The sequence below is a fragment of the Streptomyces sp. NBC_01012 genome, assembly GCF_045162755.1.
GTDB lineage: Bacteria > Actinomycetota > Actinomycetes > Streptomycetales > Streptomycetaceae > Streptomyces.
Genome location: NZ_CP108688.1, coordinates 2575518 through 2633188 on the forward strand (window position 1 = coordinate 2575518; position 57671 = coordinate 2633188).

48 protein-coding genes and 1 pseudogene are annotated in these 57671 nt (G+C 70.2%); 15 read left to right on the top strand and 34 right to left on the bottom strand.

Annotated features, from left to right (window positions below):
* The first annotated feature begins 166 nt into the window (after positions 1–166).
* The gene (locus OG623_RS11235; RefSeq protein WP_406146111.1) at positions 167–832 is read left to right on the top strand and encodes an O-methyltransferase; all 666 of its coding nucleotides are present in this window, start codon (positions 167–169) and stop codon (positions 830–832) included.
* Between the two features lie 124 nt (positions 833–956).
* On the opposite strand, the gene OG623_RS11240 is transcribed toward OG623_RS11235, so the two are convergent.
* Positions 957–1124 (bottom strand): DUF3117 domain-containing protein, encoded by a 168-nt coding sequence (locus tag OG623_RS11240; RefSeq protein WP_003966491.1) that lies wholly within the window; start codon positions 1122–1124, stop codon positions 957–959.
* Positions 1125–1452: 328 nt separating this feature from the next.
* On the opposite strand from OG623_RS11240, the gene OG623_RS11245 reads away from it, so the two are divergent.
* A complete protein-coding gene (locus tag OG623_RS11245) occupies positions 1453–2262 on the top strand; it encodes an enoyl-CoA hydratase/isomerase family protein (protein ID WP_406146112.1) in 810 nt (269 codons plus the stop codon).
* Positions 2263–2304: 42 nt separating this feature from the next.
* Here the strand turns inward: OG623_RS11245 and OG623_RS11250 are convergent, their stop codons facing one another.
* Complete coding sequence (locus tag OG623_RS11250) at positions 2305–2889, bottom strand: DNA-3-methyladenine glycosylase I (RefSeq protein ID WP_406146113.1); 585 nt, start codon at positions 2887–2889, stop codon at positions 2305–2307.
* Complete coding sequence (locus OG623_RS11255) at positions 2886–3275, bottom strand: cell division protein DivIVA (RefSeq protein ID WP_406146114.1); 390 nt, start codon at positions 3273–3275, stop codon at positions 2886–2888. The genes OG623_RS11250 and OG623_RS11255 overlap by 4 nt, the downstream gene beginning before the upstream one ends.
* 265 nt (positions 3276–3540) lie before the next feature.
* Here OG623_RS11255 and folP point away from each other — a divergent pair, with 265 nt between their 5' ends.
* Entirely contained in the window at positions 3541–4413 is an 873-nt protein-coding gene (gene folP / locus OG623_RS11260) for a dihydropteroate synthase (protein WP_406146115.1), read from the top strand.
* Positions 4414–4470: 57 nt separating this feature from the next.
* Here the strand turns inward: folP and OG623_RS11265 are convergent, their stop codons facing one another.
* Together OG623_RS11265 and dapE are read right to left on the bottom strand one after the other, a co-directional pair.
* The gene (locus OG623_RS11265; RefSeq protein WP_406146116.1) at positions 4471–5256 is read right to left on the bottom strand and encodes a TIGR00730 family Rossman fold protein; all 786 of its coding nucleotides are present in this window, start codon (positions 5254–5256) and stop codon (positions 4471–4473) included.
* 85 nt (positions 5257–5341) lie between these two features.
* Positions 5342–6421: a succinyl-diaminopimelate desuccinylase gene (gene dapE, locus OG623_RS11270; RefSeq protein WP_406146117.1), complete on the bottom strand. Its 1080-nt coding sequence runs from the start codon at positions 6419–6421 to the stop codon at positions 5342–5344.
* Positions 6422–6836: 415 nt separating this feature from the next.
* On the opposite strand from dapE, the pseudogene OG623_RS11275 reads away from it, so the two are divergent.
* A pseudogene (locus OG623_RS11275) lies at positions 6837–7112 on the top strand (ATP-binding protein); the annotation flags it as partial.
* Positions 7113–7287: 175 nt separating this feature from the next.
* Here OG623_RS11275 and dapC read toward each other — a convergent pair.
* On the bottom strand, positions 7288–8391 hold the full coding sequence (dapC, locus tag OG623_RS11280; RefSeq protein ID WP_406146118.1) for a succinyldiaminopimelate transaminase: 1104 nt from the start codon (positions 8389–8391) through the stop codon (positions 7288–7290).
* A 94-nt stretch (positions 8392–8485) separates the two neighbouring features.
* On the bottom strand, positions 8486–8806 hold the full coding sequence (gene fdxA / locus OG623_RS11285) for a ferredoxin (RefSeq protein WP_014154250.1): 321 nt from the start codon (positions 8804–8806) through the stop codon (positions 8486–8488).
* 117 nt (positions 8807–8923) lie between these two features.
* Between fdxA and OG623_RS11290 the strand changes: the two genes are divergently transcribed.
* From OG623_RS11290 to OG623_RS11300, 3 genes are all read left to right on the top strand, one after another.
* Positions 8924–9928: a GNAT family N-acetyltransferase gene (locus OG623_RS11290; RefSeq protein ID WP_406146119.1), complete on the top strand. Its 1005-nt coding sequence runs from the start codon at positions 8924–8926 to the stop codon at positions 9926–9928.
* 26 nt (positions 9929–9954) lie between these two features.
* Positions 9955–10800 carry a transglutaminase-like domain-containing protein gene (locus tag OG623_RS11295; protein ID WP_406146120.1) on the top strand — a complete coding sequence of 282 codons (846 nt, stop codon included), beginning with the start codon at positions 9955–9957 and terminating at the stop codon, positions 10798–10800.
* A gap of 268 nt (positions 10801–11068) precedes the next feature.
* Positions 11069–12862 carry a coagulation factor 5/8 type domain-containing protein gene (locus OG623_RS11300; protein ID WP_406146121.1) on the top strand — a complete coding sequence of 598 codons (1794 nt, stop codon included), beginning with the start codon at positions 11069–11071 and terminating at the stop codon, positions 12860–12862.
* 75 nt (positions 12863–12937) lie between these two features.
* Here OG623_RS11300 and OG623_RS11305 read toward each other — a convergent pair whose 3' ends face one another.
* The 9 genes from OG623_RS11305 to OG623_RS11345 form a co-directional block, all read right to left on the bottom strand.
* Complete coding sequence (locus tag OG623_RS11305; protein ID WP_406146122.1) at positions 12938–13549, bottom strand: response regulator transcription factor; 612 nt, start codon at positions 13547–13549, stop codon at positions 12938–12940.
* Positions 13550–13559: 10 nt separating this feature from the next.
* Entirely contained in the window at positions 13560–14516 is a 957-nt protein-coding gene (locus OG623_RS11310) for an IS481 family transposase (RefSeq protein ID WP_406146123.1), read from the bottom strand.
* Between the two features lie 23 nt (positions 14517–14539).
* Positions 14540–15796: a sensor histidine kinase gene (locus OG623_RS11315; RefSeq protein ID WP_406146124.1), complete on the bottom strand. Its 1257-nt coding sequence runs from the start codon at positions 15794–15796 to the stop codon at positions 14540–14542.
* Positions 15793–16548, bottom strand: a complete 756-nt coding sequence (locus OG623_RS11320; protein WP_406146125.1) for an ABC transporter permease — start codon at positions 16546–16548, stop codon at positions 15793–15795. Before OG623_RS11320 ends, OG623_RS11315 begins: the two co-directional genes overlap by 4 nt.
* Entirely contained in the window at positions 16545–17480 is a 936-nt protein-coding gene (locus OG623_RS11325) for an ABC transporter ATP-binding protein (protein WP_406146126.1), read from the bottom strand. The genes OG623_RS11320 and OG623_RS11325 overlap by 4 nt, the downstream gene beginning before the upstream one ends.
* A 143-nt stretch (positions 17481–17623) precedes the next feature.
* On the bottom strand, positions 17624–19468 hold the full coding sequence (locus OG623_RS11330) for a hypothetical protein (RefSeq protein ID WP_406146127.1): 1845 nt from the start codon (positions 19466–19468) through the stop codon (positions 17624–17626).
* Positions 19469–19898: 430 nt separating this feature from the next.
* The gene (locus OG623_RS11335) at positions 19899–20360 is read right to left on the bottom strand and encodes a DUF6113 family protein (protein WP_406146128.1); all 462 of its coding nucleotides are present in this window, start codon (positions 20358–20360) and stop codon (positions 19899–19901) included.
* Positions 20357–21274, bottom strand: coding sequence for an N-acetyl-1-D-myo-inositol-2-amino-2-deoxy-alpha-D-glucopyranoside deacetylase (gene mshB, locus OG623_RS11340; protein WP_406146129.1), 918 nt, complete (start codon positions 21272–21274; stop codon positions 20357–20359). Before mshB ends, OG623_RS11335 begins: the two co-directional genes overlap by 4 nt.
* A gap of 72 nt (positions 21275–21346) precedes the next feature.
* On the bottom strand, positions 21347–21541 hold the full coding sequence (locus OG623_RS11345) for a hypothetical protein (protein ID WP_014154257.1): 195 nt from the start codon (positions 21539–21541) through the stop codon (positions 21347–21349).
* A gap of 166 nt (positions 21542–21707) precedes the next feature.
* Between OG623_RS11345 and OG623_RS11350 the strand changes: the two genes are divergently transcribed.
* Positions 21708–23834, top strand: a complete 2127-nt coding sequence (locus OG623_RS11350; protein WP_406146130.1) for an alpha/beta fold hydrolase — start codon at positions 21708–21710, stop codon at positions 23832–23834.
* A gap of 9 nt (positions 23835–23843) precedes the next feature.
* Here OG623_RS11350 and OG623_RS11355 read toward each other — a convergent pair whose 3' ends face one another.
* The 16 genes from OG623_RS11355 to OG623_RS11430 all read right to left on the bottom strand — a co-directional run bounded on the left by OG623_RS11355 (position 23844) and on the right by OG623_RS11430 (position 44654).
* The gene (locus tag OG623_RS11355; RefSeq protein WP_406146131.1) at positions 23844–24947 is read right to left on the bottom strand and encodes a hypothetical protein; all 1104 of its coding nucleotides are present in this window, start codon (positions 24945–24947) and stop codon (positions 23844–23846) included.
* 206 nt (positions 24948–25153) lie between these two features.
* Positions 25154–26302: an ABC transporter ATP-binding protein gene (locus tag OG623_RS11360; RefSeq protein WP_406146132.1), complete on the bottom strand. Its 1149-nt coding sequence runs from the start codon at positions 26300–26302 to the stop codon at positions 25154–25156.
* Positions 26292–27269 (bottom strand): ABC transporter ATP-binding protein, encoded by a 978-nt coding sequence (locus tag OG623_RS11365; RefSeq protein WP_406146133.1) that lies wholly within the window; start codon positions 27267–27269, stop codon positions 26292–26294. Before OG623_RS11365 ends, OG623_RS11360 begins: the two co-directional genes overlap by 11 nt.
* Positions 27270–27282: 13 nt before the next feature.
* Positions 27283–28275 carry an ABC transporter permease gene (locus OG623_RS11370; protein ID WP_406146134.1) on the bottom strand — a complete coding sequence of 331 codons (993 nt, stop codon included), beginning with the start codon at positions 28273–28275 and terminating at the stop codon, positions 27283–27285.
* The gene (locus OG623_RS11375) at positions 28268–29191 is read right to left on the bottom strand and encodes an ABC transporter permease (RefSeq protein WP_406146135.1); all 924 of its coding nucleotides are present in this window, start codon (positions 29189–29191) and stop codon (positions 28268–28270) included. The genes OG623_RS11370 and OG623_RS11375 overlap by 8 nt, the downstream gene beginning before the upstream one ends.
* 92 nt (positions 29192–29283) lie before the next feature.
* Complete coding sequence (locus tag OG623_RS11380) at positions 29284–30912, bottom strand: ABC transporter substrate-binding protein (protein ID WP_406146136.1); 1629 nt, start codon at positions 30910–30912, stop codon at positions 29284–29286.
* 153 nt (positions 30913–31065) lie between these two features.
* The gene (locus OG623_RS11385; protein ID WP_406146137.1) at positions 31066–32208 is read right to left on the bottom strand and encodes an ABC transporter ATP-binding protein; all 1143 of its coding nucleotides are present in this window, start codon (positions 32206–32208) and stop codon (positions 31066–31068) included.
* Positions 32201–33259, bottom strand: coding sequence for an ABC transporter ATP-binding protein (locus OG623_RS11390; RefSeq protein ID WP_406146138.1), 1059 nt, complete (start codon positions 33257–33259; stop codon positions 32201–32203). Before OG623_RS11390 ends, OG623_RS11385 begins: the two co-directional genes overlap by 8 nt.
* A gap of 11 nt (positions 33260–33270) precedes the next feature.
* Positions 33271–34215: an ABC transporter permease gene (locus tag OG623_RS11395; RefSeq protein WP_406146139.1), complete on the bottom strand. Its 945-nt coding sequence runs from the start codon at positions 34213–34215 to the stop codon at positions 33271–33273.
* Positions 34208–35137 carry an ABC transporter permease gene (locus tag OG623_RS11400; protein ID WP_406146140.1) on the bottom strand — a complete coding sequence of 310 codons (930 nt, stop codon included), beginning with the start codon at positions 35135–35137 and terminating at the stop codon, positions 34208–34210. Before OG623_RS11400 ends, OG623_RS11395 begins: the two co-directional genes overlap by 8 nt.
* A 121-nt stretch (positions 35138–35258) precedes the next feature.
* Positions 35259–36881: an ABC transporter substrate-binding protein gene (locus OG623_RS11405; protein ID WP_406146141.1), complete on the bottom strand. Its 1623-nt coding sequence runs from the start codon at positions 36879–36881 to the stop codon at positions 35259–35261.
* A gap of 442 nt (positions 36882–37323) precedes the next feature.
* Complete coding sequence (gene typA, locus OG623_RS11410) at positions 37324–39198, bottom strand: translational GTPase TypA (protein WP_406146142.1); 1875 nt, start codon at positions 39196–39198, stop codon at positions 37324–37326.
* A gap of 335 nt (positions 39199–39533) precedes the next feature.
* Positions 39534–41819 (bottom strand): ABC transporter family substrate-binding protein, encoded by a 2286-nt coding sequence (locus OG623_RS11415; protein ID WP_406146143.1) that lies wholly within the window; start codon positions 41817–41819, stop codon positions 39534–39536.
* Positions 41820–42019: 200 nt separating this feature from the next.
* On the bottom strand, positions 42020–42571 hold the full coding sequence (locus tag OG623_RS11420; protein ID WP_406146144.1) for an isochorismatase family protein: 552 nt from the start codon (positions 42569–42571) through the stop codon (positions 42020–42022).
* 68 nt (positions 42572–42639) lie between these two features.
* Entirely contained in the window at positions 42640–44118 is a 1479-nt protein-coding gene (locus OG623_RS11425) for an MFS transporter (RefSeq protein ID WP_406151782.1), read from the bottom strand.
* Between the two features lie 59 nt (positions 44119–44177).
* Positions 44178–44654 carry a MarR family winged helix-turn-helix transcriptional regulator gene (locus OG623_RS11430; RefSeq protein ID WP_406146145.1) on the bottom strand — a complete coding sequence of 159 codons (477 nt, stop codon included), beginning with the start codon at positions 44652–44654 and terminating at the stop codon, positions 44178–44180.
* A gap of 246 nt (positions 44655–44900) precedes the next feature.
* On the opposite strand from OG623_RS11430, the gene OG623_RS11435 reads away from it, so the two are divergent.
* The gene (locus tag OG623_RS11435; RefSeq protein ID WP_406146146.1) at positions 44901–45968 is read left to right on the top strand and encodes a LacI family DNA-binding transcriptional regulator; all 1068 of its coding nucleotides are present in this window, start codon (positions 44901–44903) and stop codon (positions 45966–45968) included.
* A 20-nt stretch (positions 45969–45988) separates the two neighbouring features.
* Here OG623_RS11435 and OG623_RS11440 read toward each other — a convergent pair whose 3' ends face one another.
* Positions 45989–46972 (bottom strand): acetylxylan esterase, encoded by a 984-nt coding sequence (locus OG623_RS11440; protein WP_406146147.1) that lies wholly within the window; start codon positions 46970–46972, stop codon positions 45989–45991.
* Between the two features lie 284 nt (positions 46973–47256).
* Between OG623_RS11440 and OG623_RS11445 the strand changes: the two genes are divergently transcribed.
* The 6 genes from OG623_RS11445 (at position 47257) to OG623_RS11470 (ending at position 54918) form a co-directional block, all read left to right on the top strand.
* Positions 47257–48504 carry a sugar ABC transporter substrate-binding protein gene (locus OG623_RS11445; protein ID WP_406146148.1) on the top strand — a complete coding sequence of 416 codons (1248 nt, stop codon included), beginning with the start codon at positions 47257–47259 and terminating at the stop codon, positions 48502–48504.
* 2 nt (positions 48505–48506) lie between these two features.
* Positions 48507–49496 (top strand): carbohydrate ABC transporter permease, encoded by a 990-nt coding sequence (locus OG623_RS11450; RefSeq protein WP_406146149.1) that lies wholly within the window; start codon positions 48507–48509, stop codon positions 49494–49496.
* Complete coding sequence (locus OG623_RS11455) at positions 49493–50368, top strand: carbohydrate ABC transporter permease (protein ID WP_406146150.1); 876 nt, start codon at positions 49493–49495, stop codon at positions 50366–50368. Before OG623_RS11450 ends, OG623_RS11455 begins: the two co-directional genes overlap by 4 nt.
* Before the next feature lie 85 nt (positions 50369–50453).
* Positions 50454–51665, top strand: coding sequence for a glycoside hydrolase family 1 protein (locus OG623_RS11460; protein ID WP_406146151.1), 1212 nt, complete (start codon positions 50454–50456; stop codon positions 51663–51665).
* 256 nt (positions 51666–51921) lie between these two features.
* The gene (locus OG623_RS11465) at positions 51922–54048 is read left to right on the top strand and encodes a TPM domain-containing protein (protein WP_406151784.1); all 2127 of its coding nucleotides are present in this window, start codon (positions 51922–51924) and stop codon (positions 54046–54048) included.
* A 156-nt stretch (positions 54049–54204) separates the two neighbouring features.
* Positions 54205–54918, top strand: a complete 714-nt coding sequence (locus OG623_RS11470) for a PspA/IM30 family protein (RefSeq protein WP_406146152.1) — start codon at positions 54205–54207, stop codon at positions 54916–54918.
* A 37-nt stretch (positions 54919–54955) separates the two neighbouring features.
* On the opposite strand, the gene OG623_RS11475 is transcribed toward OG623_RS11470, so the two are convergent.
* A complete protein-coding gene (locus OG623_RS11475) occupies positions 54956–57535 on the bottom strand; it encodes a SpoIIE family protein phosphatase (protein ID WP_406151785.1) in 2580 nt (859 codons plus the stop codon).
* Between the last annotated feature and the right edge of the window lie 136 nt (positions 57536–57671).

Consider the following 57671-nt stretch of genomic DNA (forward strand, 5'->3'; position numbering starts at 1 on the left):
CGTTAGCTCCGGATAAGCCTTTTTACCTGCTGGTGTCCCGGTGTCCCCGGGAGCAAGAGGCACATTCCGGGCCCGGCCGCAGGGTCCGGTCCATGTGTTCTCCTCCGCCCCTTCATAACGCCCGGTCCCATCTGCGGGTTCCCGGGTCCAGCGGATACAGTCACCGTTGCGCCAACTACGGGGACAGGAGAGGGTCATTACCGCCAACCGGCAGACGAGCTGGGCATTCGCCGACGCCTTTGTCGCCGAGGAAGAAGCTCTGCTCTGGGCCCGGGACCGGGCCCAGGACTCAGGGCTGCGCCCGGTGTCGTCGGGCACCGGTGCGGCACTGCGCCTGCTCGCCGCCACCGCGGACGCCAAGGCGGTGGCCGAGATCGGCACCGGGACGGGCGTGTCCGGAATCTATCTGTTGCAGGGCATGCGCCCTGACGGCGTCCTGACCACCGTCGACCCGGAACCCGAGCGCCAGCAGTTCGCCCGTGAGGCCTTCCGCGCGGCCGGCTTCGCCACGAACCGGGCCCGTTTCATCCCGGGGCGCGCCCTCGACGTCCTGCCGCGGCTCGCGGACGGCGGATACGACCTCGTCTTCTGCGACGGCGACCGGCTGGAGAGCCTCGACTGCCTCGCCGAATCGTTGCGCCTGCTGCGGCCCGGCGGCCTGGTCTGCTTCGAGGGCGTCTTCGCCGACGGCCGCACGATCGACTCGGCGGCGCAGCCGGCCGAGGTGCTGCGCCTGCGTGAACTGCTGCGGGCCGTGCGCGAGAGCCAGGAGCTCATGGCGACGCTGCTGCCGGTGGGCGACGGCCTGCTGTGCGCCGTACGGCGCGGCTGACCCCCCGTCCATCGGCCCTCTCGGCCCTCTCGGCCCGAGCCTCACCCTCACCCGGATCCCGACACGACTCTGCCCCGGCACGGGGTCCGTGCCGGGGCAGCAGTGAAGTGTGGGCGCCTCCGCCTCAGCCGACGACCTTCTTGAGAGCGTCACCGAGTGCATCGGCCTCGTCCGGAGTCAGCTCGACGACAAGCCGACCGCCGCCTTCGAGCGGAACGCGCATGACGATGCCCCGCCCCTCCTTTGTCACCTCGAGCGGGCCGTCGCCCGTCCGCGGCTTCATGGCCGCCATGCTCGTTCCCCTTCCTGAAACCAGCTCATCGCAGCCGGCGGCCCCATGACAGGCGCTGCCTCACCGGCGTCGAACACAATGCTTCCTCCGCATTATCCCGCATCAGAGACCCCGATGACCAACATCGGTCGGCATCGCTTGCACAACGCGCTCTCTCAAAACCACCTAATTCGGCGATCCGGCTGCGATACTGCGCCACCGTCGGCCCTCAGCCGAGGTCCAATCGTTAGACGCAGGTCACATGACCCGGCACATGTCCGGGGCACCTGGAGTCCGCCATGCTTGCCTGGACAGGACAGGCTGCCGGACCCCAGAAGGAGACCCCGCAATGGCCGACACGGCTGACACGGTGCTCACGGACGTGAGCGACGGGCTCGCGACGATCACGATCAATCGTCCCGACGCGATGAACGCCATGAACACCGCCGCCAAGGCCGCACTCCGCGACTCCCTCCGGGCGGTCGCTGACGACCCGGCGGTGCGGGCGGTTCTGCTCACCGCCACCGGGCGCGCCTTCTGTGTCGGCCAGGACCTCAAGGAGCACGTCGCGAAGCTCGCCGAGGCGCGCGAGCCGGAGGGCGGCAACGCCCTGAGCACGGTGCGGGAGCACTACAACCCGATCGTCCGCGCCCTCACCGAGATGGAGAAGCCCGTGGTCGCGGGGGTCAACGGGGTCGCCGCAGGAGCCGGTTTCGGATTCGCGCTCGCCGCCGACTACCGCGTGGTCGCCGACACCGCCTCCTTCAACACCTCGTTCGCCGGGGTCGCGCTGTCGGCGGACTCGGGCGTCTCCTGGACCCTGCCCCGGCTGATCGGCGGGAGCCGCGCCGCAGACCTGCTGTTCTTCCCGCGCTCCCTCTCCGCCCAGGAGGCGTACGAGCTGGGCATCGCGAACAAGGTGGTGCCCGCGGCCGACCTGGCGAAGGAGGCGCACACGGTCGCCCGCGCCCTGGCCGACGGGCCGACGGTGGCGTACGCGGCCCTGAAGGCGTCCCTGGCGTACGGCGCCGGGCACTCGCTCGCCGAGACCCTGGAGAAGGAGGACGAACTCCAGACGAGGGCGGGCGCGTCGCAGGACCACACGATCGCGGTCGAGGCATTCCTCGCCAAGCAGCGGCCGAAGTATCTCGGCAGGTAGGGCGCTGCGGCCGGCGGGCTCCCGGCAGCCGGGCCTGCGGGCCTACGCGCCTTCGCGCCGGGCCACGCAGTCGGCCAGGTGGTCGTCGACGAGGCCGCATGCCTGCATCAGCGCGTACGCGGTCGTGGGGCCGACGAAGCGGATCGAGCGCTTCTTCAGATCCTTGGCCAGCGCGGCCGACTCGGGGGTGATCGCCGGTACGTCGGCGAGGGTCCTCGGGGCCGGCCGCGTGGCCGGGTCGGGTGTGTGGGACCAGATGAGCGCGTCCAGCTCGCCCTCGCCCCAGCCCGCCAGCACCTTGGCGTTGGCGAGGGTGGCGTCGATCTTCGCGCGGTTGCGGATGATCCCGGCGTCGGCGAGGAGGCGTTGCTTGTCGGCGTCGGTGAACTCCGCGACGGCGGAGATCTTGAATCCGGCGAACGCGCTGCGGAAGCCCTCGCGGCGGCGCAGGATCGTCAGCCAGGACAGGCCCGACTGGAACGCCTCCAGGCAGAGCCGCTCGAAGAGCGCGTCGTCACCGTGTACGGGGCGGCCCCACTCGGTGTCGTGGTAGGCGAGGTAGTCCTCCGTGGACAGGCCCCAGGGGCAGCGCAGCCGCCCGTCCGCCGCGGGCTCGGCGCCGCTCAACGCCCGCCCTCCTCGTCCTGCGGACCGTCCGCTGCGGCCGGTCCTTCGGGCCGCTTGAGCAGGTCGGGGCCGTTCACCGCGGTGGCCTGGGCCCCGGCGAGCGCCGATTCCAGCTCGGCGATGTGGGCGTCACGCTCGGCGAGCTCCGCCCCGAGTCTGCCGAGCGCCTCGTCCACGTCCGTCATGCGGTAGCCGCGCACGGCAAGGGGCAGCCGCATGGCCTCGACATCGGCGCGGCCGACGGGGCGCTCGAGGGGCAGCGGGTCGGTGAGCCGCTCGGGCTCGACGTCCTGCAGCACCGCGCTTTTGCCTCCACCGACCACCGCGAGCGTGACCGCGGCCACGACCACGACCATCGTGAGCAGCAAGAACCAGAACACGCGCATCTCCTGGGGAACGGAATACCTGTCCGGGTCAGATCGTGCCATGCGGGACCGACAGTTAGGGTCTTTCGTCTGGATCAGGCCGGATCAGGGAGCGGGGTCCGGTGCGTGCAGCTGCAAGGCGGAGGATTGAGGCAACGCGGAGCGTTGTTGATTGACGACAACGCCGCAGATGTGCGTGCCGGACCCCGCGAGCCCGGCCTGATCCAGACGAAAGACCCCAAGGGTCGCAGGCGGGCCAAAGGGCTACCAGGGAGGAAATGCAGGGATGCGAAGCGATGCGCTCAGGCTGGGGCGGCGGGAGTTCGGGCCGCGCGAGCCGGTGATCATGGCGATCGTGAACCGGACCCCCGATTCCTTCTACGACCAGGGGGCGACGTTCCGCGACGAGCCCGCGCTCTCCCGGGTCGAGCAGGCCGTGGCGGAGGGCGCCGCGATCATCGACATCGGCGGGGTGAAGGCCGGCCCCGGCGAGGAGGTGACGGCGCGGGAGGAGGCACGCCGCACGGTCGGTTTCGTCGCCGAGGTGCGCCGGCGCCACCCGGACGTCGTGATCAGCGTGGACACCTGGCGGCACGACGTGGGTGAGGCGGTCTGCGAGGCCGGGGCCGACCTGCTGAACGACGCCTGGGGCGGCGTCGACCCGAAGCTGGCGGAGGTGGCCGCGCGGTACGGAGCGGGGCTCGTGTGCACGCACGCGGGCGGCGCGGAGCCCCGTACCCGGCCGCACCGGGTCGCCTACGACGATGTGATGGCGGACATCCTGCGGGTGACCCTGGGTCTCGCGGAGCGGGCCGTGGAGCTCGGGGTCAGGCCGGACGGGATCATGATCGACCCGGGGCACGACTTCGGGAAGAACACCCGGCACTCGCTGGAGGCCACGCGTCGGCTGGAGGAGATGACGGCCACGGGCTGGCCCGTACTGGTCTCGCTCTCCAACAAGGACTTCGTCGGCGAGACGCTCGACAAGCCGGTCAAGGAACGCGTGATCGGGACGCTCGCGACGACGGCCGTGTCGGCTTGGCTGGGCGCGCAGGTGTACCGGGTGCACGAGGTGGCCGAGACCCGGCAGGTCCTGGACATGGTGGCGTCCATCGCGGGCCACCGGCCGCCCTCGGTCGCGCGACGGGGCCTGGCGTAGGGCCCTTCGCCGATCCGGGCGAAAGACCCTGGGCCGCACCGCCGCGCACCGCCCCGGCTACCGGCCGACTTCCTTGGTGACCAGCCGGACCGCCTCGTCCACGTCGTCCGTGACGTGGAACAGCATCAGGTCACGCTCGGACGCCTTGCCCCCCGCGACCACCGTGTCCCGCAGCCAGTCCACGAGACCGCCCCAGTACGCCGTGCCGAACAGGACGATCGGGAAGCGCGTCACCTTGCCCGTCTGCACCAGGGTCAGCGCCTCGAAAAGCTCGTCGAGGGTGCCGAGGCCACCGGGCAGCACGACGAAGCCCTGGGCGTACTTCACGAACATCGTCTTGCGGACGAAGAAGTACCGGAAGTTGACGCCGATGTCGACATGTGGATTCAGCCCCGACTCGAAGGGCAGCTCGATGCCGAGTCCGACGGAGACGCCCTTGGCGTCCCTGGCACCCTTGTTCGCGGCCTCCATGGCCCCGGGCCCGCCACCCGTGATGACGGCGAACCCCGCCTCGACGAGCGCCTTGCCGATCTGTACGCCTGCCTCGTAGTCCGGTCCGTCCGCCGGCGTGCGGGCCGAGCCGAAGACGCTGATGGCGCTCGGCAGCTCCGCCAGCGCGCCGAATCCCTCCACGAACTCGGACTGGATCCGCATGACCCGCCAGGGGTCGGTGTGGACCCACTCCGAGTCGCCCTCCGAATCCAGCAGCCGCTGATCGGTCGTGCCCGGCTGGACCTGGTCCCTGCGGCGCAGAACCGGCCCCAGTCGCTGCTCCTCGGGCTTCACCGCACCCTCGGGAATCTGCGCGCCCTCGGGGATCCGTGCGTCCTCCGGGTTGCCCATGACCTGCTCCCTCCGCCGACCTGCGATGTGCGTGTATCGCCCAAGCCTAGATCGGCGGAGGTTACACGCAGGGGAATGCCGTGGGTCAGCTGGTGAGCCAGGAGCGGAGGCGCTCCTCGCAGTGCGTGATCCTTTCGACCCGCACATGCTCGTCGCGCTTGTGTGCGAACAGCGGGTCGCCCGGTCCGTAGTTCACCGCCGGGATGCCCAGGGAGCCGAAACGGGACACGTCGGTCCAGCCGAACTTGGGCCGCGCGACGCCGCCGACCGCGTCCATGAACGCCTTGGCGGCAGGGTGCGAGAGGCCGGGCATCGCGGCGCCCGTGTGGTCGTCCACGACGAACTCGGCCACACCGCAGTCGGCGAAGACCTCCTGGACGTGCGCCTCCGCCTGCTCGGCCGTGATGTCCGGGGCGTAGCGGTAGTTGACGACCACGGTGCAGGCGTCCGGGATGACGTTGGTGGCGACGCCGCCCTCGATGCCCACGGCGTTGAGGCCTTCGCGGTACTCAAGACCGTCGATGACCGGGCGGCGCGGCTCGTACGCGGCCAGCTTGGCCAGCGCGGGAGCGGCGGCGTGGACCGCGTTGGACCCCATCCAGCCGCGTGCGGAGTGCGAGCGCTCGCCCTCGAAGCGCAGATGGACCCGGAGCGTGCCCTGGCAGCCGCCCTCCACCTCGCCGTTGGAGCCCTCCAGGAGTACGGCGAAGTCCGCGTCGAGCCACTCGGGGTGCGCCTCGGCCACGTGTCCGAGGCCGTTGAGGTGGGCGGCGACCTCTTCGTTGTCGTAGAAGATGAACGTGAGGTCGCGGTTGGGGTCGGGCACCGTCGCCGCGATGCGCAGCTGGACGGCGACGCCCGACTTCATGTCGGAGGTGCCGCAGCCCCACAGCACCCCGTCGTCGTCGAGCCTGGACGGCACGTTGTCCGCGATCGGGACGGTGTCGATGTGCCCCGCCAGCACGACACGCTCGGCACGGCCCAGCTGCGTCCTGGCCACGATGTTGTTGCCGTGGCGGTCGACGGTCAGGTGCGGCAGCGGGCGCAGGGCCGCCTCGATGGCGTCGGCGAGGTCCTTCTCCTGCCCGCTGACCGACGGGAAGTCGACCAGCCGGGCGGTGAGCTCCGGGCCGTCCAGGGCGAGGTCAAGCGTGTGTCCATCCATGGCCACGAGCCTAAGCGACCCGCGTCCCGGTCCCGGTGCTGCCCTCCCGTCCACCGCCGGCGCCGCGCGGGGTGCCGGCCTGGGCCGAATGCGGTTCGCTCAGCAGTGCGCCCCGTCATCCGTACGGGCCGTTCGGGGTCCGCCGGGCGCCCCCTTCCACAACCGCTCGACCGACCTCGCGGCGCGGAGGGATTCCCTTGCGTACGGCCGGAAGTGACGGTTCATCAGGTGGCCGTCGAATGCACTGTTCGCCCGGGTTCCTCCGTTGCGGATTATCCGACGCATTACTCAGTCTTTGCCTTGATGCCCCGCAACCTTCCCCGCCCCCTGACCGGTTGTTCAGTGCGTCCGATTCACCGGACAGGCGGATTCCACATCCGCCGAGAACCCGTTGACGTCCCGCCGAAGGAGCATCATGTCCCTCCCCCTGACCCGCCGGATCGCCCGTGCCGCGCTGCTGATCGCCGCTGCGGCCCCCGTGGTCGGCGCGGCCGGCGCCGCCGGTGCCGCGGGACTCCCGCAGACCCCCGCGCTCGGCGGCCTCACCCAGCTCGACGGTGCCGGACTCAGCAGCACGCTGGACTCCACGTCGAAGCAGGGCTCCCAGGTGGCGAACGAGACCGGCGGCAAGGTGGTCGGCACGGCCCTTCCCGCCGCCGGCCAGACCCTGGAGAAGGCCGGCACCCTGGCCGACGGCGAGCTGACCGACGACACCCTCCCCACCAAGGGCCTGCCCCTCGGCTGATCCACGCCGGAACACGCACCACGTGTGCGCGAAGGGGGCCTCGGGAGTGCGCACTCCCGGGGCCCCCTTCGCGCAACCTCGCGCAGCCTTCGCGAGGCAGACGGGAATGGTCGGACAGGCCCTAGGCCAGCCGCTTGACCGCCGCGTCCACCCGCTCGTCCGTGGCTGTCAGGGCCACCCGTACGAAGTGGTCACCGGCGGGACCGTAGAAGTCGCCCGGGGCGACCAGGATGCCGAGCTCCGCCAGATGCGCCACGGTCTGCCAGCAGGGCTCGTCGCGCGTGGCCCAGAGGTAGAGGCTCGCCTCGCTGTGCTCGATCCGGAAGCCATGGGCCTCGAGCGCCGCCCGCAGCACCGTGCGCCGGCGCGCGTAACGCGCCCGCTGCTGCTCCACGTGCGCGTCGTCGCCCAGCGCCGCGACCGTCGCCGCCTGGACCGGGGCCGGTGTCATCATCCCGCCGTGCTTACGGATCTGGAGCAGCTCGCCGAGTACGGACGCGTCCCCCGCGATGAAGGCCGCGCGGTAGCCGGCGAGGTTGGAGCGCTTGGAGAGCGAGTGGACGGCGACGATCCCCTCGTACGTACCACCGCAGACGTCCTCGTGGAGCACGGAGACGGGCTCGGCCTCCCAGCCCAGCTCCAGGTAGCACTCGTCGCTGAAGACCAGCACCCCGTGCTCGCGCGCCCAGGCCACGATCCGGGTCAGCTCGTCCTTCGGCAGGACCCGGCCCGTCGGGTTGGACGGGGAGTTGAGCCAGAGGAGCTTCAGGCCCGCGGGGTCCAGCTCCGTCGGGTCGTCGTAGGCCACGGGCTCCGCGCCGCAGAGCCGCGCCCCGACCTCGTACGTCGGGTAGGCGAGCCGGGGATGGGCGACCTTGTCGCCCGCGCCGAGACCCAGCTGGGTCGGCAGCCAGGCCACCAGCTCCTTGGAGCCGACGACCGGCAGCACGTTCTCATGGGCCACGGCCCTGGCGCCGAGCCTGCGCTCCACCCAGCCCGCCAGCGCGTCACGCAGCTCCTCGGTGCCCCACACCGTCGGGTAGCCGGGGCTGTCCGACGCGTCCGTCAGCGCCTGCTGGATCAGCTCGGGCACCGCGTCGACGGGCGTACCGACCGACAGGTCCACGAGGCCGTCCGGATGGGCCACGGCCGTCGCCTTGTAGGGCGCCAGCTTGTCCCAGGGGAAGACCGGGAGACGGGAGGAGACGGGAACTGCTGCGGACACGGAACTCTGCTTTCTCATACGGGGCGTGGCAGCCGGAAAACACCTCGGTCCCGCACGGTCACAAGCCGTACGGGACCACGCGGCGCTCGTGCGCTTACTGGTTCTGCGGCGGCAGCGCGGCGATGAACGCGTGGTCGCGCTCGATGAGGCCCAGCTTGGAGGCGCCGCCCGGTGAGCCGAGGTCGTCGAAGAACTCGACGTTCGCCTTGTAGTAGTCCTTCCACTCCTCCGGGGTGTCGTCCTCGTAGAAGATGGCCTCGACCGGGCACACCGGTTCACAGGCTCCACAGTCGACGCATTCGTCCGGATGGATGTACAAGGACCTGGAGCCCTCGTAGATGCAGTCGACGGGGCACTCTTCGATGCAGGCCTTGTCCTTTACGTCGACACAAGGCTGCGCGATGACGTAGGTCACGCTGTCGTTCCTCCTCGGTAGGGCGTTGGCTCTCGCGCGGGAGCGCGGCGTCGTCGATGCCCGCCCCTAGTATCTCCGTTCCGGGGCACGATCCGAACAGGAGGGGCGGACAGAGCTGTGGAATTCACCATCGGCGGACGGCTAGAGGTTCGCATGACACCTGCTGACGTGGGGAAACGCGTATCCGTGCGGCGAGTCGCCGACGTGCCGGGCGAGGGCGCGAAGTTCACCGACACGGTCGGGGTTCTCACATCGTGGGACGATGAAGTGCTCTCCGTCACAACGAAGAGCGGCCAGAGCGTCCGTATCCCGGAATCGGCACTGGTGGCGGGCAAGGTCGTGCCCCCGGCCCCCGCACGCCGCCGCGGTCCCGCCGCCTCCTTCGGTGAACTCACGCGGACGGCCGCGCGCGCCTGGCAGCCCGTGGAGAGCGAACTCCTCGGCGACTGGCGGCTGCGCGCGGCCGGCGGATTCACCCGCCGCGCCAACTCCGTGCTGCCGCTCGGCGATCCGGGCCTCCCGCTCGGCGATGCGCTCGCGCGGGTGCGCCGCTGGTACGGAGAGCGGGATCTGCCCCCGTACATCCAGACCGGCACCGGCGCCGAGGACGCCCAGGAGGCGCTCTGCGCGGATCTCGAGGAGCACGGGTGGCGGCGCGAGGTGACGGCCGAGGTGCGGATCGCGGCCCTGGCACCGGTCGGTGACCGTGACGTGGACATCTCCGCCGTACGGCTGACCCGGGAGCCGGACGACGCCTGGCTCTCCCGGTACCAGCGCTTCGAGACCCCGGGGCCCCATGTGCTGGAGGTGCTGGGCAGCGGCCCTTCGGTGTGGTTCGCCACCGTGCCGGGCGACGGCCCGGCGGGGGCACCGCCCGCCGCGATCGGCCGCTGTGTGGTGGACGGGCGCTGGGCGGGGTTCATGGCCGTCGAGGTGGGCCCCGAGTACCGGCGCCGGGGTCTCGCCACGGCGGTGATGACCGCGCTGGCCCGCACGGCGCTGGACGAGGGCGCGTCGGCCGCATGGCTCCAGGTGGAGACGGACAACGAGGGGGCACGCGCGCTGTACGACGGCATGGGCTTCGCCCTCCACCACAGCTACCACCACTTCCGGCCCGCGTAGCGCGGGCAGCAGGGGATGAGTCACCCATGAGCGACGAGGATCCCGGCACGGCCGGGCGACGGCGGCTGTTCGCCGACGAGGCGCGCGCCGAGCGGCCCGACCTCGCGCTGCTCTGTCTGCTGCTGGGCGCCGAGACCGGCCCCGTCCCGCCCGGGGACGCCGATCCGTACGGCATCGACGCGGCGCAGATCGAGCTGGACCGGCTGGCCGGCCTCCTCCCCTACGGAGCCAGGGGACCCCGCGTATGGGCGTCGGCGCTCGCCGAACTGCTGGGCGAGCGCTGCGGTTTCGCGGGCTCCTCGGCGGACTACCAGCGGCTGGAGTCATCCGTGCTCCAGCAGGTCCTGCGCCGCCGCAGGGGCCTGCCCATCCTGCTGTCGGTGGTCTGGATCGAGGTGGCGCGCAGAGCGGGAGCGCCCGTGTACGGACTGGCGCTCCCGGGGCATTACGTGGTCGGCTTCGGCGACCCGGCCGAGCGGGTGCTGGCGGACCCCTTCGCGGGCGGCGCGCCGCTCAGCGGCGAGGACGCGGAGCTGATGGTCACGGGGACGACCGGAGCGCCGGCGCCCCCACCCGTGCCCGCGCGGCCGCTGGAGACGATGCTGCGGATCCTGAACAACGTCCGGGCATGGGCGGCGGCCCGTCCGGAGCGTACGGACGTGGCGCTGTGGGCGCTCGACCTCTCCCTGCTGCTGCCCTCGCACCCGGCCAGGCTCCGCTACGAGCGGGCTCAGCTCCTCGTGCAGCGCGGGGAGTTCCTGCGCGGGGCGGCGGAGATGGACGCGTACGCGGAGATCGTCGACCGGGTCGAGCCGACGGCTGCCGAGGCCATCCGCCACCGCGCCCGGGCGGCGAGGGCACTGCTGAACTAGCCTCCTGCCACGGCACCAGCGCCCGCGCCCCCACCCCCGTGGTCATCCTCTGAACTCACCCGGTCCCCCTGTCTGTACGCAAAGCATCCCAATTGCCTTACCGTCGACGCCATTTGTTGCCGTTACGGGAATCAACCGCGGCTCCCGACGTCACACCTCTTGACGTGTCCAGGGCGACGCCTGTTACATCAGCGAGACTAGAGAGCGCTCTCCGGCCTCTCGTGAAATTCAGTCGTGCACCCGACCCACGACCCAGGAGACGTCATCCATGCAAGCTCCCCCCACCAGTTCCGCGCCCCCCATAGCTCCCCGCAGGCACCGCCGCTCCAAGGTGGTCGGTCTCGCCGCGCTCGCCGTATCGATGCTGATGGCCTTCCCCACCGCCCAGGCGGCGTTCGGCGACGAGGCCGCTGAGCTGCCCGGCGGAGGTGACCTCGGCCCCAACGTGATGGTCTTCGACCCCTCGACCCCCGACATCCAGGGCAAGGTCGACGAGGTCTTCAAGAAGCAGGAATCGAACCAGTTCGGCGAAGACCGCTATGCGCTGATGTTCAAGCCGGGCACGTACGACAACATCAACGCCCAGATCGGCTTCTACACCTCCATCGCCGGCCTCGGTCTGAACCCCGACGACACCACCTTCAACGGCGATGTCACGGTCGACGCGGGCTGGTTCGACGGCAACGCCACGCAGAACTTCTGGCGTTCGGCCGAGAACCTGGCGCTCAACCCGGTCAGCGGCACCGACCGCTGGGCCGTCTCCCAGGCCGCCCCCTTCCGCCGTATGCACGTCAAGGGTGGCCTCAACCTGGCACCCGACGGCTACGGCTGGGCCAGTGGCGGCTACATCGCCGACAGCAAGATCGACGGCGAGGTGGGTCCGTACTCGCAGCAGCAGTGGTACACCCGTGACAGCTCCGTCGGCGGCTGGGGCAACGGCGTCTGGAACATGACGTTCTCCGGCGTCGAGGGCGCACCCGCGCAGAGCTTCCCCGAGCCTCCGTACACCACGCTGGACAACACCCCGGTCTCGCGCGAGAAGCCGTTCCTGTACCTGGACGGCGACGACTACAAGGTGTTCGTCCCCGCCAAGCGCACCAACGCGCGGGGCACTTCATGGGGCAACGGCACGCCGGAGGGCGAGTCGATCTCGCTGGACCAGTTCTATGTGGTGAAGCCGGGCGCGACCGCCGAGACCATCAACGCGGCCGTGGACCAGGGCCTGCACCTGCTGTTCACCCCGGGTGTCTACCACGTCGACGAGACGATCAACATCGACCGCGCCGACACCGTGGCGCTCGGTCTGGGTCTGGCCACGATCATCCCGGACAACGGGGTCACCGCGCTCAAGGTCGGTGACGTGGACGGCGTGAAGGTCGCCGGCCTGCTCATCGATGCCGGGACGACCAACTCCGACACGCTGGTCGAGGTCGGCCCCGAGGGCGCGTCCGCGAGCCACTCGGACAACCCGACGTCACTCCAGGACGTGTTCGTCCGGGTCGGCGGGGCAGGGGCCGGCAAGGCCACCACCGGCATGGTGGTCAACAGCAACGACACGATCATCGACCACACCTGGCTGTGGCGCGCCGACCACGGCGACGGGGTCGGCTGGGAGACCAACCGGTCCGACTACGGCCTCCAGGTCAACGGTGACAACGTCCTGGCGACCGGCCTGTTCGTCGAGCACTTCAACAAGTACGACGTGCGCTGGTCCGGCGAGAACGGCAAGACGATCTTCTTCCAGAACGAGAAGGCGTACGACGCCCCGAACCAGGACGCCATCCAGAACGGCGACATCAAGGGCTACGCCGCCTACAAGGTCGACGACTCCGTCACCACCCACGAGGGCTGGGGCATGGGCAGCTACTGCTTCTTCAACGTCGACCCCAGCATCCGCCAGCAGCACGGGTTCCAGGCTCCGGTGAATTCCGGAGTGAAGTTCCACGACCTGCTCGTGGTGTCCCTGGGCGGCAAGGGGCAGTACGAGCACGTCATCAACGACATCGGATCCCCCACGTCCGGTGAGGACACCATCCCCTCACAGGTGGTGTCCTTCCCCTAGGGCATCTGCCCGGGGATCACGAAGGAGGAGGACCCGGCCGCTGCTGCGGCCGGGTCCTCCGTGTGTCGGGAGCCGTCAGAGCCAGCCCTTGTCGCCGGCGGTTCTGACGGCCTCCGCGCGGTTGCGCGCGGCCATCTTCTGGATCGCCGTGGACAGGTAGTTGCGCACCGTCCCGTGGGAGAGCATCAGCTCGGCGGCGATCTCCGCGTTCGTCGCTCCGCCCGCCGCCGCACGCAGGACATCGCGCTCACGGCCGGTCAGCGGGTTCGTCCCTTCCGCGAGGGCGGCAGCGGCCAGCGCGGGGTCGATGACCCGTTCGCCCCCGAGCACCTTGCGTACGGCGTCGGCGAGTTGGGCGGACGGTGCGTCCTTGACCAGGAAGGCGTCCGCGCCCGACTCCATGGCGCGGCGCAGATAGCCGGGGCGGCCGAAGGTGGTGACCACGACGATCTTGATGTCGGGGAGCTCCCGGCGCAGTTCCGCCGCGGCCTCGATCCCGTTCATGCCCGGCATCTCGATGTCGAGGAGCGCGACGTCGACGGCGTGCTCGCGCGCCGCGGCGACCACCTCGTCACCGCGGGCGGCCTGGGCCACCACCTCGATGTCGGGTTCGAGGCCGAGCAGCGCCGCCAGCGCCTCGCGCACCATGGACTGGTCCTCGGCCAGGAGAAGTCTGATCATGCTCATTCTCCGGATCCTAGGTGTATTGACCCGCAGCGTTGTTCACTCGGCTGATCGGGGGTTGGCCTCCGAGTGCGGTGTGGCAGCGGTGGTGGTTGTAGGTGTGGAGGAAGTCTGCCAGGGCTGTGGTCCGTTCGTCATTTGACGTGTAGGGCCGTTGGTAGGCCCATTCGTCGGCGAGGGTGCGGTTGAAGCGTTCGACTTTGCCGTTGGTCTGGGGCCGGTAGGGGCGGGTGAGTTTGCTGGTCGCGCCGAGTTCGGCCAGGGCGGCCTTCCAGGCCAGGCCCTTGCGGTAGGCCCAGGCGTTGTCCGTGAGGACTCGTTCGATGCGGGTGATGCCCTGACTGTGGAAGAAGGCGGCCGCGCGGGTGAGGAAGCCCGCGCAGGTCGCGACTTTCTCGTCCGGGTGGATCTCGCTGTAGGCCAGGCGGGAGTGGTCGTCCACGGCGGAGTGGACGTAGTCGAAGCCCATCTGGCTGCGGGTGGCCCGGCCGGCCTGGCGGCCCAGGACCTTGTGGCCGCCGCCGTCGGGGATCCGGCCGAGCTTTTTGACGTCGACGTGGATGAGTTCGCCGGGCCGTTCACGTTCGTAGCGGCGGATCACCGTGCCGGTCGGCCGGTCGAGCCAGGCCAGCCGATGGAGTCCCTGGCGGGTCAGGATCCGGTGGACCGTCGAGGCCGGGAGGCCCAGGATCGGGCCGATCCTGGCCGGTCCCAGTTTGCGGGACCGCCGCAGGTCGCAGACCTGCGCCTCGATGGCGGCCGGAGTCCGGTGCGGTGTCGTGAGTGGGCTGCTGGAGCGGTCGTGCAGGCCAACCTCGCCTTCGGCCCGCCACCGCCGCATCCATTTGTGGGCCGTGGCCCGCGATATGCCCATCTCGGCTGCGACATGGGCGACCGGGCGGCCCGAGCAGACCCGCTCGACCAGCAGGCGCCTACCGAAAACGGTCAGCCGGGCATTACGGTGGGACACGAAGACCTCCGTGCGGTGAGTTCCTAGACAGCTCCCACCACACTGGAGGTCTTCGTCATGTTCAAGACCCACTGAGTGTCAACAACGCTCGTGATCAATACACCTAGGGCGGAACCGGCCGGGACACGGAGAGTGAGGGCGAAGCCCTTGCCGGGGCCGCCGCCCGCAGGTCCGGTGGCCAGGGTGCCGTCGACCGTGGCGAGGCGCTCGGCGATGCCGGTGAGCCCGTTGCCCGGCTGGGTGCCCGCCGCGCCCCGGCCGTCGTCGGTGACGGCGAGCTCCAGGACCGGGCCTCCGAGGGTCTGGTGCGAGGTGAGGGCGACCGTGCAGCGATGGGCGCCGCTGTGGCGTACGACGTTGGTGACGGCTTCCCGCAGCCCCCAGGCGAGCACCTCCTCCTGCTTCTCGGGGATGCCGTCCGTGATGTCCTCGGGGACCTCGGCCGGGACATCGGCGGTGATACCGGCGGCGGCGAGTGCCGTACGGGCCCCCGCCAGCTCGCCGGGGAGGGTCGGCCTGCGGTAGCCGCTGACCGCGCCGCGTACGTCGGTCAGGGCCTGGCGGCTCACCCGCTCGATGTCCGCCACCTGCTCCGCGGCCCGTTCGGGCTGCCCCGGGAGCATCCGGCCCGCCAGTTCGCTCTTGAGCGTGATCAGCGAGAGCGAGTGCCCCAGCAGGTCGTGCAGATCGCGGGCCAGCCGCAGCCGCTCCTCGTTGGCGGCGAGCTGGGCGACGGTCGCGCGGGCCTCGCGCAGCTGGATCGTCGTACGGATCATCTGCCGCACCCCGGACATCGCGAACCCGCCGAGCAGCGCCGGGAAGGCCAGCGCCGTGATGATCTCGCGGGCGTGGCCGGCGATCAGGCCGGTCACCACCATCACCGCGGTGGCCGCCGGGATCAGCCAGGCGGCGATCCGCAGCGGCAGGGTCGCCCCCACCGACACCGAGACGTAGACGAACAGCACCAGCCAGGGTGTGCCGAGCATCACGACGAGGGCGAGGGCGAGAGCCGCGAGGAAGGTGATCGTCCAGAGCACGCGCGGGCGGGCCAGGGCCTTCGACGTGTGCCGGAAGACGAGGACCAGGTACACCGCGACGAACACCAGCAGGCCGGTCCCGCCGAGCACCCGGGTCGTGACGGTGTGGTCCCCGCTGACCACGTCCGTGACGGGGGCGCTCATGAACGCCAGCCAGATGCCGATCCACAGCAGCTTCATGGTGAACTGGCGGCGGCCCTGCGGCGGGCGCCCGATGCCCAGCGGCGTCTCGTCGTCGCTCACGCCTTCAAGGTGTCCTTCCGATAGAGCCAGGCCGCGCCGCCCGCGAAGAGCACGAAGTAGGCGCAGAGGACCGCGACGTCCTTGGCGTGCGGCGAGCCGCCCATCTCCACGGACTGGCCGAGAGCAGCGTACGCGTGGGTCGGCAGCCACTCGGAGATCTTCTGGAGCCAGTCGGGGAACGTCGCGGTGGGCATCCACAGCCCTCCGAGGATGGAGAGGCCGAAGTAGATGATCATGGTGATCGGGCGGACCGCGTCACCGCTGGCGACGTATCCGATGGCGACCCCGAGTGCGGCGAAGACCAGGGAACCGGCCCAGATGAGACCGGTCAGCGCCAGCCACTGCCAGGCGTCGAGCCGTACGCCCTTGACGCCGGCGGCGACGAGGAACACGACCACGATGCAGGGCAGCGTGACGATGCCGGCGCCCGCGATCTTCGACAGGACGTAGCCGCGGCCCGGCAGGGCGGTGAGGCGGAGCTGACGGACCCAGCCCTTCTCCCGCTCCTTGGCGATGCGTTCGCTGTTGCCCATGAGGACGGCGGTCAGGGCGCCGAAGGAGGCCATCGAGACCATGAAGAAGGCCTGGAGGGTCAGCTCGGAGCCCGGGACCGTGTCGGTGGTGTTCTGGGTTCCGGAGATCAGCAGATAGATCGCCGACGGGTAGATGACCGAGAAGAACATGAACTTCTTGTTCCGCAGGGTCCTGAGCACTTCGAGCCTGGTGAGGCTCCAGGAGAAGTAGTTCCTCATGCGGTCCTGGCCTCCTCGGCCTCGGTGATGGCGACGAAGGCCTGTTCCAGGCCGAGTCCGGCGACCTCGATCTCGCGCGGGTAGAGGCCGAGGCCGTAGAGCGCGTGGACGGTCGCGTCCGCGTCGTAGGACTGGATACGGACCCGGCGGCCGCTGACGTCGAGGGTGGACAGGGACGGCAGGGCGCGCAGCGCGACCTCGTCGACCGGTCCGTCCAGCTCGAAGGAGATCCGGCGGGCTCCCGCCTTCGCCTTGATCTCGGCGGCGGTGCCGTCGGCGAGTACACGGCCCTTGTGGAGGACCAGGACACGGTCCGCGATGGCGTCGGCCTCCTCGAGGTAGTGGGTGGCGAACAGGACCGTACGGCCCGCGTCGGCCTGTTCGCGCATGGTGGCCCAGAAGGCCTTCCGCGCGGTGACGTCCATGCCGGTGGTCGGCTCGTCCAGCACGATCAGGTCGTTGGCCCCGGCGGTGGCGAGCGCGAAGCGCACGCGCTGTTCCTGGCCGCCGGAGAGCTTGTTGACCAGGCGGTCGGCGATCTGGGTCAGCCCCGCGCGCTCCACCACCTGGTCGACCGGGTAGGCCCTCGGGTGCAGGTCGCAGGCGAGCCTGACGAGTTCCTTGACGGTGACGTCCTCCATCAGGCCGCCGGACTGCAGCATGGCCCCGACGTGGCCCTCCGCGATGGCCTCCTGCGGCGACATGCCGAAGAGCCGGACCTCACCGGAGTCGGCGGTGCGCAGCCCCAGGAGCAGGTCCAGGGTGGAGGACTTCCCGGCACCGTTGGGGCCGAGCAGCGCCACCGTCTCGCCGGGGTGCAGGTCGAGGGTCAGTCCGTCGACGGCGCGTACGGCTCCGTACGCCTTGCTGACATGGTCGAAGCTCACCACGGCGGTTTTCGCCGTGGTGGGTGCGGCGGCTGTTGTTGGCATACGTCCAGCCTGCCGGAGCGGGGTGCCCGGTCGGCAGGGGCGCGGATCACCCGTCCGGGATGACAGATGTCATGCCCCGGATGCGGCGTCGCCCCTGCCCGGAACTCCGGACAGGGGCGGCGGCACGGCTGTGTCGCGGCCGGTCAGCCCTCGCCGCCGAGGTCGATCGCGACGGTGCGCTCCGCCGGCGTCTTGCCGAGCAGGGCGCCCTGCATGGCCTGCGCCACATCGGTGGCGCTGACCTCGTGCTGCTTCCCGTCGCCCTTGGTGATCATGATGCCGTCGAAGACACCGTCCAGCAGGGTGTCGATGGCTTCCCTGTCGTAGACGGGGACCAGCTTGCCGTCGACCGGCTTCATGGACAGGATCTGCGGCAGGGACTTCGCGGGTCCGAAGTCGATCTGCTTGGGCCCGGCCTTGATGGTGACCAGGCCGGACATCGCGGGCTCGGCGAACTCCTTCATCGCCCGGTCGAGTTCGGCCTGGGTGATGGTGGGTTCGGTCTCGGCCACCGGCAGTTCGACGACGGACACCTTGTCGGTCTGCACCTGCGCGCGGTAGGCGTCGCGGACGGAGATCATCGACTTGTTGACGTCGATCGACTTCCCCGCCTTCCCGGGGACGGGCACGGCCTTGTTCGGCTCGAACTTGATCGTGCCGTCGTTGGACGAGCCCTCGACGCCCGCGAGGTCGGTCAGCGCGACTCCGAGCTTCTCCTCGTCGACCGGGATCACCGGGTCGGCGGGGCGCGCCCCGCCGAACAGGGAGCCGATCACCGAGACCGGGTTGTAGTCGCTGCCCGCGGCGCCACGGACGGTCTCCTGGCTGTCCAGGGTGAGGCCGGCCTTCTCGGGGGCGAGCTTCTCCTCCTTGCCGTCCACGGACAGCCGCAGCGGCGTGCGGGCGCGCTTGCCGAGGGTGGCGTCGAGCTTGGTCACCGCCTCCTCCTTCGTGCCGCCGCCGATGTCGACGCCGAGCACGGTGGTGCCCTTGGGCACCTCGGAGTGGTTCATCAGCAGGCCCGCGCCGTAGGCGACACCGAGGAGCACCACGACGGCCACGCCCAGCAGGACCGGCTTGGAGCGGCCCTTCTTCGCCGGCGGTGCCGGCTTCGGAGCGGGGGCGGGCGCCGGGGCGTCCGAGTCCGCCGGTCCGCCGCCCTTGGGACCCATGGGCCCCTCGGGCGGGCGGGTCGTGCCGGGCCCGCCGGGGAACGGCGCGCGGGGCTCGCCCGGGATGACGGGGATACCGCTGGTGAGCGTGTCACCCGAGACATGGCCGCCCGGCCCAGGGGCCGGGGCGGGAGCCTGCGGCGTCAGGATCGCGGTGTCGTCCGACATCCTCGGGGGTACGCCGCCGGGGCCGCCAGGGCCCCCAGGTCCGCCGGGACGAGGCCCCGACGGGCCGCCGGGAGCAGCCTGACCGGCCCCGCCCGTCCGGCCGGTGAGCCGGTCGAGGTCCGGCGTCAGGGACGAACTTCCGGTGGCGGGGCCCGTGGTGGGTCCGGAGGGCCCCGGGCCGCCGGGCGGTCGCAGGGCCGGGTCGGGCCCGGACGGCGGACCTGCGTCGAGGTCGTCGAGGGCGCTGCGCCGGGGCGCACCGCCGCCGGGCGGCTTCGGGCCCTCCGAGAAGTACGGCGAATCCGTGCGGGGCTGTGCAGGACCGGCAGGACCGCCGCCGGGGCGCGGGCCGGGACCCTGACCGGGCCTGGGGCCCTGTCCCGGCGCACCGGGGCCCGGGGCCGACGGGGCGGCGCCCGCACCGGGTGCGGGGGGCGGGGTCGGGGCCTTGCGCGGGGCGAACCAGTCGCTGCCGCTCTTCTCCCTGGCCGGCTTCTCGGCCGGCGCCTCGGCCGCCGGGGCACTGTCACGCGTGTCCTGGCCCGCGGCGGATGCCCCGCCGGCCGACGGCGCGGGTGCGCCGGGCCTGGGGGTGCTGCCGGTGCGCTCGGCGTCCTGGCGGTCGCCTGACGGGTCGGTGTCGCTCATCGGCGTACGCATCACGACAGGCGGGATCGGACGCGAGCCCGGGATGTTGATCCGGATACGCGTCGTCAGCGTCGTCTCGGTTCTGGGTTCCTCGGGCTGAGGCGGATCCGCAGGCTCCGGAGTGTCCTCCGGCCCGTCCTGGGACGGGTGCAGCGACGGATACTGGCGTGATCCGTACGGCGGCGTACCCGACGGGTACGCGGCACCTCCGCGCCCCTGGGGCCCGGAGGACGAACTGTCAGTTTCACGACTCAAAGCAGGTTCTCCCGATTGGCTCCGCCGCCCGTACTTCCCCCGTGCCGCAGGCCAGGGGACGGCTCGGCGCGCGCACCACCATACTGGCCGCCACCGTAAGACTCTCCGCGCCCTGGGGGAACAAGGATGCACCTACCCGTGCGCGGAGGAGCAATCCGGGAGCGGATACAGCACATCACGAGCCGGGCCCGTCGGTGCTGTTGGCCGGATCCGGCAGCCGCGACATCGTGGCACAGATCACAGCGACGGCCATCCCTCCGAGCATGAAGAGCGCCAGGCCGATCTCCTGTCCGAAGACGTAGTCGCCCTCGGGTCGCCCGCCGAGCAGCACGACCACGGCGATGAACCAGCCCACCGCCGGTGCCAGCGCGCCGAGCTGTGTCCGGGTCAGCACCCGGCCGCCGTAGAAGAGACCGGCCGACGCGGCGAGCGCGAGCAGCAGCCCTCCGGGGAACAGCGCCGCCTGGACGAGGGTGCCCGCAAGACCGACGAACGCGCCCAGCACCGCGAGGCCCAGGTACAGCGGGATCCGTGCGGGGTTCGGGGGCGCGGCGAGACCCATGGGCGCGGGGCTTCTGGGCGGGGCGTTGGTGCGCGGGGCCTCGGACGCGGCGCGCTGCCGCTTGCTGCCGCTCATGCCTGCGCTCCCGGTGCGAGGGGTGCGTCCGCCACGCCGTCGAAGAGGTCGCGCTCACGGAACGCGCCGCCCCCGCCCGGGGCGCCCCGTACCAACTCGTAGTACTCGGTGGTGAAGACCGGCTGACCCAGGTCGTTCGAAAGAGCGAAGAAGGGGCCGTCCACGGCGATCTGGGTGGCGTGCGCCCGCATCGCGGCTGTCTTCGCCGCGGCGTACGCCGAACCGTCGATCTCCGTCGTGATCTCCGCGTCGTCCACGACACCGGGTACGTCGTCGGTCGACGCGATGCCGGGGAAGGCGTCGGGGGCGGTCTCCCGCAGCCGCGCGAAGGCCGCGTCGGCCACGGAGCGTGGCACCCGGTTCCAGTAGATCTTGGCGACGGTGTGCGGGGCTCCGGCCGCCGGGTCGTACGCGGGATCCGCGGCCAGGTCCGCCGCGCGCATCGCGACGCGGTGCGCCTGGATGTGGTCGGGGTGGCCGTAGCCGCCGTCGGGGTCGTAGGTGATCAGGACCTGGGGGCGCAGGGAGCGGATCACCCCGACCAGATGGCCGGCCGCCTCGTCCAGGTCGGCGGCCCAGAAGGCTCCGGGGCGGTGATTCTGCTCGGTGCCCATCATCCCGGAGTCACGGAACCGGCCGGGGCCACCCAGGAACCGGTGGTCGGTGACCCCCAGCTCCCGCATCGCGGCGGTGAGTTCACCGACGCGGTGGTCACCGAGCCCGCCGTCCCGGTCCGCGGCGAGATGCGCGAGGGCGGGCGGAATGACCTCGCCCTCCTCGCCGAGGGTGCAGGTCACCAGGGCGACGTGCGCGCCCTGGGCCGCGTACCTGGCCATGGTGGCGCCGTTGTTGATCGACTCGTCGTCGGGGTGCGCGTGCACCAGGAGCAGACGGCGGGCGGGGAGGTCCTTCATGGGGACCACCCTACGAGCAGGGCGCCCCGCGGGCCGAACGCCCCACGGGGCCGGGGCACCCGGCGCGCGCCGTCAGAACTTGATTCCCCCGATCATGCCTGCCACGTTCGACGTCACCTCCGAGATGGTCGGGGCGATCGACGAGCTCGCGAGGTAGAACCCGAGCAACATGCAGACCACCGCGTGTCCGCCCTTCAGTCCGGATTTCCGGATCAGCAGGAAGACGACGATCGCCAGCAGCACCACCGCCGAAATCGAGAGTGCCACGGCGGTTCACCTCCATCAGTACGGTCGGGACAGGCAGCACACATGGAGCCAGCAGGTTCTTACCCACCGAGCGCTACGGATCATAACTATCCGTGCCGACGCATTGATCGGGGCACAGCAGCACGAGGGGCGCACGGAGGGGCCGTCGCCAACTAGATTCGGTGCCATGACCTCGCAGAAGCTGTCCTTTCCTCGCCAGCACGCCCGGACCCAGCGGTTCACTCTCGGCGCACCCCGGGCCTTCACCGTCTCACCGGATGGAACGCGGGTGCTCTTCCTGCGTTCCGCATCGGGCACCGACCGGACGAACCGGCTCCTGGTGCTGGACACATCGACGGGCGAGGAGCGGATCGCGGCCGACCCCGACGCGCTGCTGGGCGGTTCGACGGAGAAGCTGTCACCGCAGGAGCGGGCCAGGCGCGAGCGGACCAGGGAGGGTTCGGCGGGCATCGTGGGCTACGCGGTGGACGACGCGGCCGAGTTGGCGGCCTTCGCGCTCTCCGGCAAGGCGTACGTCGCCGAGTTGAGGGCGGGCACGGCACGGGCCCTGCCGGTACCGGGCCCGGTGATCGATCCCCGCCCCTCCCCCGACGGCCGGCTCGTCGCCTACGCCGCCCGGGGCTCGCTGCGCGTCGTGGGGGCGGACGGCGACGGGGACCGGCCGGTCGCCGAGCCGGAGGACGCGAACGTCTCGTACGGCCTCGCGGAGTTCGTCGCGGCCGAGGAGATGGGCCGCTACCGCGGTTTCTGGTGGTCGCCGGACTCCCGGAGCCTGTTGGTCGCGCGGGTCGACGACAGCGCCGTACAGCGGTGGTGGATCGCCGATCCCGCGCACCCCGGGAGCAAGCCGGCCGAGGTCGGCTATCCGGCGGCGGGTACGGCCAACGCCGAGGTGGGGCTCTTCGTGATGGGCCTGGACGGCTCCCGCACCGAGGTGGTCTGGGACCGGGCCCGTTTCCCCTATCTGGCGCGGGTGCACTGGTCGTCGCACGGTGCGCCGCTGCTTCTGGTGCAGGCCCGTGACCAGCGCAGCCAGCTGTATCTGACGGTGGACACGGAGACCGGCGCGACCCGCACGGTGCATGTCGACGAGGACGGGGTCTGGCTCGACCTCTTCGCCGGGGTGCCCGCCTGGGCGCCCGACGGGCGGCTCGTCCGGATCGCCGACGAGGGGGGCGCGCGGGTGCTCTCGGTCGGTGACCGGCCGCTGACCGGTGACCGGCTGCACCTCCAGGCGGTGCTGGACATCGGGGATTCGGACATCCTGGTGCAGGCCACCGCGGGCGAAGGCGCGGCGGATCCGGAGACGGGGCAGAGCCATGTCTACCGCGTCAACGAGCTGGGCGTGGAGCGCGTCAGCGAGGACCCGGGGGTCCACTCGGCGGTGCGCGCGGGCGGTGTGACGGTCCTGGTCTCGGCGTCCCTCGAGCACCCCGGGACGGCCGTACGCGTGCTGCGCGACGGCAAGCGGATCGCCACCGTGGCGAATCTCGCCCAGGAGCCGGTCCTGACCGCGAAGGTTCACCTGACGGAGGGGGGCGCACGGCGGATCCCGTGCGCCGTTCTGCTCCCCACCGGATATTCGGAATCAGATGGTCCGCTTCCGGTCCTGATGGATCCCTACGGCGGTCCGCACGGCCGCCGGGTGGTCGCCGCCCACAATCCGCACCTCACGTCCCAGTGGTTCGCCGACCACGGTTTCGCCGTGGTCGTCGCGGACGGCCGGGGCGCCCCCGGCCGTTCGCCCGGCTGGGAGAAGGCGGTGCGGGACGATCTCACCCTCACCCTCGACGATCAGGTCGAGGCTCTGCACGCCCTGGCGGGACGCTTCCCGCTCGATCTGTCCAAGGTGGCCATGCGCGGCTGGTCGTACGGCGGTTACCTCTCGGCGCTCGCGGTGCTGCGGCGCCCCGACGTCTTCCACGCGGCCGTGGTCGGCGCCCCTGTGACGGACTGGCGGCTGTACGACACCCACTACACCGAGCGCTATCTCGGCGACCCCACCCGGCAGCCCGAGGTGTACGCCCGCAACTCGCTGGTGACCGACGAGGGGCTCTCCGAGCCGGCCGACGAGGTCCGGCCGATGATGCTCGTCCATGGTCTGGCCGACGACAACGTGGTGGTCGCCCACGCGCTGCGGCTCTCCTCCGCGCTGCTGTCCGCCGGACGCCCGCACGAGGTGCTGCCGCTGAGCGGGGTGACACACATGACCCCGCAGGAACAGGTGGCCGAGAATCTGCTGCTGCTCCAGGTGGACTTCCTCAAGCGGTCCCTGGGGCTGCCCAGGGCCTGACAGCGGCCGTCACCAGCCGGGCGGCGGGGAGGCAGGGGGCGGCGGGGAGGAGCCCGGCCCGCCGCCGCTCTGCGGATAACCGTAGCCGGGGCCGCCGCTCCCCGGGGGCCCGAAGCCGGGGGCGGCTCCGGGCCGCGGATAGCCGTAGCCCCGGGTGTCGGCCTGTGGGTAGCCGTAGCCGCCGTACCCCTGCCCGCCCTGCCCTTCGACCCGCTCGAAGCCTCTGCGCGCCAGGACGGGGAGGGTCACGGCCCCCGCGAGGGCGAAGAGGAACGAGGTGAGCATGATGAGCTGCTGCTCGAACGGCGCGTCACCGAAGTGTTCCAGCGATGTGTCGTGGACCATCCGGGCGATACCGCAGCCGCCGGAGACCAGCAGGAGTCCTGCGACGATCATGCCGAGCGGCCTGGCGTGGACGGCACGGAAGAGCGCGGTCCAGGCCACCACCAGGCAGGTCACCCCGATGGCCACGCCGCTCCAGCCCGGCGGGGTGGCGGTCAGTCCGATCGTGAGGACCTTCCCGCCGATGAACCAGGCGGGATAGAGCTGGTCCGGCAGTGTGAAGAGCTGACGGATCTCCCAGGCGATCATGACGGCGCCCGAAGCGCCGAGCAGCAGGAAGGCCGTGACGCCCGCGCCCTGGCCCGGTCTGGTGGGCCGCGGCTCGTAGGAGTCCTCGGGCTGTCGGCGGCCCACGGCCCCGATGACGACGAGCGCGAGTCCGGCGGCCAGGGCGACGAAGGTGCCGACGAGTGCGCGGGTGCGCAGTTCCTCGCCGTACCGCTCACCCATCCACGACGAGCCGATGGTCCACACCCCGGGCAGCCGCAGGGCCAGCGTGACCAGTCCGGTGACGACCAGCGTGGACGCGGCGACCGAGGAGCGCAGGGCCGCGATCAGGGCGGCGACGAGGACGACGAACAGCACCGGATCGGCTAGCAGCGTGGCGGGCAGCGTCTTCGGCCATCCGCGCGTGTAGCCGGCCCAGTAGCGCAGCAGGTCCGTCGGATCGCCGAGTGCTCTGACGTCCCGTACGATCCAGGCCGCGACCAGGGCCGCGAGCACGGCGCACAGCACCGCTCCGGTGATTCTGGCTCCCCGTGTGAGTATCACCTCAGGGATACTCCCTCGCGGCCCGCCGATGGACAAGAGGACCTGGGAAACGGGGGGGGAACGGGTAACCGGCCGGGGCGACGTGATGAACGCCCCGGCCGGTTCACGGCACCCGCACGGCCGTACGCTGACCATGGTGCGACGTTCGTATATCGGTGTGGAGACGGCCGAGTTGCCTCTGTGTTAACGGATCTGAGGCCCGCTCATCACTCCTCGCCCCCCTCTTCGCCGCCCCCGCCGCGCTGGTCCTCCGGTGGCACCACCTGCTTCTCCTCGGCGAAGTGGCACGCCGAGTCGTGCCGGGCCGGGGTCTCCGAGTCCCGGAAGACCGCGGGTACCGCCAGCAGCGGCACCTCCAGCTCGCACCGCTCCTGCGCCTTCCAGCACCGGGTACGGAAGCGGCAGCCGGACGGGATGTTCGCGGGGGAGGGCACGTCACCGTGCAGGATGATCCGCTCACGGTGCTCACGTGCGGTCGGGTCGGGCACCGGTACGGCTGAGAGCAGCGCCTGGGTGTACGGATGCGTCGGGTGGTCGTAGATCTCCTCGTCCGTGCCGATCTCGACGATCCGGCCCAGATACATGACCCCGACCCGGTCGGAGATGTGCCGGACGATCGACAGGTCGTGCGCGATGAACAGGAAGCTGAGGTCGAATTCGGCCTGGAGCCTGTCCAGCAGGTTGACGACCTGGGCCTGCACCGACACGTCGAGCGCGGAGACCGGTTCGTCGGCGACGATGATCTCCGGGTTGAGCGCGAGACCGCGGGCGATCCCGATGCGCTGGCGCTGGCCGCCGGAGAACTGGTGCGGATAGCGGTTGATGTACTCCGGGTTCAGGCCGACGACGTCCAGCAGGTCCTGGACCCGCTGCCTGCGGCTCCCCTTGGGCGCGACCTCCGGATGAATCTCGTACGGCTCCCCGATGATGTCGCCGACCGTCATCCGCGGGTTCAGCGAGGTGTACGGGTCCTGGAACACCATCTGGATGTTGCGGCGCACGGCCTTCAGCGCACGCCCGGACAGCTTGGTGACGTCCTCGCCCTTGTAGCGGATCTCGCCCCCGGTCGGCGGCTCCAGGTGCACCAGCATCTTGGCGACGGTCGACTTCCCGCAGCCCGACTCCCCCACGATGCCGAGCGTCTCGCCGGCGGCCAGGTCGAAGTCCACGCCGTCGACGGCCTTGACCGCGCCTACCTGCTTCTTGAAGAGGATGCCCTGGGTCAGCGGGTAGTGCTTGACCAGCCCGCGCACCTCCAGGATCGGGTCGCCCCCGGCGTACGGGCGTACGGGCGCCACGGCCTGGAGCGTGGAGCCCCCGCCCCCTCCCCCGTGGCCCGTCTCGTCAGCGTGCATCGAGCGTCTCCTTCCAGAAGTGGCAGGCGCTCCGGCGCTCCTCGTTCACGGTGTAGAGCGGCGGCACGTCGGTGCGGCACACGTCCTGGGCCAGCGGGCAGCGCGGGTGGAAGGCGCAGCCGGACGGAATGTGCAGCAGGTTGGGCGGCAGGCCCTTGATCGCGTACAGCTCCTGGCCCTTCTGGTCCAGGCGCGGGATCGACCTCAGCAGGCCCTTGGTGTACGGGTGGGCGGGCGCCTGGTAGATCGGGTGGACGGGTGAGGTCTCGACGATCCGGCCCGCGTACATCACGGCGATCTTGTCTGCGACGTCCGCGACCACGCCGAGGTCGTGCGTGATCAGGATCAGCCCCATGTTGAGCTCGCGCTGCAACTCGGCGAGCAGGTCCATCACCTGGGCCTGGACGGTCACGTCGAGCGCGGTGGTCGGTTCGTCGGCGATGATCAGGGAGGGTTCCAGCGCCAGCGCCATGGCGATCATGATGCGCTGGCGCATACCGCCGGAGAACTGGTGCGGGTAGTCGCCGACCCGCTGCCTGGCGGCCGGGATGCGCACCCGGTCCATCAGCTCGACGGCCTTGGCCCTGGCGTCGCCCCGTGACATCCCGCGGTGCACGACGAACATCTCGCCGAGCTGGGCTCCGACGCTCAGCACGGGGTTCAGCGAGGACAGCGCGTCCTGGAAGATCATGGCCATCTCCTGGCCCCGGATCCTGCGGCGCTCCTCGGCCCTGAGCTTCAGCAGATCGCGGTCCTTGAAGAGGATCTCGCCCCCGCTGATCCTCCCGGGCGGCATGTCCAGGATGCCCATGATCGCCTGGGCGGTCACCGACTTCCCCGAGCCCGACTCACCGAGTACGGCGAGCGTCTCCCCTTCGGCGACGGAGTAGTTGACCCCGTTGACGGCCTTGGCCACGCCCTCCCGGGTGTGGAACTCCACATGCAGATCGCGCACTTCGAGCAACATGGTGGCGGACTCCTCAGCGCAGCTTGGGGTCGAGGGCGTCGCGCACCGCGTCGCCGAGCATGATGAAGGCGAGCACGGTGATGGCCAGCGCCCCTGCGGGCCACAGCAGCATGTGCGGCGCGTTGCGGACGTACTGGGAGGCGGCGGAGATGTCGATGCCCCAGGAGACGGCCGGCGGTTTCAGGCCGACGCCGAGATACGAGAGGGTCGCCTCCAGCGAGATGTACGTCCCCAGGGCGATGGTCGCCACGACGATCACCGGGGCGATGGCGTTGGGCATGATGTGCCGGAGCATCATCCGCGAGTTCGACGCGCCCAGTGCGCGGGCCGCCTGGACGTAGTCGTTCTGTTTGGCGGTGATGACGGAGCCGCGGGCGATGCGCGCGATCTGCGGCCAGCCCAGCAGCACGATGAAGCCGATCACCGGCCAGACGGTGGAGCTGGTGACGACCGACAGGAAGACCAGTCCGCCGAGCACCACCGGGATGCCGAAGAAGACGTCCGTGATGCGGGAGAGCACCGCGTCCCACGCCCCGCCGAAGAAGCCCGCGAGGCCGCCCAGCACACCGCCGAGCAGCGAGACGCCCAGGGTGGACAGGACACCGACGGCCACGGAGGTACGCGCGCCGTAGACGGTGCGGGTGTAGACGTCGCAGCCCTGTCCGTCGAAGCCGAAGGGGTGACCTGGCTGGGAGCCCTCCTGGGCCTTGGCCAGGTCGCAGTTGAGGGGGTCCTGGTCGGCGATCAGCGACGGCCAGATCGAGATGATCACCAGGAAGAGGATGACGAGCCCGGAGATGATGAAGACCGGGTTGCGGCGCAGGTCGCGCCAGGCGTCGGACCAGAGGCTGCGCGGCTTGCCGGTGGGCCCGGCGCCGTCGGGGCCGCCCGGTGCCTTCTCCAGGGTGGTGCCCTCGTCCACCGCGAGGTCCATCGGCCCGCCGGTACCGGCGCCCGAGATCGCTCCGCTGCCCGTCGTCCCGTCCCACGGCTTCGGCTCAGGCATAGCGGATCCTCGGGTCGAGTACGGCGTACAGGAGGTCGACGATCAGGTTGGCGGCCAGGAAGACGAGGACAAGGACGGTGACGAAGCCGACGACGGTCTGGGAGTTCTGCCGCAGGATGCCCTGGTAGAGCTGGTAGCCGACGCCGTGGATGTTGAAGATGCGCTCGGTGACGATCGCCCCGCCCATCAGGGCGCCCACGTCCGTACCGATGAAGGTGACGACGGGGATGAGGGAGTTGCGCAGCAGGTGCCGTACGACGACCCGGCGTCTGGGGAGGCCCTTGGCCGTGGCGGTACGGACGTAGTCGGCGCGGGCGTTCTCGGCGATCGACGTCCGGGTGAGCCGGGTGACGTAGGCCAGCGAGACGGAGGCCAGGACGAGCCCGGGCAGGATCAGTTCGTCCACCGGTGCCTCCGAGGAGACGGACGGCTTGATGACGCCCCACTCCACACCGAGCAGCAGCTGGAGGAGCAGGCCGGTGACGAAGGTCGGCACGGAGATGACGACCAGGGTCAGGATGAGCACCGTGGTGTCGACGGGCCGGCCGCGGCGCAGACCGGTGACGACGCCGAGGCTGATGCCGATGACGATCTCGAACACGATGGCGATGATGGTGAGCCGGATGGTGATCGGGAAGGCGGTGCCCATCAGCTCCGTGACCTTCTGACCGTTGAACGCGGTGCCGAAGTCGCCGGTGAACACATTGCCCATGTAGTGCAGGTATTGCTGCCAGACCGGCTTGTCGAGGCCGAATTCGGTGCGCAGCTGGGCGGCGGTCGAGGGGTCGCACTGGCGGTCACCGCAGAGGCCCGCGATGGGGTCGCCCATCACGTTCACCATGAGGAAGATCAGCAGCGTGGTGCCGAAGAAGACCGGGATCATCTGCAGCAGCCGCCGGATCACATAACGTCCCATGAGGGCTCCCGGGGTCGGGGCGGAAGGACCGAAGGACCGGAAAGCCGGGTCGCCGGTGCGGGGCGCCGCACCGGCCACCCGGCTTCAGCGGGTCACTTGACCTTGATCTGGTCGTACACCGGGACGCTGAAGGGGTTCAGCGAGACGTTCTCGACCCTGTCGGAGTAGCCGGCGCTGCCGTTCTGGTACCAGAGCGGGATGGCGGGCATCTCCTCGGCCATGACCTTCTCCGCGTCCTGGAAGGTGCTGACGGCCTTGGCCTTGTCCGTCTCCGCGTTGGCCTTGTCGACCAGGTCGTCGAACTTCTTGTTGCTCCACTTGCCGTCGTTGGACGAGGCGTTCGTGTAGTACTGCGGCTGGAGGAAGTTCTGGATCAGCGGGTAGTCCATCTGCCAGCCCGCGCGCCAGGAGCTGGTCAGCTTCTGGGTGGAGACCTGGCTGCGGAAGTCGGCGAAGGTGCCGATGGGCCCGCCGACACACGCCTTGTTGTTCCCCATGACGTTGTTGATGCTGTTGCAGACCGCGTCGACCCACTCCTTGTGGGAGCCGGTGTCGGCGTTGTACGAGATCTTGAGCTGGCCGCCGGGGATGCCGCCGCCCTCGTCGATCAGCTTCTTGGCCTCCGCCTTGTCGTAATCGCAGGCGGAGCCGCAGAGCCCCTTCTTGAACCCGCCGTCCGCGCCGAGTACCGGCGAGGTCCAGTCGCTGGCGGGGGTGCGCGTCTTCTGGAAGATCTGGTTGGTGATCTGGTCACGGTTGATCGCCATGGACAGGCCACGGCGGACCTTGGCCGCGTCGGGGGTGTCCCAGGCCTTCTCGTAGAACGGGAAGGCGATCGTCTGGTTGATGCCTGCGGGGGTGTTGATGTAGCGGTCGCCCAGGTCCGCCTTGACGTTCTTGAGCTGCGACGCGGGCACGTCGTCGACCAGGTCGAGGTTGCCCGCGGTCAGGTCGGTGTAGGCGGTGTTGTTGTCGGTGTAGACCTTGAGGTCGATGCCGCCGTTCTGCGCCTTGTCCGCGCCGGGGTAGTCGTCCCAGCGGCGCAGGTTCATCGACGAGCCCTTGGCGTACGAGTCGATGGTGTAGGGACCGTTGCCGACGGGCTTGGAGAGCCACGCGTCGTGGTCGCTGTAGAAGGTCTTGGGCAGCGGCACGAAAGCGGCGTAGCCGAGGGTGTCGGGCCAGAGCGAGAACTTCTGCGACAGCTTGGCCGTGAAGGTCGTGTCGTTGACCACCTTCAGGCCGGAGAGGCTGGCGGCGGACGCACTGCCCGACTCGGGGTGGACCTTGTCATATCCGTCGATGTACTGGAAGAAGTAGGCGTTCTTCTGGTTGTTCTTCAGTGCGGCGCCGTAGTTCCAGGCGTCCACGAAGGACTTCGCGGTGACCTTCTCACCGTTGCTGAAGGTCCAGTTGTCCTTGATCGTGATGGTGAAGTTCTCCGAGTCCTTGGACTCGATCTTCTGGGCGATCTCGTTCTTGGCCTCGCCGGTCTTCGGGTCGTACCGCACGAGTCCGCGGAAGACCATGTCGAGGACCTTGCCGCCCTGCACCTCGTTGGTGTTCGCCGGCTCCAGCGGGTTCTGCGGGTCCCCCCAGGACGAGCTCACGATCCCGTCGGATCCACCGCCGCCACCGCTGTCCCCGCCGCCGCAGGCCGTGGCCGCCAGGGTGACGGCGACGGCGCATGCGGCCCACCTGGCCTGTGTGGCTCCACGCATGGAGTGCCTCCTAGGGTTCCCGTGAGTGGCTCAATGCCTCATATCACCCCATATGACACTCCGTCGCATGTCGGCCTACGCCGTACGCGGCCCAGGAACGCCAGGACGCCCGGCCCCTCTCGGGGCCGGGCGTCCTGGTTCGGGCTGTACGCGCTACGCCGCGTGCACCACGTCGCGCTCCTCGGCGAAGTGGCACGCCGACTCGTGCGCGGCCGGCGTGTCCGAGGTCTTGAAGCGCTCGGGGATCGCCAGCAGTGGCATCTCCGTGGCGCACTTGTCCTCGGCCTTCCAGCACCGGGTACGGAAGCGGCAGCCCGACGGCGGGTTCGCCGGCGAGGGGACGTCACCCGAGAGGATGATCCTCTCGCGTCCGTCACGGGCGTCCGGGTCGGGGACGGGGACCGCCGAGAGCAGCGCCTGGGTGTAGGGGTGCGTCGGGTGGTCGTAGATCTGCGTGTCGGAACCGATCTCGGCCATCTTGCCCAGGTACATCACACCGACCCGGTCCGAGATGTGCCGGACGATCGACAGGTCGTGCGCGATGAAGAGGTAGGAGAGGTTGAACTCGTCCTGGAGCTTCTCCATCAGGTTGATGACCTGCGCCTGCACCGACACGTCGAGCGCGGAGACCGGCTCGTCGCAGATGATGATCTCGGGGTTGAGCGCGAGGCCGCGGGCGATCCCGATGCGCTGACGCTGGCCGCCCGAGAACTGGTGCGGATAGCGGTTGATGTACTCCGGGTTCAGACCGACGACGTCCAGCAGGTCCTGGACCTTGCGCCGCCGCTCACCCTTCGGGGCCGCCTCCGGGTGGATCTCGAAGGTCTCGCCGATGATGTCGCCGACCGTCATACGCGGGTTCAGCGAGGTGTACGGGTCCTGGAACACCATCTGGATGTTGCGGCGCACGGCCTTCAGCGCACGCCCGGACAGCTTGGTGATGTCCTGGCCCTTGTAGAAGACCTCACCCGCGGTGGCCCGCTCCAGCGTCATCAGGAGCTTGGCGACCGTGGACTTGCCGCAGCCGGACTCGCCCACGATGCCGAGGGTCTCGCCCTGGTAGAGGTCGAACGAGATCCCGTCCACGGCCTTGACCGCGCCGACCTGCTTCTTGAACAGGATGCCCTGGGTCAGCGGGAAGTGCTTGACCAGGTTGCGCACCTGGAGGATCGGCTCACCCTGGGACACCGGGGCGTCCAGGGCGGCCACGGCCTCCGACTCGGTGGCGGCGTCGACCGTCTCCGCGTCGGTGACGTTCGGGGTGGCGTCCACGGACTCCTTGCCGAGCTCAGCCATGGATCGTCTCCTTCCAGAAGTGGCAGGCGCTGCCGCGGCCGACCAGCTCGGTGCCGTCCTGCTCGGTCACCGGGCGCAGCGCCGGGATGTCCGTACGGCAGATGTCCTGCGCCACCGTGCAGCGCGGGTTGAAAGCACAGCCGGACGGCACGTGCAGCAGGTTGGGCGGCAGGCCCTTGATCGCGTAGAGCTCCTGGCCCTTCTGGTCCAGGCGCGGGATCGACTCCAGCAGGCCCTTGGTGTACGGGTGCGCGGGGCGCTTGTAGATCTCGTGGACCGGAGCGGTCTCGACGATCCGGCCCGCGTACATCACGGCGATCTTGTCGGCGACGTCGGCGACCACGCCGAGGTCGTGCGTGATCAGGATCAGCCCCATGTTGAAGTCGCGCTGGAGCTCCGCGAGCAGGTCCATCACCTGGGCCTGGACGGTCACGTCGAGCGCGGTGGTGGGCTCGTCCGCGATGATCAGGTCGGGCTCAAGGGCCAGCGCCATCGCGATCATGATGCGCTGGCGCATACCGCCGGAGAACATGTGCGGGTAGTCGCCGACCCGCTCCTTGGCCGCCGGGATGCGCACCCGGTCCATCAGCTCGATGGCCTTGGCCTTGGCGTCCTTGCGGGACAGGCCCTGGTGCACACGGAACATCTCGCCGAGCTGGTACCCGACGGAGAGGACCGGGTTCAGCGAGGAGAGCGCGTCCTGGAAGATCATGGCGATCTTCTGGCCGCGGATCTGCCGGCGCTCCTCGTTGGACATCTTGAGCATGTCCTGACCGCGGAAGAGGATCTCGCCCTGCGGAATGCTGCCGGGAGGCATGTCCAGGATGCCCATGACCGCCTGGGCGGTCACGGACTTGCCCGAGCCGGACTCGCCGAGCACGGCGAGGGTCTCGCCCGCGCCGACGCTGTAGTTGACTCCGTTGACGGCCTTGACGACGCCGTCGCGGGTGTGGAACTCCACGTGCAGATCGCGGACTTCGAGCAGCGGGCCGCTCTCGTCGCTCGAACCACGCGGAGCAGGAACATCCGCCGTCTTGTCGATGATGGTCATGTACGCCTCCCTCAGCGCAGCTTGGGATCGAGGGCGTTGCGCACCGCATCGCCGAGCATGATGAACGCCAGAACGGTGATCGACACCATGACCGACGGGATGATCAGGACGAACGCGGCGTTACGCAGCTGCTCCTGACCGGAGGAGATGTCGACACCCCACGACACGGCCGGTTCGGCGAGGCCGATGCCCAGGAAGGACAGCGAGGCCTCGGCCGAGATGTAGCCGCCGAGCGCGATGGTGGCGACCACGATCACCGGGGCCATCGCGTTGGGCAGGATGTGGCGGAGCAGGATGCGGCTGGTCGAGGCGCCGAGCGCCTTGGCCGCCACCACGTAGTCCGCCTGCTTGATCGTCAGGACCGAGCCGCGTGCGACACGGGCGATCTGGGTCCAGCCGAGGAAGGCCAGCGACAGGATGACGACCCAGACGTGACGCTCCTCGAACGACGTCAGGATGACCATCGCGCCGAGGATGAAGGGCACACCGAAGAAGATGTCGGTGACACGGGACAGGATCGTGTCGACCCAGCCGCCGAAGTAGCCGGCGAGCATGCCGACGACCGCGCCCAGGACCGTGACGAGCACGGTGACGATCACGGCGACCATGATCGAGTAGCGGGCGCCGTAGACGACACGCGCGTAGATCGAGCGGCCCTGGACGTCGTAACCGAACCAGTCCTCCTGGAAGAAGTTCCCCCACCTGGGCTTCTGCAGGTAGTGGTGGGCCAGGTCCGCGTACCGCGGGTCCGCACCGGTGAACAGGCTCGGGGCTATCGCCATCACCAGCAGGAAGAAGATCAGGACGGCCGAGACGACGAACAGCGGGCTGCGCCGCAGGTCGTGCCAGGCGTCCGACCACAGGCTGCGGGGCTTGCCGACGCTCGGGGTCGCGGGGACCACGTCCGGCGCCTCGGTGGTCTCGGCCTCGGTGGTTTTCTTCAGCATCTCAGGCATAACGGATCCTCGGGTCCAGGACCGCGTAGAGCAGGTCGACGAGCAGGCTGGTGACGAGGTAGACGATGACGATCAGCGTCACGATGCCGACCACGGTGGCCCCCTCGCGGTGCTTGAGGGCGTCGAAGACGGTGAAGCCGATGCCCTTGACGTTGAAGATTCCCTCGGTGATGACCGCGCCGCCGAGCAGCGCACCCAGGTCGGTGCCGAGGAAGGTGACCACGGGGATCATCGAGTTCCGCATCAGGTGGATACCCACGATACGGCGTCGCGGCAGGCCCTTGGCGACGGCGGTGCGCATGTAGTCGGAGCGCAGGTTCTCCGCCACCGACGTACGGGTCAGTCGTGCCACATAGGCGAGCGACAGCGACCCGAGGACGACAGCGGGCAGGAACAACTCGCTCCAGTTCGCTTCCGCGCTCACGTTGGGATCGACCCAGCCGAGCTGGAAGGCGAAGAAGTACTGGCCGAGGAAGCCGAGCACGAACGACGGGACCGAGATGAGGACGAGCGTCAGCAGGAGCAGTCCGCGGTCGCGGAAGGTGTCGGCCTTCAGCCCCGCGAAGACGCCCATGGTGATACCGACGACGACCGTGAAGATGAAGGCGAACAGCGCCAGTCTGACCGTGATGGGGAACGACTCCGCGATGATGTCGGAGACCTGTCGCCCGCTGGCGATCTGGGTGCCGAAATCACCCTGGAAGAGACCGGTGAGGTAGTTCCAGTACTGATGCCACAGCGGCAGATCGAGGCCGAGCTTCTGCTTCATGGCCGCGATCTGTGCCGGGTCGACGGTCTGTTCACCCGCGAGCGCGCGCACGGGGTCGCCGGGCAGCGCGTACATCATGGCGAAGACCAGCAAGGTTGATCCGAGGAAGACCGGGATCATCTGGAGCAGTCGCCGTGCGACATAACGCCCCATGTTTGCCTCCGAAAGGGATAAAGCAGCCCGAAGGGCCGCTCTCCGGGTACGGAGAGCGGCCCCCCGGGACCTACTGCCTGTGTGGGCGGCTGATGGCCGAGTGGGGGCCCTCAGGCGAGTGTTACTTGACGGTCACGTCGGTCATGACGTAGTCGCCGCGGTAGTCGATCCCGACGTTGTCGACGGACTTGCCGTAGCCACCGTTGATCTTGTAGTCCCAGAGCGGGATCGCCGGCATCTTGTCGAGGAGGAGCTTCTCCGCGTCCTGGTACGCCTTGATCGAGTCGTCCAGGGTGTCGGCGTTGTCGCCCTTCTTGAAGGCGGCGTCGACGTCCTTGTCGGAGAAGTGTCCGTTGTTGGCCTCGGCCGTGGTGCCGTACAGCTCCCGCATGAAGTTGACGTTCAGCGGGTAGTCGGCGACCCAGCCGCCGCGGTACATCGACTTGACCTCGTTGTTGTCACGCGCTTCCAGGTCGGTCTGGAAGTCCGGCTTGGCGTCCGGGATGCAGTCGACCCCGGTCGAGTTGCGGATGGACTCGCAGACCGCGGTCACCCACTCCTTGTGGCCACCGTCGGCGTTGTACTGGATCCAGAGCTTGTTGCCCGGGACGCCACCGTTGTCCTTGACCATCTTCTTGGCCTTGGCCGGGTTGAAGGTGAGCACGTCGGTGTCCAGCTTCTGGTTACCGGCGACGCCCGGAGGCGTGAAGCTGGTGGAGGGCTCACGGGTGCCGTTGAGGACGGTCTTGGTGATCGTCTCGCGGTCGATACCCATGGACAGACCCTGGATGACCTTCGGGTCGATGTCCTTGAAGGTCTTCGAGTAGAACGTCGGGACGATCGACTGGACGGCCGCGTAGGGCTCCTCGATCGTACGGTCGCCGAGGTCCGTCTTGTACTTCGGGAGGTCCTTCGGGCCGATCTGGCGGATCATGTCCAGGTTGCCGGAGAGGAGGTCCTGGTACGCGGCCTCGACGGTCGCGTAGTTCTTGAACAGGATGCCCTTGTTCTTGGCCTTGTTCGGACCCGTGTAGTCAGGGTTGGCCTTGACGCGGATGAGCTTCTTGTGGTCCCACTTCTCGAAGACGTAGGGGCCGTTGCCGACCGGCGCCTGACCGAAGGCCTTGGTGTCCTTGTAGAACACCTCGGGCAGCGGGGCGAAGGTGTAGTAGCCGAGCTTGTACTCGAAGTACGGGACCTGCTTGTCGAGCTCGATCGTGAAGGTGGTGTCGTCCACGGCCTTCAGACCGGACATCTCCTGGCTCTTGGGGTCACCCTTGGCCGGGTGGACGTCCTCGTAACCCTTGATGTCCTCGAACCAGAAGGCGTTCTGCTGGTTGTTCTTGATGTTGGCGTACCAGTTCCACGCCTTGATGTAGGACTCGGACGTGACCGGGGTGCCGTCGTGGAACTTCCAGCCGGGCTTGAGCTTCACCGTCCACGTCTTGTTGTCGTCCGACTTCACGGACTCCGCGTTCGTGTAGACGATCTCGCCCTTGGCGTCGAACTCAAGCAGCTGGGTGAACAGCGCCTGGATCACGTAGCTGCCGAGCGACTCGTTGGTGTCGGCCGGGATCAGCGGCTTCTGCGGCTCGCCGACGTCGACGGAGACGTAGCCCGCGGGCTTGCCCTTCTCCGTCGAGGCGCCGCTGTTGTCGTCACTGTCGCCCCCGCCACAGGCGGTCGCGGCCAGGGCGATGATTGCCGCTCCCGCGACCCACTTGGCGCTCTTGGCACCGCGCATGGGTTTCCTCCTCATGAGTCCACTTCTGACTACAAGAGGGGCACTGTAGAGATCCACCGACACCCCTGACGGCGATCGTTCGCAGTGCCCCGAGTGTGCTCGTGAGTCCGCACTCCCCACAGTGCGTCGACCCATTGACCCGAGCTCAATGGAGCCAACTATTAAGTAACACCGGGCTGTAAACCACACTTAAAGGGTCTCGGTTTGACAACATCGACAGGCCACGGTTGCCCGAAATCCGGACAAAGTGATCCCAGACAGACACCCCCGAAACGGACCGTTAACACATGTTCCGGAGAGCGACGCACGATATGCGGACACCTCGGTCGGAATAACCGGTTGACGAAAGGCCTGGACCCCCACAGTGTCTGCGGGGGTCCAGGCCTCATGTCAATGGCTCATTCTGGCCGTTCGCGTGCCCGGGCGGGCCGTACGCGCCAGGTCAGCCGTTCTTCGCGCGCGAGGCGGTGCGGCCACGCTGCTTCTGGTCCAGGACGACCTTGCGGATACGCACGGTCTCCGGGGTCACCTCGATGCACTCGTCGTCACGGCAGAACTCCAGGGACTGCTCCAGCGACAGCTTGCGGGCCGGCACCACGTTCTCCGTGGTGTCCGCGGACGCCGCACGCATGTTGGTGAGCTTCTTCTCCTTGGTGATGTTCACGTCCATGTCGTCGGCGCGCGAGTTCTCGCCGATGATCATGCCCTCGTAGACCTCGGTGGTGGCCTCCGTGAAGATGACACCGCGCTCCTGGAGGTTGACCATCGCGAACGGCGTCACGACGCCCGCACGGTCCGCCACCAGCGAGCCGTTGTGACGGGTGCGCAGGTCACCGAACCACGGCTCGTGGCCCTCGAAGATGGAGTGCGCGATACCCGTGCCACGGGTCTGGGTCAGGAACTCCGTACGGAAGCCGATGAGGCCGCGGGAGGGCACGATCCACTCCATGCGGACCCAGCCCGAACCGTGGTTCGTCATCGTCTCCATACGGCCCTTACGGGTCGCCATCAGCTGCGTGATGGCGCCGAGGTGCTCCTCGGGGGAGTCGATGGTCATGCGCTCGATCGGCTCGTGCGTCTTGCCCTCGATCTGCTTGGTGACGACCTCCGGCTTTCCGACCGTCAGCTCGAAGCCCTCGCGGCGCATCTGCTCGACCAGGATGGCGAGCGCCAGCTCACCACGGCCCTGCACCTCCCAGGCGTCGGGGCGCTCGGTGTCCAGGACACGGAGCGAGACGTTACCGATCAGCTCGCGGTCCAGGCGGTCCTTGATCTGCCGGGCGGTGACCTTGTGGCCCTTGCCGCCCTTGCCGACGAGCGGCGAGGTGTTGGCGCCGATGGTCATCGAGATGGCCGGCTCGTCCACCGTGATCAGCGGCAGCGCGATCGGGTTCTCGGGGTCGGCCAGGGTCTCGCCGATCATGATGTCCGGGATACCGGCGATGGCGCAGATGTCGCCGGGGCCCGCCTTCTCGGCGGGCTTACGGGTGAGCGCCTCCGTCATCAGCAGCTCGGTGATGCGCACGTTGGACTGCGTACCGTCGCGCTTGATCCAGGTGACCGTCTGGCCCTTGCGCAGCTCGCCCTGCTCGACGCGGCACAGCGCGATACGGCCGAGGAAGTTGTCGGCGTCCAGGTTGGTGACGTGGGCCTGGAGCGGGGCGTCCTCGTCGTACTCGGGCGCGGGGACCGCGGAGAGGATCGTGCTGAAGAAGGGCTCCAGGTTGTCGCTGTCCTGCGGGACGGTGCCGTCCTCGGGCTTGGTCAGCGAGGCGACGCCGTCACGGGCGCAGGCGTAGACGATGGGGAACTCGATCTGGTCCTCGTCGGCGTCGAGGTCCAGGAAGAGGTCGTAGGTCTCGTCGACGATCTCGGCGATCCGGGAGTCGGGACGGTCCGTCTTGTTGACACAGAGGATGACCGGCAGCTTGGCGTCGAGCGCCTTGCGGAGCACGAAGCGGGTCTGCGGGAGCGGCCCCTCGGAGGCGTCCACGAGCAGGACGACCGCGTCCACCATCGACAGACCGCGCTCGACCTCGCCGCCGAAGTCGGCGTGGCCGGGGGTGTCGATGATGTTGATGGTGATGACGTCGCCGCCATCCTTCGGGTGGTACTTCACGGCCGTGTTCTTGGCCAGGATCGTGATGCCCTTCTCACGCTCCAGGTCGTTCGAGTCCATCATGCGTTCGTCGAGGTTCTCGGCGGCGTGGGCGGCGAAGGCGCCCGCCTGCTTGAGCATGGCGTCGACCAGCGTGGTCTTGCCGTGGTCGACGTGGGCGACGATGGCTACGTTACGGATGTCGTGGCGCGTGGGCATGGGTGGCTTGCGCTTCTCTCGGATCGTGGGATCAGGCGTCTCAGTCGGTCTCGAGTCCTCGTACGCCCGCCGGGCGGCACGCCACGGCTCGGTCAATGGTACGGGCCCGATGGGTCCGGGGCTTCCCGGCTCGATCCTCGGGGCGGGGAAGCGACAAGGATTCGGCCGGTATTCAACCGGTATTACGCCATCGTCAAGCCGCTGAGCGGCCGGACGGCAAGGGGGGTGTGGGAGGACGAGCGGCCCGGGTCTGGGCAGACACCACCTTGCCCGCCGGGGCTCCGGCGGGCAAGGGACTTGAGCTGTATCTGAGCTTTGAATATGGCTTTGACCTGCTACTTCTTCCGATTCGCGGGAGAACCTGCCGCTTGTGCCCCGGTGAATCCGATGTCCTCGTAGCGGGGTGCGGCGAAGCCGAAGGCACCGATGTTCGCCAGCTTCTTGTCGACGGCGACCAACTGTGGCCTCTGATACAGCGGAATCGATCCCGCCGCGGCCCAGATCCGGGCGTCGGCCTGCTTCAGGAGGTCCCTGGAGGCGTTGTCGTCGAGCTCGGAGACCGCTCGGTCGAACAACTGGTCGATGTGGTCCGAGCCGACCCGGGTGTAGTTCTGCTCGACGAGCAGCGAGCCGTCGGTGGCGGGCTCGGGCTTGGCGAAGATCGGCCGGCCGTCGGTCGCCGGATAGGCGGTGGCGGGCCAGGAGTACAGCGCCATGTCGTAGTCGCCCGAGGCGATGTGGTCCTTGAAGTAGCTCGCGTCGTCGACCTTGGTGATCTGCGTGCTGATGCCGATCGAGTCCAGCATCGCGGCGATCTTCTCCCCGACGGCGCGCAGCGGCTGCGATCCGGGGCCCGAGGGCAGGACGAAGCGGAGGGTCAGCGGCTTGCCGGCCTTGCCGAGACGCTGCTTGGCCGCGGCGGGGGCCGGTGCGGGCGTACCGGCGGGGGCGTAGGCGCCCGCTGCGCCGCCCGGCTTGTCCTGGCTGACGACTCCGGCGCCGTCGGCGGGGCGGTCACCCGGCTTGTCGTCGCCGACGATGTACAGCCCCTCGTCGCGCGAGGCCTTGTCGTCCTCCTCGGCGTCCTTCTTCTCGGCCGCCTTCTTCTCCTCGGCCTTCTTCTCGGCCTTCTCCTCGGCCGCCTTGCCCTCGGTCTTCTCGTCGTCGGCCTTCTTGCCGTCCTCGTCTTCGGCCTTCTCCTCGTCGGCCTTCTTGTCCGCCTCGCTGCCCGCCTTGGTGTCCGCGGCCTTGCGGGCGCCGCCCGGCGTCCATCCGGCGTCGGCCAGCAGGGCCTGCGCCTCCTTGGGGTCCTGGTCACCGAGCGCACCGCTGCCGTCCTTGTACCCGGGCTGCCCGGCCAGGGCGAGGTGGCTGCCGGGCGGCTGCGCGGGCAGGCCGAGCGGCTTCAGCACCGCGTCGGCGAGCTCCTGGCGGTCCAGGGTGCGGGCGATGGCACGCCGTACCCGGTCGTCGGAGAGGGGCCCGGACTCACCGTTCAGCGCGAGCTGTGTGTAGGCGGGCTCCAGGGACTTGCGTACGGCGAAACCGCGCAGCGCCTTCTGCTCGGCGGCGTACACCGCGACGGCCTTCCGGTTCTTGTCGCGTGCGGCCTGCGCCGCCTCGGCCGCTTCCTCGTCCGAGCCGTGGGCCAGGGCCCAGGACCGCAGGGCCGCGGCCGGGGTGATGTCGGCTCCCGGGCCGTGGGCGGGCGGCGAGCCGTTCCCGCTGCTGTAGCGGGCCGCCCGGACGACGCTGTTCGCCGTCGGGGCGTCGATGTCGGCGACGTCCACCGTGCCGTCGGTCAGTGCGCCGGCGCGGTCCTTGGGGTCCACGGCGCGGAAGACCAGGGACTTCAGCTTTGCCTCGTTGCCCCACCAGCGCGGGTTCCGGTCGAGTACGACCGTCCCCTTGTCCTTGTCGACACCGCGCAGCCTGAACGGCCCCGCGGTGTTCTTCAGGGTGGCCCTGGCGCCGTCGTTGAAGGTGCCGGGCGAACCGGTCACCTCCTTCGGGTACAGCGGCGAGAAGAGCGAGCGCCAGTCCGCGTACGGCTTGGCGAAGGTGACCCGGACCTGGAGGTCGTCCTTGCCGCGCTCGATCTTCTCGATCCGCTCGTAGCCCGCGTTGCGCGCGGTCCAGAAGGCCGAGTCCTTGCCGCTCAGGGCCCGCCACTGGGCGACGAAGTCGGGCGCCCCGATCTCCCGGCCGTCGCTCCACACGGCCTGCTGGTTGAGCTTGTAGAGGACGACCTGCCTGGGCTCCTGCTCGATGACCTTCGCCGACTCCAGATAGTCGGGGTTGAGCTTGGGCTCCCCTCGCGCGTCCAGCGGGAAGAGGGAGGGCAGCAGGGCACCGGTGATGCGGTTGGTGGCCTGGTCGGCGTCGGCCTGGAAGGCGTTGAGGGTGGCGGGGACCGCGTCGATCGCCCAGTTGAGGGTGGAGCCGTCGGCCACCCGGTCCCGGGAGACCGGGGCGATGTCCTGCGGGACGGCCACCGCGGTGGGTCCGTCACTGTCCGAGCTGCAGCCCGCCAGCGCCGGGATCGTGAGCACACCTGTCGCCAGGAGCGCGACCGAGCGGCGCTTTCGGGCCGTCCCGCGTGGGACGCCGACGTGGGCCATGGCTGATACCTCCGGGGCCGGCCCGGTCCATCCCGTACCGGAATGGACCGGATGATGCTTTCTGGTGGCATTTGCTGTTGATCAGACTGATTCGCTTATCCACTGAAAGCACCTGCACGCGCGGGAGGGAGGCAGACACGGCCGGTGGGGCGACAGAAGTCACCCGTGCGGCCCCTGCCGCCGGGACGGCCCGGCTGCGGTCAGCCCAGGAGCTTGACGATCGCCTCGGTGGTGTCGGTCTCGCCGAGCCTCGGGAAGATCTTCTCGATGCTGTTGTTGTGGGCCTCGGCGTCCATGTCGGTGACGGCGTCCGTGGCGACGGTGACGTGGTAGCCGTGCTCGTGCGCCGCGCGTGCGGTGGACTCGACGCCGATGCTGGTGGCGACTCCGGTGACCACGACCTGGGTGATGCCGCGGCGGCGCAGTTCAAGGTCGAGCGCGGTGCCGTGGAAGGCGCCCCACTGCTGCTTGGTGATGACGATGTCGCTGTCGAGCGGGCCGAGCTCGGGCACGATCTCGGCCCAGTCGGCCGCGGGCTTGCCCGCCGGGGCGCGGCCCTCGTTACGACCGGGGGCCCCGCCTGTCACACGGACCAGGAAGACCGGGAGGTCCTTGGCGCGGAAGGCGTCGGCGAGTGTCACCGAGCGGGCGACGACGTCCGCGGTCGGGTGGGCGGCCGGGAGGCCGACGATGCCCTTCTGCAGGTCGACGACGACGAGTGCGGTCCGGGGGTCCAGGACGGTGGCGGTCATGTGCGTGCTCCTTGTTGCTGTCGGTGGTGCTGTTGGTGTTCGTGTGCGGGTTCGGGGTTCGGACGGGTTCAGGTACGTGCGCGCAGGGCGCGGTCGGTGAGGGTCAGGACGGTCAGCAGGACGGCCAGGACGACCGAGACCGCCGCCATGAGGTGCAGCCCCGAGTCGCTCGCCGCGTCGGCGTAGGCGAGGGCGATCAGGCTGGACGCCGTGATGGCACCGATGTACTGGGCGGTGCGCTGGAGCCCGGCGGCGGCGCCGATGTTCCCGGGGGGCGCGTAGGCCTGGACGGCCGCCTGGTTGCTCGTGCCGATGAGCCCCTGCGGGGCGCCGAAGCACGCTCCGGCGAGCAGCAGGACGGCAAGCGGGGTGTCACCGGAGAGGAACACCAGGATTCCGGCGCCGACGGTGAGCAGAAGACAGGCCACCGTGAGCGGGGCGCGCAGGCCCTTCGTGCGGGCGCCGACCAGCGAACAGACCAGCGCGGTGACCGACATCGGCAGCATCAGCAGCCCGGCGTGCCCCGAGGAGAAGCCCCGGGCCTCCTCCAGCCACTGCGTGTAGCCGTACATGACGCAGTAGATCAGCAGATAGCTGAGGCCGTGGCGTGCGTACGTACGCGCCAGGGCGCCGTTGCCCGCGAGCATCCTGATGTCTATGAACGGCCGCGGGGTACGCAGCTGCCACCGCACCAGGACCACTGTCAGCACCGCGAAGGGTGCGAGCAGCCACCACTGCGGGTGGGCGAGGTCGAGCAGGAAGAAGACCAGCACCGTCAGCGCGGTGGTGAACAGGCCGATGCCCAGCGGGTCGAGCGAGAGTTTCGGCGCGCTTCCGTCGGCGGCCCGCTCGCGCGGCGGGTCGGCCGGGACCCAGCGCAGCGCGGCTCCGAAGGCGAGCAGTGCGACCGGCACGTTGACCGCGAAGATGCCGCGCCAGCCGACGACCGACACGAGCAGCCCTCCGAGCGCGGGGCCGACGGCTGCGCTGCCCAGGGCGGCGAAGGAGAGCCTGGCGAGTACGGGGCGCGGGGTGGGACGGCCGAGCCGTCGCGACTCGTCGCGCAGGACGGCCATGGCCGCCGGGTAGGCGGCCGACGTGCCGATGCCGAGGAGCAGCCGGGAGACGATCAGCGTGCCGAAACCGGGGGCCAGCGTGCCGACAAGACCGGACACCACCACGACGACCAGGCCGGCCAGGAAGACCCGGCGCGGGCCGAGGGTGTCGGCGAGCTTGCCGAGTACCGGCTGGGCCACGGCGCTGGCGAGGTAGAGGACGGAGATCAGCCAGGCGGTGTCGGCGGCGCCGATGGCGAAGGTGTGCCCGATGGACACCAGGGCCGTGGAGATCATCGTGGTGTTGAGCGGGTTGAGCAGGGAGCCCATCAGCAGTGGCGCGGTGAGCCGTGCGCTGAATCCGGGGCGGGGTCCTGGCCCTGGACCGGTACCTGGTCCTGGCCCCGACCCTGACTCTGGCCGAGGTCCTGGCCCTGGTCCAGGTTCCGGTTCCGGTCGGGGCCCGAGCCCTGCTCCAGGTCCGGTCGGCAGGGCCGCGGGCCCGGGTTCCGCCGGCGGTGCGCCGGTGGGCAGGGCCCTCACACGATCGGTCACTTGTCGACCAGACGGGCGATGAGATCGACGGCCTCGGCGAGCGTACGGCGTTCCGCTCCGTCCAGTTCACCGGTGATCGCGTCGGCCAGCCAGCCACGCTTGGCGGCCCGCACCGAGGCCAGGACGGCGCTCCCCCGCTCCGTGACCGACACGACCGACTTGCGGCCGTCCGTGGGGTCGGGGGCGCGGGTGACGCATCCCTGGCTCTCCAGCGCGCCGAGGGTGAGCCGCATCGACTGGGGGCGCACCAGCTCGGCCCTGGCAAGCGCCGCGGTGGTGGCCGGGCCGCCGTCCTCGAGCCTGGCGAGGACCGAGCGCTGGGACGGGGTGAGCAAACTGTCCGCCGACGAGCTCCGCAGCCGCCTGAGCAGGCGGCCGACCACGGCCGCGAGATCCGTCGCCACCTGCTCGGCCGTCGGGTCGACGGGGCCTTGCGGGGCCGCGCTCTCGGGGTTCTCGGACGTTCCGGACATGTTCTCCACGCTAAAGATGGACAGGGCATCTTGCAAGGCAGCCTGTCTATTGTTCGGCAAAGTCGGCGGAGAGCGGGCGGGGGCGGACCGTGCGGGTGAGACGAGGCTCGCCGGGCAGGGCCGCTGTTGCCCGCCGCCGGACCCGCGCTCTAGGGTGAATGCGCTTTCAGGAGTCAGAAGAGGGCCACCACCCGCAGCAGCGGGTGCTGTGTACGGAGAAGCACGAAGAAGCGGACGGTCGGTCGAGTGAGCGCCCCCACGGTGTACGACGTCGCCGAACGGTCGGGCGTCTCGATCGCCACGGTCTCCCGCGTCTACCGCAACCCCGACTCGGTACGCGCGCAGACGCGCGAAAGGGTGCTGGAGGCGGCCCGCGCGCTCGGCTATGTGCCGAGCGGGAACGCTCGTGGACTGGCCAGCCGCACCACCGGAGTGCTCGGGCTCTGTTTCCCCGACTACTCCGACCCGGACGCCGAAGCCGATGCGGAGAGCGACGCCGAGCCGGGCAGCGGGGCCGACGACGCCGCCATGCTGTACTCCGACCAGATCATCCGGGGGATGGAGCGGGCGGCCCGCCGCCACGGCTACGCCCTGCTGATCGCCGCCTCCCTCCAGGGCGGCCCCGAGAGCCTCGTCGCGAAGGTGGCGGGGCGGGTGGACGGCTTCGCCGTGCTGGCACAGACCGTGCCGACCGAGGATCTCGAGGTGATATCGCGTCGGCTTCCGGTCGTGATGCTCGCGGGGCCGCGCGAGATCGACCACCTCGACCACATCGTCGTCGCGAACGCCGCCGGAGAGCGGGAGCTGGCCCGGCATCTGATCGAGGACCACGGGCTGCGCCGGCTCGCCTTCGTCGGCGGTGACCCCGAATCCCCCGACGCCGAGGCCCGGTTCGGCGGCTTCCGGGACGCCTGCCGCGATGCCGGGCTGCCGGTCCCTGACGCACCGGACCTGCGGACGCAGATGATGACGCGGGCCGAGGGCGCCCGGGCCGCCGAGGCCCTGCTCGACCGGGGCGCCGAACGCCCCGACGCGATGCTCTTCGCCAACGACCAGATGGCGGTGGGAGCGCTGCGCGCGCTGGAGCGGCGGGGGGTGCGGGTGCCCGATGACCTCGCCGTGACCGGCTTCGACGGGATTCCGCTGAGCCGGATCGTGCGCCCGTCGCTCACGACGGTGCGGCAGCCGATACGGCAGCTGGGCGAGCAGGCGGTGGAATTGCTGGTGCAACGCCTCGCAGAACCGAGCCGCGACCCGGTGTCCCTGGAGCTACCGGTCTCCCTGGCCCGCCGGGCGAGCTGCGGCTGCACCTGACCGACGTCGCCCCGGGCGTCTCACGCGCCCCCGAGCCACCTCCCGAAGAAGCGCTCGCGGCGCGCGGTCAGTTCCGCGCTCTCCGCCACGATCCGCGGGTACGCGAAGTGCCCCGCCCGCAGCACCATCAGCTCCCGGTGGCCGGGCAGCGCGTTGTATACGGCGAACTGGCCCGGCGGCGGTACCGACGGGTCGAACAGCGCCGCGGCCACCAGCGTCGGCCGCTCCAGTCGCGCGGCGGCCGTCGCCGCGTCGAAGTACGCCAGCACCTCCGTCACCCCGGGGTGCTCGCGGTGGTGGGCGCGTACGGACTCCCCGCTGCCGACGCAGGGCAGGGTCAGCCGCAGCGGATGGTTCCCGAACGTCGGCACGGTGAGCTGCGCGGCGGCGAACCGTTCGTCCCAGGGCAGCGCGAGAGCCCCGAGCCCGCCGCCGAAACTCTCCCCGAGGTAGCCGAGCCGGCCGGGCCCCGCGAGCTCGGGCAGCAGCTCCTGGAGCGCCGATGCCGCGCACCACAGGTCGGCCACGCAGTCGCCGATGACATACGTGTCGCGCGATCCGATGCCGTGCAGGACGTGCCCCGCGGCCTCGTCCGGGACGCCGGGCAGCAGGCCGCGGGAGCCCATGCCGCGTACGCAGGGCAGGATCGCGGCGGCCCTGGGCAGCGGCAGCGGCACATCGGGCCCCGTGGCCCGGCGGCCGCCGTACCCGTGCCCGATCACGAAGCCGTGCTCCGCCGGGCCCCCGGCGGGCAGCGCGAGCCAGCCACCGAGCCGTACGCCGCCGACGGACGTGAAGGTCACGCCGTGCAGCCGGACCCCGTCGCGCTCCTCCTCGGCCGGGCCGACCTCGGGAGCCGTGTCGACCGCGCGCGCCTCACCGTGCCGGGCCGTCCAGAAGGCTGCGAAGTCCTCGGGCGGCGCGGGCGCCGGTATGCGCAGCAGTTCGTCCAGCGTCCGGCCGTAGGCGGGGTCGAAGGGGAAGTCGTGCACGAACGAAGCCATGACCAGGACAGTAAGGCCTCCGTCCGCCCGTGCCGAGGCCGCCCCGGAGCCCGCAATCCCGCCAAATAAGCGGAATCGGTCACATCCACTTCAAATCCGCAAACGGTGTGCTTACGGTTCCAGCGTCGGACCTCACGGGTCCACCGCCGGGCCCCCTCAGGTGTCGAGCACGTTGCACGAGTGTGACCCAGCACCCCCTTGCGGATTGCCGGACAACTGCCGCAGAGTGATGTATGCGCTTACAGGCAGCGCATACATTCGGATTGCTCGAGGAGGAGCCCTCCATGTCCCGCACCGCCAGAACCGCCTCCGCCGCCCTCACCGTGGCGCTCGCCCTCGGCATCTCCGCCTGCGGCAGCTCCGGCGGTGACGACGTCGCCGCGGACGCGAAGCAGACGCTCACCGTCTGGGCCATGGGGGCCGAGGGCGAGAAGCTCGCCGAGGTGGCCGAGGTGTACGAGAAGGCCCACCCCAACGTCACCGTGAAGGTGACCCCGGTCGGCTGGGACGTCGCCCACCAGAAGCTCGTCTCCGCCGCCGCGGCCGGGACCATGCCGGACGTGGCGCAGATGGGCGGCAGCTACATGGGAGAGTTCGCCGAGCTCGGCGTCCTGGAGCCGGTCGACACGAAGACCTTCGACAAGAAGGACTTCTTCCCGGCCGGCTGGAACCAGGGCGAGGTGGACGGCACCGCGTACGGCGTGCCGTGGTACGTCGACACCCGGGTCCTCTACTACCGCACCGACCTGGCGAAGAAGGCCGGCGTCGACAAGGCGCCCGCCGACTGGCAGGAGATGCGGGCCCTGGCGACCGCGTACCAGAAGAAGGCCGGCACCAGGTGGGGCCTGTCCATCCAGCCGAGCGGTCTGGACACGGTGCAGAACTTCTACCCCTTCCTCTACTCCGCCGGCGGCGCGATCGTCGACGACAAGGGCGAGGCGGTCATCGACAGCCCGGAGGCCGTCAGCGCGCTGAAGGAGTACGGCGCGTACTTCGACAAGGGCCTCTCCAACAAGTCGGTGCAGCCCGGTTACGACGTCGTGAAGGACTTCGGCAACGGCCGCGTCCCCATGTTCTTCGGCGGCCCCTGGCACGTCACGCTCCTCGACGAGGGCCAGCCGCAGATCAAGGGCAAGTGGGCCGTGGCCCCCGTACCCGCCGACAAGACCTCCGCCTCCATGGCGGGCGGCTCATCGCTGGTGGTCTCCAAGGACAGTGAGCACAAGGCCGCGGCGACGGCCTTCGTCAAGTACCTCACGGACACCGAGGGCCAGGCCGACTGGTACGAGCGCACCAAGGACCTTCCCGCGAACACCGCGGCCTGGGACTCCGGCAAGCTCGCCGACGACGCGAGCCTCCAGGTCTTCAGAAAGCAGATGGACACCGCCAAGTCCTCGCCGTCCTCGGCCTCGCTGACGGAGATCACTGACAAGGTCGACCAGGCGATCGCCAAGGTGACGCAGGGCAAGGCCTCCGCCGAGGACGCGCTGAAGACCGCGCAGTCCGAGATCGAAGGCCTCGTGAAGCAGTAGCCATGGGCACCACGACCGCAGGGGCCGCGCGGCAGGCCGAGGTGAAGGACGGCCCGGGGGCTCCCCCGCCCCGGGCGGGCCAGGATGAGCAGAAGCGCGTCAAGCGCTCGAAGATGGGAGTGCAGAACGCGGCAGGGTGGCTGTTCTCCACCCCGTTCCTCGTCCTGTTCACCGTCTTCATGGCGTTCCCCATCGTCGCCACACTGCTGATGAGTTTCACGGACTTCGGACTGCGTAACGTCACGCGTCCCTGGGAAGCGAACTTCGTCGGCTTCGACAACTACGTCCAGCTGTTCGGCGACGAGAAGTTCCTCAAGTCGCTCTTCAACACGGCGTACTTCGTCGTGGTGGGCGTCCCGCTGACCATTGCCGTCGGGCTGGTCGTCGCCGTGCTGCTGAACAACGGCATCGACCGGGCGAGGACCTTCTTCCGGGTCGGTTTCTACGCCCCGGTGGTCACCACGATCGTGGCGGTCGCCGTGGTGTGGCGGTTCGTCCTCGACCCGAGCGACGGACTCGTCGCGGGCCTCTTCTCCGAAGTGGGCCTCACCGCACCGGACTTCCTGGGCTCCGAGGCGCTCGCCATGCCGTCGATGATCGCGATGGCCGTCTGGCGCAACGTCGGCACGGTCATGGTGCTGTTCATCGCGGGCCTCCAGGCCATCCCGACCGAGGTCAGGGAGGCCGCGCGGCTCGACGGCGCGGGGATGTGGCAGGAGTTCCGCGGAATCACGGTTCCGCTGCTGCGGCCCACCCTGCTCTACGCCACCGTGATCACGACCATCGGCTATCTCAACGTCTTCGAGGAGCCGTTCGTGATGACGCAGGGCGGTCCCTCCGACTCCACGCTCACCGTGTCGCTGAACATGTACCGCGAGGGCTTCAACTTCTTCCACATGGGCTACGCGAGCGCCATGGCGTACGTGCTCTTCGTGGTGATCATGGGCATCACGGTGCTGCAGCTCCGACTGCTGAAGGACAACACCAAATGACCGTCGGCGAAGCACCCGGTGCCCTGCGGACGGCACCCACGCGCACGTCCAGGAACCTCAGGCGTCCCCTGGTCTACGTCCTGCTCTCGGTGGGCCTGCTGATCATGTCGGCGCCGTTCCTGTGGATGGCCCTGTCGTCCTTCAAGACGACGAGCGAGCTCTCCGCCAGTCCCCCGGTGTGGATCCCCACCGAGTGGACCCTGGAGAACTTCCGGCAGCTGCTGGACAAGCTGGATCTGCCGCTCTACTTCATGAACTCCGTGATCGTGGCGGTGCTGGTCACCGTCTCGAACCTGGTGTTCTGCTCGATGCTCGGATACGCGCTGGCCAAGCTGAGGTTCGTCGGCCGCAACAAGATCTTCGGGGTGGTGCTGGGTGCTCTGATGGTGCCCGGCAACCTGATGCTGCTGCCGCTGTTCGTGCTGATGAGCAAGATGAAGCTGATCGACTCGTACGCCGGTCTCGTACTGCCCTTCGCGGCCGGGGCGTTCGGCGTCTTCCTGATGCGGCAGTTCATGCAGTCGATCCCGGACGAGCTGCTGGAAGCGGCCCGGATGGACGGCGCGGGTGAGTGGTACATCTTCTGGCGGATCGTCATGCCGCTGGTGAAGCCCGCTCTCGCGACGCTGTCGATCTTCACCTTCCTCGGTTCCTGGAACAACTTCGTCTGGCCCTTGATCGCGACCAACGACCCGGACAAATACACGCTCCCGGTCGCGCTGGCCACCTTCGCGACCGACCCCAACAAGGCGGGCGGCTCCAACGGCATGCTGATGGCCGGAGCCTTCCTGGTCGTCCTGCCGGTGCTGATCCTCTTCATCGCCCTGCAGCGGCACTTCACCCAGGGCATCGCCACCGCCGGCATGAAATAGCCCGGCCGCCCTCCGCAGATCCACGAGGCACGAGGCCGTACCCCTCGGCTTCACGTAAGAGCACGTAAGAGAAAGACGTTTCGCGATGACGCACACCCCGACGACGGTCCCGTTCCCCGAAGGCTTCCTGTGGGGCGCCTCCACTGCCGCCCACCAGATCGAGGGCAACAACACCGACAGCGACTGGTGGGTCAAGGAGCACTCCACCGGCACCCACATCCAGGAGCCGAGCCTGGACGCCTGCGACAGCTACCACCGCTGGACCGAGGACATGGACCTGCTGGCTTCGCTCGGCTTCACCGACTACCGGTTCTCCATCGAGTGGGCGCGTATCGAGCCCCTCGAAGGCCGGTTCTCCCGGGCCGAGCTGGCCCACTACCGTCGCATGGTCGAGGGCGCCATCGCCCGCGGGCTGCGCCCCATGGTCACCCTGCACCACTTCACCGTGCCGCAGTGGTTCGAGGCGCGCGGCGGCTGGACGGCGCACGGCGCCACCGAGCTCTTCGCCCGGTACGTCGCTGCCTGCGCACCGGTGATCTCCGATGGCGTCAGCCATGTCTGCACGATCAACGAGCCGAACATGATCGCCGTGATGGCCGGTCAGGCGAAGCGCGGCGACATCGGCTTCCCGCCCGCCGGGCTGCCCACCCCGGACGAGGAGACCACCGAGGCCGTCATCGCCGCGCACCACGCGGCCGTGAAGGAGGTCCGGGCGCTCGACGCCGGCATCCAGGTCGGCTGGACCATCGCCAACCAGGTCTACCAGGCGCGCCCCGGCGCCGAGGACGTCACCGCCGCCTACCGCCACCCGCGCGAGGACGTCTTCATCGAGGCCGCCAGGGGCGACGACTGGATCGGCGTCCAGTCCTACACCCGTACGGAGATCGGCCCCGAAGGACCGGTCCCCACGTCCGACGGCGTCGAGCGCACCCTCACGCAGTGGGAGTACTACCCGGCCGCCGTCGGGTACGCCCTGCGCCACACCGCCGAGGTCGTCGGTGCCGACGTGCCGCTGATCGTCACGGAGAACGGCATCGCGACCTCCGACGACACCCGCCGCGTCGCCTACTACACGGGCGCGCTGAACGAGGTGGCCGCCGCGATCGAGGACGGGCTGAACGTCCAGGGCTACCTGGCCTGGAGCGCCCTGGACAACTACGAGTGGGGCTCCTTCACCCCGACCTTCGGCCTGATCGGCGTGGACTGGGAGACCTTCGAGCGGACCGCGCGCCCCTCCGCCGAGTGGCTGGGCTCCCTCGGCCGCTCCCGCGAGCTGCCCCGCACCACCGCCGGCTGAGACCGGCCGGATCCCCGCCACCGCCGGCTGGGACCGGCCCAGCAGCGGGGACCGCCCGAACGGTCCCAGCGGTACGGAAGCCGTCGCCACCTGACCGGGCGACGGCTTCCGGCCGTGTCGCGCCGTGTCGCGCCGCGCCGTGCCTCGCTGTGCCGTGTCGTGGACGCGGTGGCCGGCCCTCCCGGCGGCCGGGTCGCGGGTGGCTGTGGGCGGACATAGCCTCCGAAATGTGACGCCGCCTGCGAGCCGTACCGGGATGTCCCGGCCCTCGATACCCGGCAGGGTCCTCGTCGCCGCCCTGGCAGCGGTGCTCTGGGTCGCCCTGCCGGGCGATCGGGGCGTCGCCCGGGCCGACGACCCCCTCACCCTGTCGCGTGAAGGACAGGTCACCGACACGGTGGACGCGCTCGGTGCCCGCGAGCGGCAGACCGAAGCCGCCCTCGACCGCTTGTTCGACGCGCATCGGGTCCAGCTGTTCGTGGCGTACGTCCGTGACTTCTCCGGCCGTGACGCGCAGACCTGGGCCGACGAGACCGCGAACCGCAACGGCCTGGGCCAGGACGACGTGCTGCTGGCCGTGGCCACGCACGACCGGCAGTACGCCTACTCCGTCGACCAGGGATCACACCTCACCGACGCGCAGCTCCGGGACGTGGCGAACACGGCGATCGAGCCCGCTCTCCGGCAGAACGACTGGGCCGGAGCCGCGATCGGCGCCGCCGACGGCTACGCCGCTGTGCTCTCGGGCGACCCGGTCCCGACGCCGGCCGTCACCCCGGGCGTCGCGGATCCCGGGAGCGGTTCCGGCGGCCCCGGCGGCTCGTCCGCCGGTCTGATCCTGCCCCTGGCGCTGGTCGTCGTCGCGGGCGCCGTCGCCGCCCTCACCTTCGCCCGGCGCAGACGGCGCACGCTCACGCGTACGACTCCGGCGGCTCCCGCGGCGGGCGGCTGGGGCGCCGGGGCCGGAGCACCGGCCGAGGCACCGGTCCCGCTGCCCGACCTGGACGCGCGGGCGAAGGAGGACCTGGTCGACACGGACGACGCCGTGCGCACCAGCGAGGAGGAGCTCGGCTTCGCCACGGCCCAGTTCGGAGAGGAGGCCGCCGCCCCGTTCGCCGAGGCCGTCCAGCACGCCAGGTCCCAGCTGACCGCTTCCTTCCGGCTGCGGCAGCAGCTGGACGACGCCTTTCCCGAGGACGACGCGACACGGCGCCGGATGCTCGACGAGATCATCAGCCGGTGCGGGGACGCCAACGGGCGGCTGGACGCGGTGTCCGAGGACTTCGACCGGCTGCGTTCCCTCGAACGGACCGCCCCGCAGGCCGTGGCGACCGCCGAGAGCACGTTCCGCGATCTGGTCGCACGCGTCCACGCATCGGATGCGGCGCTCGGCGCGATGCGGGAGCGGTACGCCGAGTCGGCGGCCGCTCCCGCCGCCGGGGACATCGAACAGGCCAAGGACCGGGTGGTCTTCACCACCTCAGCCCTCAACCAGGCGCGGGAGGCGGTGGACAGCGGCGACAACTCCAAGGCCGCGGTGTACGTCAGGGCGGCCGAGGGGGCGATCAAGCAGGTGTCCACCCTCGTGGACGCCGTGGACCGGCGATCCGGGGAGCTCGCCGAGGCCGCGGACAAGCTGCCGGCCGCGCTTACCGGGACGGAGACGGACCTGGCCGACGCGCGGGGACTGCTCGACGGCACCCAGCAGGGCGTGCCGACGGCCGACCTGCGGGGCCGGGTCGCCCGCGCCGAGTCGGTGGTCCGTGATGTGCGGGGGGAGCTGGACCCGGGACCGTACGACCCCATCGACGCGCTGCGCAGGGTGGAGGAGGCCGACGCGGCGCTGGACGAGGCGCTGGCCGGGGCCCGTGAGCGGGAGCAGGGCAGCGGGCGGGCGCGTTCGCTGCTGGACCAGGCGATGCTGACGGCGCGGTCGGCGATCGGTGCCGCCGCCGACTACATCACCACCCACCGGGGTGCGGTCGGCAGCCAGGCACGCACCCGGCTCGCGGAGGCTCAGCGGCGCTGGGAGTCGGCCCGGCAACTGTCGGACGGCGACGACCCGCAGGGCGCCCTGGCCGAGGCGCAGCAGGCGGACGCGCTGGCCACGCAGGCGCGGAGCCTGGCCGAGCAGGACGTACGCGGCTACCACGACCGGAGCGGCTTCGGAGGCCCGCGCGGCGGAGGCGGGGCGGGCGGCGCGGTGCTGGGCGGCATCATCCTCGGCGGGCTGCTCGGCGGCGGCGGACGGGGCGGGGGCCTCGGGGGCGGTTTCGGCGGGGGGTTCGGCGGAGGTTCCCGAGGCGGCGGATTCGGCGGCGGGCCAGGCAGCTTCGGCGGCGGGGGGACGCGTGGCCGGCGGGGCGGCGGTGGCCGCTTCTGACGCCGGGCGGCGGGGGCAGGCCCGGCCGGCGCACAGCGAGTTCCCGCACGGTTCCCACGCATGACTCGCGGCCACGATCCACAAGCACGGCTCACGCGCACGACTCGCAAGCACAACGCGCAGGCACGATTCGCACTAGGAGAGGTGAGAGGCGCCATGTCCAAGCAGACCGTACTCGGCCGCGTCACCCAGCTGGCACGGGCCAACATCAACGCGCTGATCGACCAGGCCGAGGACCCGCAGAAGATGCTGGACCAGCTGATCCGCGACTACAGCGACAACATCGCGGAGGCCGAGCAGGCGGTGGCGGCCACCATCGGCAACCTCAGGCTGCTGGAGGAGGATCACAGGGAGGATGTCGACGCGGCCAGGGAGTGGGGCCAGAAGGCGCTCGCCGCGAGCAGGAAGGCCGACGAGCTGCGCGCCGGGTCGTCGGGGGCCGAGGCCGACCGGTTCGACAACCTGGCCAAGGTGGCACTGGGGCGCCAGCTGCGGGCGGAGCAGGAGGCGCAGACCGCGGAGCCCACCATCGCCTCACAGACGGTGGTGGTGGAGAAGCTGAAGTCGGGGCTCGACCAGATGAAGGACAAGCTCTCCCAGCTGACGTCCAAACGCGACGAACTGGTCGCGCGCGCCGCTTCCGCGCGGGCGCAGAACCGGATGATGGACTCCGTCAAGAGCCTCGACGTCATGGACCCGACGACCGACCTGGGCCGCTTCGAGGAGAAGGTACGGCGCGAGGAGGCGAGGGCGGTGGGCAGGCAGGAGCTCGCCGCGTCGTCCCTCGACTCCCAGTTCGAGCAGCTGGACAGCCTCGGCGAGAGCGCGGAGATCGAGGCCAGGCTCGCCGCCCTGAAGTCCGCTTCCTGACCGGGGCCGGCCGCCCCCATGAGGGGCGTACGACCCGTCAGTACATGCTCAGCAGCTGCTCCACGGAGAGCTCGGGGGCGGGCGCGCCGTCGGGCAGCGCGAGCTCGAACCAGACCGTTTTGCCGCGCGGGGTGCGCCGCGAGCCCCAGGCCGCGCTGAGCAGCCCGACCAGTTGCAGCCCGCGCCCGCCCTCGTCGGTGTCGCGTGCGCGCCGGCGCCTCGGCTGGACGAGGCCCGCGTCCCACACCTCGCAGACGAGCGTACGGTCACGGAGCAGCCTGAGCCTGATCTCACCCTCGCCGTAGCGCAGGGCGTTGGTGACGAGCTCACTGACGAGCAGTTCGGTGGTGTCCACCAGGTCGTCCAGGTCCCAGGCGGTGAGCTGCTCACGGGCCAGCTCACGGGCGCGGGCCACCGAGCGGAGCTCGCGCGGCAGCCGCCAGTCGCCGACCGCGTCCGGGGCGAGTCCCTGGATGCGGGCCATCAGCAGGGCGATGTCGTCCTCGCCGTGCCGGGTGTCGAGCGTGCTCAGTACGTGGTCGCAGACGTCTTCGAGCGGGTGCGAGGGATCGGCGAGTGCTTCCTTGAAGGCGTCCAGGCCCTCGTCGAGCGGATGGTCCCTGGACTCGACGAGCCCATCGGTGTACAGGGCGAGGAGGGCGCCCTCCTTGAGCTCCACCTCGACCTCCTCGAAGGGTTCGCCGCCGACGCCGAGCGGCATCCCCGGCGGTACGTCGAGGAGCAGGGCAGGCTCGCCCGGTTCGGCCACCACCGGGGGCAGATGACCGGCGTTGGCGAAGGTGCAGCGCCGGGTGACCGGGTCGTACACCGCGTACACGCAGGTCGCCAGATACACCTCGGAGAGGTCGGCCTCGCGTGACTTGTGGGCGACGCGCGAGGGCCACTGGGAGCCTCCGCCCCCGCCGAAGCTGTCGCTCCGCTCGCCGCCGCCCGGGGTGCCGAGGCCTCGGGCCACCTCGTCGAGGGCGGAGAGCACCTCGGCGGGTTCCAGGTCCAGGAGGGCCAGCGTGCGTACGGCGGTGCGCAGTTCGCCCATGGCGACGGCGGCCCGCAGCCCACGGCCCATCACGTCGCCGACGACCAGGGCCGTGCGGTGACCGGGGAGTTCGATCACGTCGAACCAGTCGCCGCCGACCTCCGTGGCCGTGTTGCCGGGAAGGTAGCGGCAGGCGATGTCCAGGCCCGCCGCCTCCGGGTCGCCGGGCGGGAGCAGGCTGCGCTGGAGGATGAGCGCCCGCTCGTGCTCCCGGCGGTAGAGGCGGGCGTTGTCGATACAGACCGCGGCGCGGGCGGCCAGCTCGGTGGCCAGCGCCCGGTCCCGCTCGCCGAAGGACTCGCTGCCCTTGGTACGGGAGAACTGCACGAGGCCCACGACGACGTCGTGCGCGACCATCGGCACGGCGAGGGTGGAGTGGACGAAGCCGCGTTCGTCGCCGGGCACGGCCTCGACGCGGCCGGTGCGCAGGGCGACGGCGCAGGGCGAGTGGAACGGGTAGCGGTGCACCGAGCCGAGCTCGGGCGGCCCGGTGTCCCCTTCGGCCTCCGCGCCACTCCCCGCGCCGCCGGACAACACCCCGGGCAGGGCGTCGGACACGGCGCTGGCGTGGGCGACCCTGCGCAGCTCCGCCGAGCCGGTGCCGGACTCCTGGTGGTGCCTGCCCCAGCTGGCGGGCGAGGCCTCCTCACCGGTGAGCAGCCCCTGGTAGAGGTCGACGGTCGCGAGGTCGCAGAAGCCGGGCACGGCGACGTCGAGCAGCTCCCTTGCGGTGGTCTCCAGGTCGAGGGAGTTGCCGATGCGTGCGCTGGCCTCGTTGAGCAGGGCGAGGTTGCGCCGGGCGCTGGCCGCCTCGCGGGCGGCGATGTGCCGTTGGGTGACATCGGTGGCGAGCCCGGCGATACCTACGGGGCGCCCGCCCCCGCTGTGCACCCGGTAGAGGTTCATGGACCAGTGGCGCCGGGCCGTGGTGCCGGGCGGGGTGCCGACGAGCTGGAGGTCGGTGACGGAGTCGCCGGTCTCCAGGACGCGCTTGAGCGTGCCGGTGAGGCGTTCGGCCTCCGGGCGGGCCAGGTAGTCGTCCACCGTGCGGCCCCGGTGGTCGTCGGCCTCGCCGCCGAAGACGGTGGCGAAGCGCTTGTTGGCCCGTACGACGGTGAAGTCCGTACCGAAGAGGACAAAGCCGAAGGGAGATTGGCCGAAAATCGCCTGCGAGGCGGCGAGGTCGGTCTCCACGCGGCGCAGGGCTCCGACATCGACGGCGATACAGAGCGCGGCGCGCTCACCCGTCTCCGTCTCGCTCGGCATGACATAGATCTCGGCGAGTCCGCGGACCGCGTTCTCACCCGGCATCCGGAACGGGACGATGCCCGTCCACTCCTTGCCGTCCAGGATCTCGCCGACCTGCCTGCGGGCATCCGGGCGCAGCTGGGCGGGCATGAAGGCCTCGACCGGGTCCTTGCCCACGACCTCGGCCGAGGCCATGCCGAAGAGACTCGCGGCCCGTCTGCTCCACTGCTCGATCAGCCCGTCGGGCCCGATCGAGAACGACGCGACCCCGATGTGGTCATATATCGAGCCGGGCGGACTGCTCTGCCACATGACGTCGCCCGCCGTCCCAGGTATCTCGCTCACGCGACCGTCCCCTCCAGCTCACACACCGGACCGGTCCTGCCCGCAGTATTCAGCACTACGGGCCTCACCGGCACGGCGTTCACGATCACAGCACGGTCTCAGT

Coding starts and splice junctions, on each gene's coding strand:
- OG623_RS11380 (WP_406146136.1), bottom strand. CDS start 30,912: ATGCGTGGAGCCACACAGGCCAGGTGGGCCGCATGCGCCGTCGCCGTC.
- OG623_RS11445 (WP_406146148.1), top strand. CDS start 47,257: ATGTCCCGCACCGCCAGAACCGCCTCCGCCGCCCTCACCGTGGCGCTC.
- OG623_RS11475 (WP_406151785.1), bottom strand. CDS start 57,535: ATGTGGCAGAGCAGTCCGCCCGGCTCGATATATGACCACATCGGGGTC.
- OG623_RS11390 (WP_406146138.1), bottom strand. CDS start 33,259: ATGACCATCATCGACAAGACGGCGGATGTTCCTGCTCCGCGTGGTTCG.
- OG623_RS11300 (WP_406146121.1), top strand. CDS start 11,069: ATGCAAGCTCCCCCCACCAGTTCCGCGCCCCCCATAGCTCCCCGCAGG.
- typA (WP_406146142.1), bottom strand. CDS start 39,198: ATGCCCACGCGCCACGACATCCGTAACGTAGCCATCGTCGCCCACGTC.
- OG623_RS11350 (WP_406146130.1), top strand. CDS start 21,708: ATGACCTCGCAGAAGCTGTCCTTTCCTCGCCAGCACGCCCGGACCCAG.
- OG623_RS11265 (WP_406146116.1), bottom strand. CDS start 5,256: ATGGGCAACCCGGAGGACGCACGGATCCCCGAGGGCGCGCAGATTCCC.
- OG623_RS11240 (WP_003966491.1), bottom strand. CDS start 1,124: ATGGCGGCCATGAAGCCGCGGACGGGCGACGGCCCGCTCGAGGTGACA.
- OG623_RS11405 (WP_406146141.1), bottom strand. CDS start 36,881: ATGCGCGGTGCCAAGAGCGCCAAGTGGGTCGCGGGAGCGGCAATCATC.
- OG623_RS11375 (WP_406146135.1), bottom strand. CDS start 29,191: ATGGGACGTTATGTGATCCGGCGGCTGCTGCAGATGATCCCGGTCTTC.
- OG623_RS11440 (WP_406146147.1), bottom strand. CDS start 46,972: ATGGCTTCGTTCGTGCACGACTTCCCCTTCGACCCCGCCTACGGCCGG.
- OG623_RS11365 (WP_406146133.1), bottom strand. CDS start 27,269: ATGTTGCTCGAAGTGCGCGATCTGCATGTGGAGTTCCACACCCGGGAG.
- OG623_RS11415 (WP_406146143.1), bottom strand. CDS start 41,819: ATGGCCCACGTCGGCGTCCCACGCGGGACGGCCCGAAAGCGCCGCTCG.
- OG623_RS11255 (WP_406146114.1), bottom strand. CDS start 3,275: ATGCGCGTGTTCTGGTTCTTGCTGCTCACGATGGTCGTGGTCGTGGCC.
- OG623_RS11395 (WP_406146139.1), bottom strand. CDS start 34,215: ATGCCTGAGATGCTGAAGAAAACCACCGAGGCCGAGACCACCGAGGCG.
- OG623_RS11470 (WP_406146152.1), top strand. CDS start 54,205: ATGTCCAAGCAGACCGTACTCGGCCGCGTCACCCAGCTGGCACGGGCC.
- OG623_RS11335 (WP_406146128.1), bottom strand. CDS start 20,360: ATGAGCGGCAGCAAGCGGCAGCGCGCCGCGTCCGAGGCCCCGCGCACC.
- OG623_RS11370 (WP_406146134.1), bottom strand. CDS start 28,275: ATGCCTGAGCCGAAGCCGTGGGACGGGACGACGGGCAGCGGAGCGATC.
- OG623_RS11320 (WP_406146125.1), bottom strand. CDS start 16,548: ATGAGGAACTACTTCTCCTGGAGCCTCACCAGGCTCGAAGTGCTCAGG.
- mshB (WP_406146129.1), bottom strand. CDS start 21,274: ATGAAGGACCTCCCCGCCCGCCGTCTGCTCCTGGTGCACGCGCACCCC.
- OG623_RS11360 (WP_406146132.1), bottom strand. CDS start 26,302: ATGCACGCTGACGAGACGGGCCACGGGGGAGGGGGCGGGGGCTCCACG.
- OG623_RS11400 (WP_406146140.1), bottom strand. CDS start 35,137: ATGGGGCGTTATGTCGCACGGCGACTGCTCCAGATGATCCCGGTCTTC.
- OG623_RS11465 (WP_406151784.1), top strand. CDS start 51,922: ATGTCCCGGCCCTCGATACCCGGCAGGGTCCTCGTCGCCGCCCTGGCA.
- dapE (WP_406146117.1), bottom strand. CDS start 6,421: ATGGATGGACACACGCTTGACCTCGCCCTGGACGGCCCGGAGCTCACC.
- OG623_RS11420 (WP_406146144.1), bottom strand. CDS start 42,571: ATGACCGCCACCGTCCTGGACCCCCGGACCGCACTCGTCGTCGTCGAC.
- OG623_RS11245 (WP_406146112.1), top strand. CDS start 1,453: ATGGCCGACACGGCTGACACGGTGCTCACGGACGTGAGCGACGGGCTC.
- OG623_RS11295 (WP_406146120.1), top strand. CDS start 9,955: ATGAGCGACGAGGATCCCGGCACGGCCGGGCGACGGCGGCTGTTCGCC.
- OG623_RS11325 (WP_406146126.1), bottom strand. CDS start 17,480: ATGCCAACAACAGCCGCCGCACCCACCACGGCGAAAACCGCCGTGGTG.
- OG623_RS11455 (WP_406146150.1), top strand. CDS start 49,493: ATGACCGTCGGCGAAGCACCCGGTGCCCTGCGGACGGCACCCACGCGC.
- OG623_RS11305 (WP_406146122.1), bottom strand. CDS start 13,549: ATGAGCATGATCAGACTTCTCCTGGCCGAGGACCAGTCCATGGTGCGC.
- OG623_RS11450 (WP_406146149.1), top strand. CDS start 48,507: ATGGGCACCACGACCGCAGGGGCCGCGCGGCAGGCCGAGGTGAAGGAC.
- OG623_RS11460 (WP_406146151.1), top strand. CDS start 50,454: ATGACGCACACCCCGACGACGGTCCCGTTCCCCGAAGGCTTCCTGTGG.
- OG623_RS11385 (WP_406146137.1), bottom strand. CDS start 32,208: ATGGCTGAGCTCGGCAAGGAGTCCGTGGACGCCACCCCGAACGTCACC.
- OG623_RS11430 (WP_406146145.1), bottom strand. CDS start 44,654: ATGTCCGGAACGTCCGAGAACCCCGAGAGCGCGGCCCCGCAAGGCCCC.
- folP (WP_406146115.1), top strand. CDS start 3,541: ATGCGAAGCGATGCGCTCAGGCTGGGGCGGCGGGAGTTCGGGCCGCGC.
- OG623_RS11330 (WP_406146127.1), bottom strand. CDS start 19,468: ATGAGCGACACCGACCCGTCAGGCGACCGCCAGGACGCCGAGCGCACC.